This is a genomic window from Pseudoalteromonas sp. MQS005 (assembly GCF_001661605.1).
Classification (GTDB): domain Bacteria; phylum Pseudomonadota; class Gammaproteobacteria; order Enterobacterales; family Alteromonadaceae; genus Pseudoalteromonas; species Pseudoalteromonas tetraodonis.
In genome coordinates, this window is sequence record NZ_LYRQ01000025.1 from 1 (window position 1) to 57,671 (window position 57,671).

A 57,671-nucleotide genomic window follows, 5' to 3' on the forward strand; every position below is an offset into this window, starting at 1 on the left:
ATGATAATTTAAACGAGTCAGGTAAAGTGGCCTGACTTAAACAAACTGGTCTCCGATGAACTCGGGGCGATTCATTGGCTATATTTCAATTGGTTAAGGAAAAAAGACGCAGAACAACAGTTTGCTTATGAGTTGATAAAGCCGTACCTTAGGAGAATAAAAGAACCAACAGACGGTGACTTTGAAAATACATTTTCGTTTTAGTAATCATTTAAGCCTTTAACTCAATCCGTATTTATATAATTTTTTTAAAGGCTATAATTTCGCCACACAACATTAAGGAAAATGATGGACTTAGACAGTTTTAAATACTTTTTAATTATTGATGTTGAAGCAACTTGCAATAACGATGACTCTTTTCCAGTCAACGAAATGGAAATGATCGAAATTGGGGCTGTTTTAATTTGTGCCGACTCACTTACAAAACTAGATGAGTTCAACACGTTTATTCAACCGCAACGACACCCTAAACTAACCGACTTTTGTACGAACTTAACAAGCATCACTCAACACAATGTCGATCATGCACCATATTACCCTGAAGCAATTAACACTTTCCAAAATTGGCTAGGCAATTACCATAACTACCTGTTTTGCAGTTGGGGTGAGTATGACAAACAGCAATTTGAACAAGACTGTGCTTTTCATAATGTACCATACCCTATTCCTGCTCCTCACTTAAACATTAAAAAGCAATTTTCTAAAACTCAAAAAGTACGCAAAAGACAAGGTATGGCGGGAGCGTTAAAGCTTGCTCAAATCTCACTCACCGGTTCACATCATCGTGGAATCGATGATGCTAATAACATGATCAAGTTAATGCCGTATGTCATCGGAAGAAAATCAATCTAGCACAATTTTCAATAACCCATGACATCTACACAATAAAAAATATATGATCGTAATCCAGAATGAAGGCGAATTTTGATATTCGCCTCTTTAAATTTAGTTAGCGGTTTCTTGCATAGCTAGAGCTAAGAATTTCCTCAAACTCTTGATCTAGGTAAACATCCATCAACTCGTGATTTATTTTTCCTTGCATTGCCCATGCGTTAAGTTCTTTCAATGCCAGATGAGCGAATCGTGTCCAAGCAAATAAATTCACTCTAAGCAATGTAGTTATAACTTGGCCACCGCCACGAATTGCTGCGTCAGCACCATCGACAAGGCATAATGCGCCTTGACCAACACATAACATTCTGCGTAATTCAGGATTAGACTCTGTCGGTATACAATCCTTCCATTCCTTATTATCAGAAAACCTAGCTCGAATCATCCAACAGAGCCTAATGATCAATTCATTAATAACAACAGGGATAGCCATAGTTATACCATGTCGAGCATCATATCCTTCTTCAAAGACCTTAGTAGCAATAGTAGCAATAGATTGTTTGTTTTTATCGAACTCACCAGCATTCAAGCCCAAAAGTAAATTATAAAATGGTATTGGCACACCCGTTCCACGACCTCCTTGGCCTACCGTGCCTGATGATCCAGTCCAATCAGACATAATGTGCCCAAACCAGTTTGCGATACCACAAAAAACCTTTGCAATAATATTACCGCCTTGCAACTCATTGGTTTCTGTATCAACCGTAATAACCTTCCCGTTACTAATAAACGTAGAAGTATTAGTAAATTGATTAAGAACAGAGAAAAACAAGCCAATCAGATCTGGAGAATGTCCCAAACTTTTTAAATGATGGTTTTTTAAAGATAAATTAGGAACAGCTCCATCGACAGAAGCTGTCGTTGCTTGATCATAATTTACTTTAAACTTTCTCTCCAAAAAACCAATAGCACTAGCCGTTGTGTTTGATCCTTTAGCTTCAGCTTTTTCAGAGTCCCAGCCTAAAATACCAGCAAACTTTTCTGTTGCTTTATTGGCAAACTGATCAACAGAATCTCCTAGTGGCGATTCTCCCGGTGCACCAACAAAAACAATGTCAATTATTCCGCATAATAAACCTGAAGTGCTGGCAATTGCATAATCAATTTTATCGCAGTTTGGAGCTTTATAAGTGAATTCTTTCTGAATTCTGTTTTTAAGCTCAGCTTCTTGACTATTAGTAAGCAAGCGTTCAAAAGCATTAACCGTATTAATACGGTTCCTCTGAGCATAGTCATTAACTGATAAGATATAATCTTCCCAACTCATATCATCATTTAAAATATGATTTAAGTTAAGTGTTTCAACTCTTTTTAACTTAGGTTGCTCCAAAATCACTTGCGACTCAAGTTGCAATTCTAACATTAACCTATCAGCTTCATCTAAATCAGATAACTCATCACACTCATCATAACTAACACCCAAATCCTCTTGCGACTCAAGTTGCAACTCTAACAATAACCTATCAGCTTCATCTAAATCAGAAAACTCATCATAACTAACACCCAAACCCTCAAGATCAGTTTTTAGCTTTTGAATCATATAATCAGTTTCTGATTGATACTCTTTTAAATTATCAATACCTCTGTCAAGTTCACTTAGCTTGCTACCTCCAACACACAGTTGTTCTTGTTGAACTTTTAGAGATAAAGCCTTTTCATTTAATTCTTCCATCTAACTAAATATTCCCTTGGCCTTAGATTGAAGTTTTGATTTCAATGCATTATTTATTTCATAATAGCCAAGACTTTCAAAGAGAGAAGACATCTTATCAAGCATTTCAGTTGGAATACTGTCTTTTAATACATAGTCCCCATTTTCATTTTCTTCATATCGGCTTATGATAAAATCAAAAATCTTTAACTTAGTGGCTCCCTCACAAAGGTTTTGTAAACGCAAGTGATCAAGCTCTTTGGGGCACCTAGTTCGATTAGCTGCATTCTCGAACTTATCAGCTTTGTTACTTTCCTGCTTAAGTGCACCAGCATACTTTGCGATCTGTTTTTCCATCTTCATAACTTCTGATCGACTTACTTCACCAGCATCCATAGCACTAGAAAGTTGCCCTACTAAATAATTAATATCTTCTATTGTATTTTTTATAGTTAGATGAGTCTGTTTTAATGCTTCATTTAACATTGCTAACTTAACTTTAAAGCGATCTAACTCATTTACTCCAGAATACTTTCTTACACCAGTATATGTTAAGAAACCAACTGCCCCTAATATTGCTAACCCGCCTGTCATTCCCATACCGAGACCCAAAGTAGCAAGTCCTGAAGTAATGCCAGATGCTGATAGACCTACTACTGAACCAGATATATATACGGCTGCAATTGGCGCACCAACTGCCGCTGCTGTTGAGGCAAGTTTTGAAGCATTCTCACGAATAACATTATCATCAACATCGTCCTTTAAAATCTGAAATGCTTCTGAAACAGCATCTTTAGCAAACTGTAAATCATCATCACTAAGATCCATTGCTACTTGATGTTTTAGTAAAAAAGGTACATCTCCATTGGTTGCAGACTTTGAGGAATAATAAGTATTAACCATATCCTTAGCTAACGAGATCATTATCGACTGGTGCTGGGACTGATCACTCAAACCGCGAATTGAAGCCAATATATTTTCAACTGGTTCAATATTACTCTCTATATCTTGAATGTACTTTCTGACATCACTTCTAGCCTTTACGGTTAGATGTAACCTTGTCGATAAAAGTAGAATTTCTGCTAGCTCTGTCTCATCAACATCTCCATCATCTTCGAATGTCATATTAACAATAAGCTTTAGGTAATTAACTTTAAACTCATCACTCATCTCTACTAGATCAACAGCTTGTTTCTCATTATTAAAATCACTAAAATCAGATACGATTTTATTAAGGAATTCAGATAGTTTTTTGTCTTTCACGCCATGCATATACTTGAAAGTATAAACTTTTCCACTCTTGGTAATTTCAACAGACTCCTTAACACTTTCTTTACCTTTAGCATTAACCGTTTTATCTTCTTTATACTCAACTTTTTCGATATCAGAATATAAAAAAACACCATGTTTATCATGAATAAAACGATCGCCTGTAAAAATAAAACCTTCGTCAGATTTACCGAACAAAGTTGCATCCTGAATAGCTATAATCGAATGAAGAAGATCCTCACATTTCATTGCAGACACAGCATTATTTAGTTTTTTCTCAGGAATATCAGGTGATAAGTATACATATTCACCAATATTTTTTACGTTTTCTCTAACAAATGCATTAACGTTTGACATAAACTATTTTCCCTATTTACCTTGTTTAATTAACCCAAGTTGGATTTTGGCTGTTGACCTGCAAAAGGTCTTAAAATTAAGTGTTAAAAATCGGCCTAAGTGCAGAATTCGAATAGCAAATTAAATTACTATTCTACGATAAATAAATTCAGGTAGCATTTGGGGCAAAAACTAAATTTAACGATGCCGTAGATGTATATATTGCAAGAACATCGCACAGGCTACCCAGCTCTGAAAGTACACGCATCTGATAATCAGAATCATCTTATATGTATCCGGCCTCAGCTATTTCGATTTTTTTATGCTCTGTCAATCAATCAATTCTTATTTTTCAATTTATTTCTAGCCTAAAGCAAGTTTTATACTTCATTTTTCTTTTTAAAATTTACATTACTGCACCCCAAGCGCCTTATAAACGGCATCAATAGGGTCGCTGTAAAAGCTTACTTGGAACTTGGTGAATGTTTCAGCAGGTACAGAAGGTATATCACTAGCTGATGCCATAGGCAGTAACACTTTAGTTGCACCTGCCTCCAGCGCTATCTGCATACTTGATGCTAAATCTTGAACTGGGTTTACTACGCCACCAAGTGTGATACTTCCTAATACAACCATTTGCTCTTGAACAGGCTTATTAAGTAATACTGAACAGCATGCTACTAATGCACCTAAACTCGCTTGGTGACTATTTCCTGATGTTTGTAAATCTACAAAATGTATGTGAAATTCATGCTCAGAGAAACGAGAATTAGCGGCTATTCTGTTTAAGTTACCTTTAAAGTATTCAAATCCAACGCGTACTTGTTCTTTAGCACTCGTATCTGAACCAAATCCCGATGTTGAATGTTTACCTGTGCCCGGTGTCATTTGTGTTTCAATACGATAAACACCTAATTTTCCAGAAGCGCCATGATCAACAAAGTGCACTACTCCGGGCTTTGTGACCCCTGCTGGGATTAGATTTGAGCCACCTTGCTCTGGCACATTGACAAAAAACTCTTCAAGCGTTTCGTTATCGATATAACTAAAATTAACGTCAAAGAATTCCATACCGCCAATTTTCTTAAGTTGCTCTTTTACCCGACGACGCACTTCAAGAGCATAAGTTAAACATGTGCGTACATCTTCTTTTGTATATTCACCATTTGGATATAGAAGCTTAAGCAAACCTGATGTTGTTCTTCTTACACCAATAACGTCACGTTGATTAAGGTTGTTACCTAACTTAAAGAACTTATCGATTGCATCTGAAAACGTGGTTTTACGCATTTCACGCATATATTCTGCTAAGTAGTCTGTTATCAGTCCAAATCGGTCTGTAAAGAACTCTGGGCGCATTTTAGGAATTTCCCAGCCCGGAATATAAGCATGGAAGCGATCAAAATAAGCTGAGTCGATCATTTCATCTGGAAATGGCGCTAATAAGTGACTGGTTTTTACCAATGTCTCAACGCTGTGATCGATATTCCCAACAAACACCATAGAGGCTTTTGCTTCAATAGAATCACGGCCACGAGAAAAAGAACCAGACGCCATGTAATCTTTCATGATCTGAATGCCATCTTTATCTTTAAAACGAATACCTGCGACTTCATCAAAGGCAACAACATCCCACATACCAACTAAACCAATTTGGCGTGAAGACATGTTATAAAACAGGTTAGCTACCGTAGTTTGACCGCCTGACACCAATAATGAATTCGGAGAACATTCTTTATAAACATGAGACTTACCCGTGCCACGAGGACCGAGTTCACATACGTTATAGTTATTCTCAACAAATGGGATCATGCGAGCTATTAAGTGCCACTTGCATCTATGTTCAAGGTTAGCTGGCTCCATACCTATTGAACGAAGTAACAAATCTATCCATTGATCAACTGAGAACTTACGACGAGCTTGATACACCTCATCCATATTCATTGAAGGCATTTGGATTGGTTTTAAACTAAATACAGAGAACGGCGATGTTTTCTGACCTTCTTCATAGAAATAACTCACCGTAATAATGCACCAGATACCACCGGTTAATAACTTTTCGTTTTCTTTAACAATTTTATTAGGAACAACGGCATCTTTAATTCCAATATTGGATAAACTTGCTTCATAGATATCTTTTTTCTGATTGAGTTTTACCGTTACTTTATCAATGACTTTATGAGTGCCCTTTTCACGGATCAACGACTTGGCTTTTTCAGCTTCATCTGGACGCACATAGTTTTCCGTCAAGATCTTCTTAACGTTCTTCAACCCTTCTTGGATTAACTCATCCTCTGCTGAAGAGCAGTACATGCCCAATAAATATTCAAGTACATAAACCGGAACGTTCGCACCTTCTTTTAACTGTTTTGTTAAATCTTTACGAACAACACGACCTTTAAATTCAGTCGTCATTAAATCGTCAAGGTCAGCGCTTCGAATTTGAGAGGATTCATTACTTGTGATGTTACTATTATCTAAATGTTCATTTTCCATTTGCGCTATCCTCTAAAAAAAATCATCTTCGAAGGCTAAATCAATAATAACGGAGTGTGTTGTTTTGGTTTTACTCTCAGTATCTTCCATTATCAATTTATAACTTACCGTGCGATCAAAGCCGCTGCCCTCTAATTTAATTTGAATGTTACGTTTACGTTCATCGAGCTTTTCTGAAACTGAGTCAAATATATGCTCTTCTTTAGAACTCACCTGTTTACCAAAAGGGTCTTCAATCCAAAGTTCCAACTTACGAGCTTTAAACTTATCGCCGACAGGGTCTGTTTGTAAAAATGAAATCCTATCGATATTTGAAACGATTTTAATTGGGTTCTGTAAAGGCACAGCGCCAACTTTTTGTTTAGCGAGTTTTGTCTGAGCTTTAATATCAAGCTCACGAACTTGAAGCACAGGAACACAAATTTCCTGCGGCATAATGCCACCATGGATAAACTTAGCACCGCCTACAAAATTGAATCGATTACTACCTCTAGGCACAATAAATTCTGCATCATCGCCTAAAGTAGGGTCAATTCCAGCTGTATTGGCTATTTTCCCAGTCCAATAAAAATCATCTGAAGGCAAATTTGAACCAATCACATAACGTTTTTTATCTTCAATTGCGCCTTTAGGTTTTGACTTATGAGCGGTTTTATCTGAATCCGTTAAATCGGTCATTTTAAATAAGAAGCCATGATCAGCTGTTAATAACACTCGACTACCATTTAAACGGTTAAAGATCCGCTTTATCAACTCGATCAATTCAACAACGGTATCTTGTGCAGCTTCAAAAGTCTGATTTTCAGTACTTTGCTTATCGCCTATGGCATCAATCATATCGTGATAAATATACACTACTTCAGCTTCACCAATTTGCTCTTTGGCTACTTGTCTTGTCCACTTGAAAACCTCATCGGCTTTAAAAGCAACGCCGTTATGCTTTGCCAACACCTTTTGACGGTTGTCATGACCATGTACAGAAATACCGTCAGCTTTGTATTCTACTTTTGAACCTAAATGCGCAGTTAACTTTTGGTGTGGAAGTAGGCTTCCCATTCCTAGTTGGGTATAAGATGGAACAACACCTAGCTGAGATTTTAATTCAGGCTTTAAACGCCCTTCATCACTGATACGCTGATAAATATCGTGAGCAACCTCATAGCGTAAAGCGTCTGAAATAATCACAAAAATACGTTTGGCTTGAGTATTTCTTAATAGGCCACGCACTTCTTGTTGATAAAAGTGTTGTTGATTATGAACGCCTACAATCTTCCAATTATCAAGAAGACTCTCGCTATCAACCAATTTACCCCATGCTATGGCTAAGTCATTCAAGTACCAATTCACATAAAGATTTTCAATATCATCAACTAAACCTAAACTTTGTAATAAGTCACCGCCATTGTTCTTACGTAAATTAATGAAGTTTTCAAAAAAAATCCGATAGGCATGATCAAACTTATAAAGCTCTGATTCGTATGTTTTATAGAGAGCCTTCGCACTGTCGAAATAAAAACCATCAAAGTACTTATCTCTTAAGTCGTAGAACTCTTTTGCAGCGCGAAGAGAAGCGAACAGGTATTGATAATTTTTATCGACACTGCACCAATGGCCATATAATTTAGTCGACACCCAATCACTGATTTCATTAGCAGAATAAGCCTGTAAGTCTGTCGCAATTAATTTGATCAACTGCTGTTCAACTTCAATGAAGGTCTCAACATTTATAAAGTTACTCGGATTTTTAAACTCAGCTAACTTGTGTTTTATTTCTAATTCACCTGCAACTTCTTGAGCTATGTCGTTGTACGATGCAGACAAAGTACGGCTTTCGCGCCAAGAAGAAACAAAACTAACCACAGCTGCTCGCTTCGCAGCTGCATTGCCTATTAGTTCTCTAATAGACTTAGGAAGCTTGTCAAAGCTTTCGGAATCAATAGAAAGTGGTAATACATGTGCAGATAAACTTGAAGCAAAGTCTGTTTTACTAATTGAAACTCCAGACGCCTGTAAACCATGGTAACAATCGGTTACTAGTAGTTTAGTAATTAAGTCTTTAACATTGGCAACTGGCTGTTCAGTATCTTCATTGCTAACCCAATTACCTAAAGCAATATAACCAAATTCTTCAACCGCGTGACGCCAAAATATATTAGTTAAATCATATTTATCTAATTCAGCAATGGCTTCATCGCACTTATTTGGAGACTCAACAAATAGTGAAATTAATTGATGTAGTATGGTTGTAAAACTAACGGATTCTACCTTAGCAACTACCGCAACCATTGCTAATTCTAGTGCTTGCTTATCTGCGCCTTCAGGTAATAACTTCTTAAGTTTGCTGTAACGTTGCTGATTACCAAAAAACTTTTTATAGCGGCTAATGTCTTGGCGAAACTCCATACGCATACCAAGTTCATTTAATATCATTGAGCTTGAATCAGCATAAAAATGCTCAGCATAAAGGCGAATATCGTAAAGCCAATCACGCGTTGGTTCGTTTAGAGATTTATTACTATACAGTAAGAATTGAGTGTTAGGCTCTTTTAGCTCAACACGTTGCTTGACTTCAAAGTGCGAATATTCATCCAACTTGATAAGCTCGACACCTGATGATTCAAATTCAGTTTCAATTACCGGTAATTGCTCTTGAAACTCAATCTCTTCATCTTGCCAGAATACTAATCGGCATCTATCAAATTTTGCTAAGATGCCTTGTTTTATTTGTTCTAAATTCATTTCTTATGCCTTTAAACATTTCGGCTTTACTTTTGGTTTGAGGAATAACATAGAACACAGCAAGAAAATATGGGTGAAGTGTAGCGAATAGAGCAAGCGTGTGTTGAAAATGTTAAATCAGACTCCTCATAATGACGAGAAGCCTTTAAGCAAAAAATAAAAGAAAATTTTAAGCTTTTAGCAAATGGAAATGTCTCAATTAATTTAATTAAATTATTCTGTATTACCATTTTGAGGCTTCACTTGCATTGTCGGTAATGCAACTTTTGGAAGATTTAAACGGTTACACATATTCATTAAGTGTTCCCTCCAGAAAGGCCAAACATGGTAGCTAACATTTTGAAGCGCAAAAACTTTTAATGAATCTTCATCTATTTCTTTGTCAAGCATCTGGTATTCTGCACAAAAGCTCGCTTCAATTTGAGCTACAGGTTCTGAGTCCTTATTCTCTTTATCTTCTTCTTTAATAAAGCGACAACCCACATCCACAAAAACTTTAAAAAAATGTTCTTCACTTCCGTCTTCATCTTGGACACCAAAAACTTCAGAACCTCTAACTACATGCATGAATTGATATACTAAATTATCAAAATCAGTTCTCTTTGGATCAAAATCATTATGCGTGAAACAATGAGTATTTTTTATATAAATATCATGAGATTGAAGTGAGTCTTTTGCTTTTTGAAAATTACTACTAACTCCCATAGTACCGATTCTCCATAACATTCTCATTTAATACAATGGGCTTAATTGGAACAACTTTATTGGTTCTTCTTGGTTGCGACTCCAAGTGCATATAATCAGTTTGATTCAAGGAACCAATAGACGACTTGATACTGTGAATCGTTCGAGATACACCAAATTGCTCACCCAAGTTAAAAGCTAAACAATTAACAAGTAGTTGGTTTAAGCTAATATCTTCACTTTCCGACCATGATGATAACGCAGCGTGCATACTTTTAGGCATTCTCAAGGTAACTCGCCCACTAAAGTCGTCATTTTCTAAAATAGGAGCTGGCATGACTTTACCTTGTTCAGCTAAAGCCTCAGCAGTTGTTTCAATCGTATCAATCGCAAGTAAATATGCTTCTTCGTAAGTTTCTGCGTATTCGGCTACATCGGGTAATTCTTTTACTTTAGCTTCAAAGAACACTTCGCCGTCAAAATTTCCTTTTCGTACAGTGATATTGTATAGACTTGCATCAAACATTTTTTCACTATCCATCTCGTTTCTCCAAGTATTTTACGAGTTCGTTCTCGTACTTCTCTAATACCTTTATTATTTTTTTTATGTAAGGCTTTTTAATTTCTGGATTTCTACCGTGATCACAATTAAGTGAACCTGAGGTAAAACCTTCTAAATGAGGATGAGTAAAAACCTTATGCCCCCCTTTGCGGCCATCTTTGACATTAAAGCCTAACTCTCCCAACAAGGATTTCGCTTGTTGGCACCTCATACTTGCACCAGCATTCTGAAATGTGGTTATTACTTCATCATATAATTCTTTAGGCATCTGACACCATATATAGTGTCACTATTTAGAGTTTGCAAATTTTTGCATTAAAAAACACAATATGCAACAACTAAATCGTGACCTCCTCCTTGTCATTCAAAAAGGCTAGATGTAACAAATTGGTTTTAAAATCATTATCTCCAACTACAATATCCCACCTTTCTTCCATAAATTTTAGTAACTCTAATCCGCGTTCTAAAATTGATTCGGGCAACCACTCTTCTTTTTGAGCTAGTTCATTTTCTGAAGCAGACCCGTTGTAGAACCCTACACCATTACCGTTATTTTTCTTTAAATCGAAACTATCGTTTTGCAAACTAGAGTTTTTAGCTCTACTCAGTGGAACTAAGTTACCTAAAGAGTGTGCAACAAATTGTGTTTCTTCTTTACTAAAAGTGCCAAAGCGCGAGAGCCAATAAGGATCTTTTGGAGTTTGAGGAAAAATATGTTCTATCGTTACGCTATCCTTTTTAGTAGCAGAGAGTTTTTCCCACGACAACTTATTTGACGATTGCTTCCCTCGTGAACGTAACCATTGTTCATGCTCATAAAGAAAATATCTAATTCCATCCCACTTAAAAAATCCATGATTACCTAATTCATATTTTTCCGAGATATATGCAAGAAAACGATTGGGGTCATAATATTTATCGACCCACTCTGTAATGGAGGCAACAATTGATTCAATGGTTATTTTTTTGGTCATTAAATCACGAGACATTGAGAAAAACTCAGTATCACCAGTATTGGAACGTCTTTGGCTCAAAGTGAATAACGTGAAGTTATATCTTTCAGCCGCTGATAGTAATAAATTAACCTTCTCTACGCTCTGTTGGGAAACATATGCAGCCAACAACAATGGTTTAAATGCCCTGAAACTCAAACGGTGAAGTCTATCAAGCAGTAATTTATTTTGCTCATCGGTATACTCTGGGAGAGGAAAATAAGGGTTATGCATATAGAACCAAGGCCTAATAGATTGCTGAAGGCTCGTTACATACTTATCGATTTCCTCAACAGAGATCCTGTCTTCCTCTTTCTTAGGATGGGTAACATTTCTTGCTGTAAATTTTTCATCCAACAAAAATTTAATGTAGTCATCACCCTTACGGCGAGTATATTTAAAATACATAGTCCAATGGTTACGTAAGAATAAATGTTCACTCAGAGGTGCTTCTGGGTTTTTCCCTAAATACTCATAGATAGTCTTCCAAGCATTATTTATTTTTGCTCTAAGCACCGCATGACCTTCGTGCTCTTTAAATAATGTCGAAAGGTAAATAAGGCGATTTTTTAATAATTCTAAACTTGTTAATGGCTTTCCCCGGTTATTCATTGTTTCAAAAGTAACGTACACATCGATTTCATCGTCAATTTCATACAAGTTAAATTTAAACTTCTGTGTCAGCTTTTTATAAATAACCGCTATTTCATCTGTAGTTAATTCACTCAGCTTTTCCTTAAAAAACGCTTTAGCTTTGGAAAGGTTTTGTGTGTATAGCGTTTCTTGATATTGGTTGCTATGTGAATGGACGCCAAAAACTTTTGTTTTTAAATACTCGTCGCTTGGATTATCTTTCTCATATCCAAAAATAAAACTTGCTCTCTGGCCGTCTTCAGCCCTATTAATAATGTACTGCTTTCTGATGGTTTCAAGAGACTGATAATTTAGAAGCTCGCTAGCATCAACTGATTCAAGGATTGCCTGCATAAGCAACATAGAGGTTGTTAACCTTTGCTGCCCGTCGACCACATAAAAAGGTTTAAAGCCGACTCCCTCAATGATCCATTCATCATTTTCCCATTTACGCCATATATCCCTAGGCACAGGTTCTAACGTAATAACCCCAGTATAATGAACCCTATCAATATTTAGATGCAGGATATCTTCCCAAAAGTCATTGTACTGATGTTCTAACCATGCGTAACCACGTTGATAATCAGGTATGCGCAATAGTCGCTTTTCAAAAATATCGCTTAAACTTTGTAACTTCATGCTACTTCACCGCCTTTCCGTGGATGTTTTTTACGTCGGCTAGTAGGTTGCCGAATTTGCCGTAGTTTTCTTTTACGCCGTCGTCTAAATCGAGGGTGATGCGTTTTTCGGCATAATGTTTTAGTTGCTCGTCGAAGGTGCGGAGTTCGGCTTGTTTTTTCTCTAACGCTTTGATGTCTTTTTCAATGCGGCGGGCTTCTGAGCCGGTAGCGTTAACCATGTCGTCTGACAGCCTCGCTAGTTGCGCATCGTATTTACCCATGAGAGGCGTAACATATTCGGTACGCATACGAGATAATGTGCCTTCGTTATAACGATGCAGATAGACTAAGCACTCAAAGGCTTTTTCTTTACCTGAACTAAATAGCCAATAGATAGGACGTTTTTTATAAGTTTTACAGTGTTCTTTAAAGAATTGCGTGGAGAAGTAACGGCGGATGGTATCCATAGCACTTTCACCTTTTTTAGGTTTAAGTGCGTATAAACATAAGCTTTCTGCAACAAACTCTAGGTTTTCAGATAAGTGAGCGCCGCAGCCATCTGGTGAAGAGCCACCCCAAACGGCTTTAACAAACTCTTTAAAACGACTGGTTGCATCATCGTCAAATAACCACTCTTCAGACGCTAATGGAATAATGCCGTCATCATCTGCTGGAAATGTTTTATATGCCCCCTCAGCTTCTAAATCTTTAAAACCTTCGTTGCCTGAATGAGCATAAACTAATCCTTCTCGATCTAAGGAATAACGCCCCATCATAAGACCAATTGAATAACTAATACACTCTTGAACTAATACTGACTTATACTGATTTTCAGCTTCGCTATCCATTCCATGCATAAACTTTATGTTTGCAAATAAGGTTATGTGCTCTTTTGGAATTGTTAGCTCTCTTACTTTGTATATTTTAGACAGTATGTTTAGGTTTTCTAATTCAAGTTCGTAAGCAAGCGTCACTTTTTTATCATTATTTTCCAATACTAGAGTCATTGAATCTGCTAGTTTTTCTGAATGCCTGTTAACAAGCTCTGGAGCTTTATAATCCCATGAACGTTCCGATGAATCCCAGTCCCATTTACTTAGTTCTATTAATCTAAGAGTATTTTCCTTGAGTTTTTCCCTAATAAAAGTGTTCTCAAATAGTTCAGAATGAAGAGGTAACGCCAATATATTCTCGACTTGATAATTTAAAGTCGGATTGCTGACATCAAGAATATATTTCCCTACTGGCGAGGCCATGAGGCTTAAAATGACATAGGTATCTTCAGCGTTTTTCGGAAAAGCACTTGAACCCGCAACATCCCAAACAGAGCCAACAGGACAAAATCTAGATGCAAAAAACGAAGAACTAATAAACGTCCAAGTTACGCACTGTTTTAAATAATACGCTGAATTTTGAGTTCTAGACCGAGTTAAATCTTTTCCTTGATTTCTCCAATTCAATACATACTCATTATTCCCGTACCATTTTCTAACTTCTCCTCCTTTATTGTAAGGAATCCACGGAGCATTTATGTGATCAACTTTAGAAATGTCATCTTTGTTTAAGGAGAGACAGTCTGCATTTACTTCATGCCACAACCTTAAAAACTTATTATTATCTCCGGTTATCATGCCTTGTAAAGAGTGAGCTTTAGCTGACAGTAAACTTGATTCTGAATATACATTTCTAAAATCATCATCAACCCAATAAGCTATTGGGCTTCCGGGAATTTTTTTGAAGTCATCAGGCTTCGCATCAAAAAACCAACCACAAGCTCTATTTTGAATAGCTTCTAGCGTTTTAGGACCTTGATTTGCGGCGCCTTTAAAATCAGATAGTCGAATGTAACTGCCAACATAATCGTCCACATGACCTTTGGTTAAGGTAAACGTACAAATTGGTACGGTAGCACCATCAAAGCCAGAGTATTCGAGCTGAATTAATGTTGATATAACCTCATCCTCAATGAGCTTAGCTCGAAGTTCTTCATAGCTTGATATGAACATCCATACAAACGGAGTCATAAACCCTAGTTCACCGCGGTGTTTTGCAAGTTGTAAATTTCTAACTATGAATGCAGAGAAAAGATCCTTCTCATAACCTTTAAAATTATCTTTTAAATATTGTTTAACTATCGGCGTTTGGTATTTAGATCCCATGTACGGCGGATTCGCACATACCGCATCATACTTTTGAGCTAGCACAATCGCTTGATTCACAATTGGTAATATTTTTTCTACTTCGGGTTTTGATTGAGTATCGGAGTTCGCTAACTTTTCTAATAAACGCTGTTTAAGTGAAAGAAGGTTATCTAAATACTTAGAATCAATCTGTATCAACGAGCCAAGGGTTTTAGCTTGTAGAAATGCTGTTTTAAGTGTTTTCAGTAATTCAAAGTATTCTTTGTAGATTCCTGCATTCGCTGGAGTGACATCGGTAGATTCGTCAAAAAGCCCACCTGTTGAGCCAATTTGCTGATTCCCTTCTAAATCTAATCCTTTCCATATGGTGGTAATATCAAACCCTTCGGTTGATTGTAATGAGAATACATTAAGCGATACTTCACCGTCTTCAACCCGCTGGAAAATACGCCTATCATCTTCACGTGCTTTCATCATTAAGGCAAAGCCTGCAAGCTGCGCCGCACGATCATCTATGTCTAAACCATAAATGTTTTTAGTAAGGATTAACTCTGGAATTTCACGAAGACGGTAACCACGCTCAAGATAGATTTCTCGCAAAACTTCATACACTTCAACCAAGATATGGCCTGAACCACATGCAGGATCGAGCACTTTAATTTCTTCTGGGTCAATACTGGTTGGTGTAATAGCTTTTAGTTGCTCGATGACTTCTTCAGACTGTTCCGCAGGCTCAATGTAATACACATCACCTTCTATATGATTAGTATTCGTCTCACCTTTAAATTCAAGCGCCTTAACTTTTTTCTTTCTATCAGTCTCTTTTAATGCTTCAACCAACTTTGAGTCTGGATAGGTTGCTAACCATTGTCTGCCAAGCGAGTTTTGTACTAGGTATTTAACAATCCAATTGGGGGTAAATAACTGAGTGGCCGCTGGAATATCTTCTGATTTAACCACTTTGCCAATTACGGCATCTTTATGCTCTGAAATATAGAACTGATAAAGCCAACCGATGACTTCTATCTCTTGCCAATCTTCTTCTGGAATGTCGTTGATCAACCCTTTAAGAATAGAGTCTGTTTTAGTTAGGTTATTTGGCAGTAGTAATTCAGTTGCATCTTCCAATGCCTCAAACCCTAAGCCTTTAAAGATCTGGGGCATTATTTTAGCTAGTTGATGACATTGACCCAGCAGTAACTCCCGGTATAGCGCTTCTTCTTTATCACCGGCTAACTGTAGCTCTATGATATGGCTTTTATCTAACGCTAAACTGTCAGCTACATCTGACGCATGACTTAGAATTTCAGGTAAGCCGTCAGGGTTACTCGTATTGCTCTTTGCAGGGGAAAGCACTCGAAAACCATGGTCAAAATAATCATGCAGTTCCATATAACGAATAGCTGCAAGTCGGTTAAACCATGTGTAAGCCATTTCACGGATGAACATGTCGTACTTTTCTTGATAAGTCGCAGATGTTCGTTCAGCTATTTTGCTTTCTAATCTCTTGCGCTGCTCACCTTCTTTACGAGTAAATGCACGACCGTCAATAATGGCAGCGCCACCTTCTATGCGCACTTCCTCAATACGATCTTCATAAATGCCAAATTGGGCAGCACGCTTTTTAACGGCTGCGATAAACTCTCTTCGCGCTTTAGGTGCGTATGCTTTTAAATTTTTCGTGTTCATGTAATTTGCCTCTAACTCTTCCTTGATTAACGAATGCGCACTTTGTTGTTGCTGTTAACTAACGCGGTGAGTTTTTCTTTTAATGCTGCAAGGTAATCATCTATGTCTTGCTCGGTTTCAATGACGCCTGTGGCATTCACATCGCGAATAATGCTCGCGGTATCGATAGACACGATTTTTTTCGGAATTGGCGTGTTTACCGCTGGCTCTGCTACTTGTTGAGGCTCAGTCGTTGACGGTTCGTAGCCGCCATTGCCTGCGTTAAAAGTAGACTCAGAGCTTGGGTTAGCGCTTGAATCCGAAGTTGAATTAGATGCAGCTGCTGCTTCTTCTTTAGCTTGTTTTGCTGCTAACGCTTGCTGATCTTCTATGTGCTTATTGATCAAGTCATAAGCGTCTTCTTCTAAATTAATCGAATCTGCTTGTTCTTGTAAGATCTCAGCAATTCCACTTAAGCCATCGAGCCTTTGTAAAGCCAATTGCAGTGGTCGTAATGCTCTATTGCTTAACTCGCTTGGTACGTGTGCCGCTGTAATTTGCTTTTGCACTTGCTCAATACGGTGCTCAATGCGTGATTTTGCATGCGCTCGTTTTTCTTGTAGCAGTTGATCATTAACTTTGCATACTGACTCGATTAACGGCTCTATATCTTTAATTTCTCGATATGGGCGAGGTTTGTTGTAGATATTTTCGAGCTTTTGCAATGCAGCTAAAGCATCGTTGTCTTTTTCTAGTGCAGTACGGTTTCTATCAAAATCAATAGTTAGCGCTCTTTGAAGCTTTTGCCAAGTTGCAAATTGGGTTTCATAAAAGTCTTCGATATCTTGATAGTCTTCTTCAAAATCGAGCAAGTCATTTTCGCATGCAAGAAATTGCTCAATAAATTGGAAGCTGGATTGTGTTTCAATTAACCCGGCCAATAACACTCGGCCACTTTCAATTTCGCTAACTCCCGGATAATGACCAGTAGAGGCTTTGTTGGCGAACGCATCTAGCTTGCCTTTTATAGTCGCAAAGTTAGATTTCGCATCGTTAAACAACTCTTTTTCACTATCAGCCGCATTCTTTTGGAATACGTCTTTAAACAATTTCGCGGCACGCTTTAGGTTTGCTTCTGACTGCTGCTTTATACGACGAACTCGAAGCTCTGCACGTTTACGCACTTGCATTAAGTTATCGTAAGCGTTCTTTAACGAGACGTCTTGCTGACGGCTTTGGAAGCAGATTTTGTTTGCTAATGCTAGACGAGAAATGAGCAGTACAATTTCTTCATCGTTCCAGCCAAAAGGTCGTTTTGAGAAACGTTTTACAATGTCTTCAGCTGTGATTGGCCTTCCTGCATCATCACCAAGTGAAATAAATTTCTCGACTTCTAAAATGGCATGAGGGTTAACTTCTTGGCCTTGCAGATCTAAACCAATTTGACCAATATCATCAGCCACTAAAGTGTTTTGAATTTCTCTGCGAATATCCCCCGGAAACGGTTTAACCAGTTTTAATTTACTGAAGGTGTTTTCGATAACATACTTGTATAGCTCTTGTAGGATGGTGCTGATTGCTCCACCTTTAGGATTTTGTTGTGAACCTAATGCATAGAATTCCGCATCTTTTAACAGGTCTTCAATGGCTAATTTAACCCGGCGATTACGATCTTGGTTTTCAGAACCTTTCTGATGCAACAACTGCTGTTGCTCTGGCCTATTCCCCGTGTTTCTGCGCAAGAACTTATCGGTTTTTATGAATGTACGAATTTCATCGAAAACTTTGTTGTTATCAGCAAGCTTAATGATAATCGCGCCTGCTCCACCTGAAGAAAGGCCATCCTGTGATTGATTGGCACAAACCGTTGAATCATATTCGCTGTAATTCGGATCGATAGGTGAAATGATTTTAACTACTAAGTCATTTTCCTGTGAGCCATCACGCGGCATGCCATTACAGAATCGACTAATCGGAAAATCTTGTTTGTTTTCAGGATAACGATAGATATTATCTCTGCGCAGTACATCATCAAAAATTAAATCGCTGAGTTTTTTAGTTTCATCCGATAATTCAATTTCGGTTTCGCGGATCTCGTTCTCAATTTCTTTTTCTTCGTTAGTTAAGAAAATGTATTCATCACCTTGACGGGCAATAAGCAAGTTCGCTTCAAGTGCATTGAGAGCTTGTTCAATATCGCGTCTTAACGTTAATCGGTCTTCGTCAACCTTACTAACACACAAGGTTACTAAGTTATCCATAGTCGATTTGATTACGTCAACGTAACGGATCAAGAATAGTGTTTTGAGAATATTTAGCGCAAAGTCTGAAATTGACTCTTTTTCTGCTGCTTGATCGATGTCTTTTTTAACGGACGTATCTAAGAAGCTTTCAATTGCTGGATAAAAGTAATACAAAGGGATTAAGACGCCCACTTCTTCGTAACGAACTTGTTTAGCCGCACTTTGGAAGGCATCTAACAATGACCGTTCACCACGACTCAGGTGAAGACCAGTTGCCCCCGCCTTACGAATTGCTTCAAATATCTTTTGCACTAGATTGTAGTGGTACGGCACAAATGGGTAGCTATGAATAAAACTTGTGGCGTCTTTGTAATTGGCTAGCTCTGCGGTAGTTGTGCTATCAAATGCTAGTTGATTACGAAGAATATCGCCTTTTTGGTCATACAAGGTTTGTAAAACGGGACGAGCTTGTTCTAGTTTAGATAGCAGACGCTTTTCGATAACTTCACTGGTATTTGAACTTGATAACGATAGACGTTCAAAACGACCTTGGATCTTTGAAAAGTCATGGCCTTTGGAGCCTGCCATGTGGCCAATAACAGAGTCAATGTCTTCTTGCGAGGTCACGACCACCCACGCTCGACCTTCACAAATAGTGCCGAGGTTTTCTGTAATGGTTTGCAGCTTCAACATCATTTGCGTGTTGTTGCCGATAAACTGCCCTACTTCATCGACAAAAAATAAAACCCGGCGATTTAAGTCAGTGTCTAAATACTCTTTAACCCACTTACAGAAATTGGCGATATCGAGGGTAAAGTTATTTTCAAGTTGGTCCATCCATTTACGTGTTGATTCTAGTGATTGATTAGTGACCTTACTCAATACCTCCGTAATATCATCTAGGTATAAACCGTATGAATCACGATTTTCCACCCAACTCAAATCAGTTAACTCATAAAATGTATTCTTGAAACTTTCAAATAACCCTTTACTAAATAACTCTCGTTCTAGATGAGCTATATGAGGGTAATCACCACTAAACCCCATTTGCTCGTTAAAGACTTTAAGAAATACTTTTAATATGGCATCAACACCATCATCAGTATTAGCACGACTATCTATGTTAAATAAGATGACTGTATTGTCTTTGGTTACGGCAGTGTCGATTTCACCAAGTAAGAACCCATCAAGTTTTTTGTCTTTAAAGAACTCAATGGCTGATCTGTCAATCTCGCCATTCGTTGCTTTGATGTTTTGCAATAAGTAAGAAAGAATTTTAATAAAATGCGATTTACCTGAGCCAAAGAAACCACTTACCCAAACGCCGATTTTACCCGATTCGGCTTTTTTCTTAGGGTCGCGTACGGATGGCATATAAGCATCAAAAAACTCTTCAAAATGAGTCGCGAGTTCTTTGGTGATGACGTACTCATCTAGTTCGGTAAAGACGGTGTTACTTTCTAATTGATCTGCTTTAACTACGCCATTGATTGGGCGGTTTATGTCTTTTATAAATAAATCTTTAATTTGCATTTTCTTTTTATCCTTCTTAACTCAAACGTCCATTTATGGAACGAGTTTAAATGCTCGGTAATAGTTATTTGATTCGATACGGCCAAAGGGTTTTAGTGCAGTTCCGTCGTATTCGCCGGGGTAAAACAATACAGTTGGTACATTGCCTACTTTTGCATGTAAGGCATTTAACAGACCGTGGCCTCTTATAATTGGCCATGCACTGCCTAAACCGTGTAATAATATAAATTCTGTTTGAGCTTGATTATCTGCACTAAGATCGATTTTAGAGGCAATGAATTTGGCAACACGATTTTGTTCAAGTGGGCCTTTTAGTGCATTAAACAGTGCATCGTCACCGCGCTCTTTTTGTACTTTGAATGCCCGCTCGGTAAGATTCCGCGAGTCCAATAATTCCAGAATCGCTTCAAATAAATTGATACTGGCGAAATTGCGTCCGCGCTTTGTTAACTTGTCTGTGATAAACGCCAAGTGCTCTCTTACCGTTAACTCAGACTCAGCTGGATAATCAAAAACATAAAAACCAATTTCATTTCCTAAACCTTGGTTCTTAAGGAAATCTTGACTCTCGATCTTAGGTAGAATTTGATCGAGTCTATCGTTCAAGTTCTTATGTTGTTTCGTTGTACTAAAGGTCGTCATAGTTACGTATCCTTCCTTAGATTAATTCCATAGCTGCAATAATGTCCTCTCTGTCTATCGACAGAAGCAATTGCCTAACTTCAGGCAGCAGATACACATTTTGCAATTTCTTACTGCGAGTTGTTTCTATGTATCCACCATCAGCAATTGCTTTAAAGGCAACTTGTGAAATTTTATAAGTGGACGCGTCAGACATATTAGCTAGATCAGGAAACAGACGGCAACGGTCTTCCCAATACGATTCCCAGTCACCAACGTCTAGGCTTTCTCTAAACATACGTTTTGCGTCGAGCACGACATTTCGCATAAAGTCAGCTAACAAAGTGCTATTTATTAACGTTGCTGCGAACATCAGCTGAGTCGAAAGCTCCGTGCTACCAAATGCTACCTGCTCAAGATATTCATCTGGCAAGTCTTCGATACGTTTTTTTATAGTCGCAGCGTTACGTTTAGCTGACGCATCGGAACGTTTTTGTAATATATTTCGGTTAACGATTGCATCTAACCATTCTTCTTGAGATGGTTTTTTAAGTAATAATTCAGCAACGATTTGGCTTTCTTTGATCATTAAACTGCCACCAATTAAATCACCAAGGTAGTCCTTGTGTGTTTTGATGGCGTGTTTGTTTAACGGGTTATTAGTTGAAGTCATTTATAATTCTTCCAATTCTGGTACGTAGCCGGGGGCAATTGTAAGATTTTCTGCACCAAACAAGGCTTTTCGATTCTTTAACCATAATTGATACTCTGCACCTACCAACTCAGCGTCAGCTGTACAATCGACGTTCCAACGCCTTAATAAATATCCTGCCATAGCCGCTCGAATAGTTATGTCTAATTGTCCTTCGGTCATACCATAATCAAGTGCTATGGCAGTTGGGTGCTTCACATTATTTGGATGAGGCACTAATTGTAGTGGCATCATGCGCATCCACTGGTGATCTTCGAGTTTGTTTTCTTCTGCGCTTGGCGTATCTGCTTTAATAGTTACTTTAGTTACACGAGTCAGAACAAAATCACGAAATGACTTTGAATTTCTGTCAAACCCTCGAACATGCCAACGAAGGCCATTATCAACTATGGTATGAGGTACTATTTCCCTTGCCTTGGAGCCTGAACTTAATGATGTATAAATGATCGAGATCGGCTTTTGCTTTAAAGTGGCTTGTACGATTTTCGCGACAATAAAGATATCTGGGACATTGAGCTGATACGGTGCATCAACAGGAAATGGTATTTCTAACACACCGTCGAAACCATCGCTGATTTTGTTAGACAGCTTCGCCATGGTTTGACGAGCATCATAACTAAAAAGTGGTTTAAAGGTTTTCGCTTGAAAATATGTGCGCTCTTTTTGATCAAAATCGATGTTATTTGGTGCTAGCTCTTTATAAACCGCAAGATCGCGAGTCGCATTGGCCATCCCCATTTCGAACTTGGCGGTCAATTCTTTACGATTCACGCTTCCTTTGAACATAAGTGAGAAGTCTATAAAAGACAGCCTTTGCTTTTGAGCAAAGCTCAGGTTGTCTATGTTTTCGGTCTCTTTGGTTTCTCTTATGAAGCTCATATACGCACTTATATTTGTATGACACTGGTATAATCAATTTGATTACCACAATGTACTACAAATTAAGAATGCGTCAACTTTTAAGTTTGATCTACATAAATTTTTTCACCGTTTACAATTCTTAGTATTCGTAGCTGTAAGATGTCAGTAAACTCATCAGCATCTTTACTGGTGATTCCACAGTCAAAGTCGAAATCTACGAAGTCAACTTTCTGTCCATATTTTGATATGCCACATCAGTTAATCCTTGAATTAAATTTCAAATCAAAATACTTTTTGATTAGTTCACTATTTCTGCTGCATAAAGAATAGTATTCAGTTTGCCTTGAGCCTTTACCGCTTCTGTGCTCAAGCTGTTTCAAACCAAATAAAACTTTTAAAATTCCCTGAGATAACTTTCCCCTACTTTTATATTCACTCGTGATAATAGTGGAGCAACCAAGTGCTATAAGTTCATCTCTAACTTTATAATTAGCAATTTTTTCTGACTTTATATACTGGGCTAGTTTATCGATATCATCAATTTTATAGCTTGCTGTTAAGCTAACTAAATCAATATTGAGGATTTGAAAAATGTCTTTGAATATTTTCTGAGTAACTACCAATTTAGGATTTTTTATTGAGCAAAAACCACCTTCTAAAACTAGTAAATGTTCTAGATGCTTACGGCTTTTAGCGCCCTTATCAAACTCGATTAATTGCTCAGCCGAGTTAACATTATCAAAAGAGTTTGTGTTGTAGAATCTCTGCAATTCATAAACATGAAGTTTGAACTGTTCTTCGTTCGTTAATATTCCAAATGAATTTTTTAAGAAGTAATGCTCTGACTTGTCATAGACAGTATCGATAGCAATTTCTATTAACTTGTTTTTATTTTGTTTGAACAGTTTTTTTATGAGTGTGCCAATAGCTTCGCTACCATCTCTATTGTTTTCTAGGGTTATGTCGTATCCCATTTCTTTAAATAGTTGTAATGTTGTAAAAACATAGTTTTGTTTCATTCGTCGGTTATGAGCGATACGGTCTAATACCAACTGACAATTTTTGTCGTTAAACAAAGATGAAAGCTCGCTTAGGCACTGTTCTTCATAGGCTTTATACGCCAATTCATTGAAAATTTGTTTTTTGCCTGTAGTCGTAAATCGTGACCAGTTATCAAAAGAAATATCGATATCCTGCGATTTTCTAAAACGTCCTGAACTTTGAACCAGTTGAGTAGGAAGTAAAGTATGACAAGCAAAAATGTTGACGGAATTCACCTTATCCGTAACGACGCTAACGCCACTCGTAACAACTGGTGAGAAGATATGGCACTGTTCCTCTTCTACACGAGATGTTAAATTATAAAAATACTCGGGGTTGTCTTTTTGAATAAAAACGCTGTCCACTACTATTGGCGTAACATCTGTTTGTTCCTCAATAACCTTGGCTATAGTTTTGAATTTCCCATTAAACTTGTGACTTCCATCACAGAAAACAATCGCTCTGTCACCAGCATTTAAGCTGTCCACCAATTTACTTAATTGTTTCTGATAAGAGTAAACCGTTAATTTCTTGGCTTGATAATTAACTTGATCAGTGTTCTTTACGAGTGTGATTGATCGACCTGTTTTTACGATTTGCTGAGCACTAAAATTTGAAAACATGGCATCGGCTACAACCACAGTCTCCGTTTGTAAAAGATTCTGCCATTGTTCCATAGCTTCAGAGCAACGATGTAAAGTTTTCGGGTACATTAACTCTGTAGAACAAATAGCCGACTCACACTCCTCAAACTCTTCAATCAAGCACACTTTTGAGTCTTTGCCGTATTTCTGATATTTCCAGTTGGCAGTCGCTGAAATTACGCAAGCGGCTACAGCCTTTAGATCTGAAACGTCTAATTCTTTTTGATGCTGATAATTTCGTTTGTCATTGATGAGTTGGGTGCTTAACGCAATAGTCGGAGTAATGACAATAGGTTTTAGATCAGTTGAAGAAAACTCATTAAAGAGTGGAATGATCACATCTTGACTTTTACCTGCTCCCATTCGCTCGTTTAAAACATAGAAACCGGGGTTATGTTTGATATATTCGACTAGCTCATTTTTGTAGCTAAGACATATTTCTTTTACTTGATCTGACAAACGCGGTGAAACTAAGTCTTTGACTTCTCGTTTCTTCTGTTCGAAGAAATCCATAACCATTCTTTTTGCTACATCAGTCGCCTTCTCACCACCTATGTTTAGTGCCTGCGGGGTAGCAGCTAAAATAAGTTTTTCAACCTGTTCTTCAGACAGCTGTAATGGAACTTTTTTAATTAATTTATTCAGCAGTTCGTTTAATGATTGAGTAAATAACTTGGGTTCTTTAGATACGGACAGTAATTCTCTTAATACTTGCTCTTTAGTCGAGTCAGTAATCTCATGATCGCGAAAATCATATTCATACCCATAAACTGAAAGTGTTAAACCATATTGAATTGCTAACTCTGCGCCAAATACAACATCAGTTTCACCCACTACCAACACATAATCTATCTCAATTAATGTCTGGCGCTTTAATTGCTCAGCCAAAAACATAGATAAGTTTTCACGATAAAAATGTTCTGCTTCGACACCATTTGGTAATACAACACCTGATTTTGCTATACATAAATATTTAACTTGCTTCAAAATACATCTCCAAAAATTTGTTATTAATGAAGCTGGAAGTAACTCGTCCCGCGTCAGAGTTTTTTGTTCTGTATTAATAACTAAATTAAAACTCTGACGTGATTTAAATGAATTTCCCAACTTCAAGTTGCTGTATTTTGAACTATCGCAACAGGGCACCCATCGTTGGAAAATGAGATCAGTTTTTGGAATTAGGATTTACCTAAAATAGATAGGCCTATAAAGTGCGCTAGCACTGGGATTTGAATAAAATAATTTTATCCCCGCACGATGTGCGAATTTGCTAATTTTCTTTATTCGTTGCTTTCTTGTTGGTTTATTGTTGGTTTTGCGTACTTGGTAGCTTTGTGTTGAAAGGTTATTCGAGCGTCAGAGTTTTAATTAGTATATTAATACAGACTTTAAAACTCCGACGTGAATGGATTGGCTTATTTAGGCAATTGGTTCCGTAATTTTTAGCATGTTTTCATGCAATTGCTTGGCGTCGTCTTGTGCTCTGTGTCGTTTATTTTCAAAATTCTGTAACTCAGAAAATGATTTTATTAAATGGCATCCATTACGTTTTTTAAAATCAATTAATTCAAGATGGCCTATCAATTTAAAACTAGGGATAACATTAGCCTTAGCAAACAGCTGTGTTAACCATGTTCCATCGAATTCAACGACATCACATACAACAACACTGTTACCTAGAGTTTCATTTAACCTGATAGCCGCAGAGACGACATCAATCCCCTTTCGCAACAACATCTTTTTTGAAATACCATGAACGTGAGTTTCAGCGTATTTACACCAAAACCCATTCTCTAACCAATCTGGCTCGGGCTTAATGAGAAATGAACCTGTGGAATCATTACTGTACCAACCAACTTCAATTGGGTATCCGTTTTTACTAATGCCAGATGATTCAATATCAATAGTGATGAGTTTTCCATTAACATCAAAATTCGACGAGTTTAAGTTGCCATAAAATCTAGGATCAAAAATTTTCATAACAGCCACCTTTAATGAATAAAGCCAATAGGATTTGACTGGTTATTCATAATTGATACAAAGTCATGAATGCTCAAGCAAATAGTTCTAGGATTGTTTACATCATAGCGCTGAATGGCTTTTCTAATCGCAGATTCAATAATTTGCTTCGCTTGCCTTGGTACAACGCCTAGATAATGGTGCAGGCATTTTTCAGGAATTTCACTGGATAGAATATCTTGAAGGCCACGTTCTTGAATATGTTTTTGGTATATATTCTGGCCAATGATTTTCATTTGCTCTGGTGAAGGTTTCTCTACTGTAAAAGAAACGATTCTGGATTTTAAAGCAGGTGTTAAGTTCTCGATATTGTTTGTTGTTGTAAAGATAATAAAGCCTGAAAAATCAACTTCGACATCTAAATAGTTCTCTAGTAAGCTCTTTCGTTGTTCCGTTTCAAAAAAACCGAGCAAAGTTGGCACTAGATTGCGCTCGCCGGAATTTTTAACTTGGCAGAGTTCATCAATCAAAAAACATTGATTATAAGTTTCACCGTCAAGCAACATTGCCTTAGCGAAAGCTCCAATAGAAGCGTTATTCCAAGTACGATGCGCACCAATTAACTCAAATTTATCCCCCATTGATGTGACCGGCAGAGAGGTAGATTCAAGTTCAAATAATTTAGCAAACTCCAAGACAAATTGTGATTTTCCACACCCCGGCTCGCCATCAAGATTGATTACGGGCAAATTGATCGGTTTTGATGTTAGAAACGCTTCTGTCATGACCCCTCTTAAATATTCAACAATATGAGCGCAATTTGGAAAACTAGTCGCTAGGTCGTTTAATCGAACTATAAAGTCAGACGGAACTTTAACTATGCGTTTTTTATTGCCTTTAGCTTGGATCTGATTAAAAATTTTTTCGTCATGCTCTTTTAATCCCAACATAATATTTGTCATTAGATCATCGTGATTATAGACTTCGATTGTCTCTGGCTCAGAGCATTCTTCATCGGGGTATAGTACTGGTTCTTGTGTTACGGGAACTCGCTCCAAAGATTCATCTGAAATGCCATGAAATTTCATGATTTCATTTTCTAATGCCGAAAAGTTTACGTCATCAATAAACGCTTTTATACGCTCACACTCACCAATAATCTTATCTTGGAAATCCAGTGCTTCAATCTCAGTGACTTCAATCGTGTTATCGAATTTCTGGTAATTTATCTGACGATCTTTTGCTTTTAAGAAGTCGTTAAAATTGTTCATCGATACATCATTGCGACAAAAACAAGTCGCGCAATAAAGTAATTTTTCTGATACATCGTCAATTAATTCTTCCCAAACTTGCGGGCTGTAGCCATTCAACCTTTGGAAGTTAAATGGTGTTTTCGATTCCTCAAAGCCTGTCAGTTCTGGTTTTTGTTTAAGTTTGTATGCTTTAGTTCCGACACAAATCGCCTTAACTATTTTATTTAAATATTTGAAACCCACTTCATGAAAACTTGGCTTAGTTTTATATAAATAAAACACTCTAATGGCGGTTTCGTTTTCAAAAATGGACAAGAATCTAAATTGCTCGATTGGCTCTAACACTTTTAACGCCGAAACAATCCATTCATCTCTTACTTTTGAAATTCCCAACGCCCTTATTTCTTCGGGCACCATTTCTAAAAACCCAAGGACTTTTTCTTGATAAGTTTTCAACGGAAACGTGTAAGGATCTGAACCATATAAATCCGGCTTTAACAAATATTGTTTTAACTCAAATGCTATCAATGTTAAGGCTGAATGCTCGTCTTTGTTTACCGCTATTTGCTTTTGAGATAAATGCTTAATCGTTTTAATTCTGTTAACTGGCAAACATTCTAACAACAAATCAGTGTTATCTTGAAAGTCGATAAGGTCTGCTAATGCCGAATCAGGAATTGATGGTAAGACATTTTTTAAGTTTTCTAGCCCATATTCCGCTAAATCTCTTACGCCGGAGAATGATCTACAATTTAAGCCAACCGCTAGCTTTTGTCCTCGTGATAATAAAATGTGTTTGGATTTACGAAGTGCCTTTTTTAGTTTGCTGATTTCTAACTTGCAGCTTGAAGGTGTCGCAGTTGTTAAATTTCGTTTGAATTTATCTTTTAATGAATAGGCATCGTTAACGCCACATAACAGTAAATATCGGATAACAGACTTATTGCTTACGTAAGCCAGACATGTGTCTAGATCTATATTTGTGAAATTTAAGAGTGCGTGCCTAATTACAACAGGATGATAGTTTCTAATAAAGTCTAATGACGTTATTTCTTTATCTAATATAATCGTGATCTTGGTTGATGGAGTGCTTTGCATAAATAATCCTCTGTATTAATAGGATTATTTAACCACTGCAACATCAGGCACCCACCGTTGGAAACTGTATAATACATCTGATTATCATATTTTGACACTAAGCAACTAGATCGATAGTTTTGGCATGCTCAATAGCATCTAACAATCGATGGGAATGCTTATCAATATATACGCCGTCATTATAGATACATAATCTGGCGGGTGAACCATCATGCAACTGAACAATAACATCAGTAAAAAGGTAATCCATTCCAACAGAATTGAATTTGCAAATTACTTTTTGAATTCGCGGATCATCAACAGAGTAAACTTCTGGTATGCTTTGTAAATAAGGTTTAGTTAACAGGCGGCCATTGATAAAAAGCTGTGGTTTTAACACAACTTCATTATTAACATGACTTGCCGAGGCGTCTAGTAAGACGTAACTAGCTGCACTTAATTGTTCAACCGTTTCGATGGTTTCAAGTGGTTTATTATTACTTTGCTCTGCTAATTTTATTAAAGCATGATCTAAATAGTTACTGTTAGACTTTACACCTTTGCTCTTTTTACAACTTTGTTGTTGAACTTGATAACTAAGCTCTTGGTTTAAAGCTGAAGTCAGCAGCCCTTTGAGCAGAGTTTCTATCAAACTTTTAACTCTTTGTTCCGAAGCAAATCCTTTGTAAACATTTGCGTGAAGCGCATTTAGGAATTGATTTGCCTTACTACCAATTCCACTAATCATAAAGTATTCTTTTTCAGCTTCTTCAGACTTACCGTTATCTAAGTTGTACTTTTGCCACTCAGCATCAGAAAAGTGCCAGCCTTGTTCAAGTAAATAATGGCTAGCTAGTATCAATTTAAACAAAGTACCGTGGTTAGCGTTATGCTGCTCAGCTTTCTGAGTAATAATGCTTTCTATTTCATCTGCTGTGCTTTCGTTTTGCTGCTGTTCATTACTCCCAAATAGAAATGGGTCTATGATTTCATCAGCCTCCGCAACTCCCGTAAAATCAATCTCTAAGATAAATAGTAACAGTAAAGTTAAAGCATATATATCAGAGGACTTTTGGAGCGGTTTTCCAATCAATACATCCGGGTTTAACCATTCCAGTGAGCCTGAGCTTGCTTTAGACAAATGTTCATAACTCGCTGAACCAAAATCGATCAACTTAGCGACGCCTTCATTGGTGACGATAATGTTTTCTGGCTTTAAATCCCCGTGGATAAGATTGTTTGCATGAGCCGCTGCTACACCGTTACAAATTTGTTGAAATAACGTAATTTTTTGATCGTTGCTCAGAATGTTGTTGGCCAAATACTTGTCCAGAGTCATTGCACCAAAGTGGTATTCAGTGACTAAACCATAAACATCAGCATTTATATGTCTTGAAAAAATGGACTTTTCAACACTAATAAAATCATAGACCTGAATAATATTTTCATGTTTAAGAGTAGCAAGTATTCTGGCTTCTCGTTTAAACACTTCTGGGTGAGTGAACTCTGAAGTGGCATTGAGCTTAATAGCAACCTCTCGGTATAGATTATTATCCGCGGCTTTAACTACATAACCATTACCACCTGAGCCGAGTTTATTAATAACTTTGTAACGGCCATTTAAACGTTTATCCATATTAATTAACGCAAGTGAATTATTTCGACTGGTCACGACTTTATGCTTTTCTAAAGGGTCAATGCTATTGCAAAAAACAGTATTAAATCGTTTATACACTTTGGGACTAGCGCCACCAACTTGTGACACTATTCGATTCCAGCGAGTGCGTTGCATTTTAAAACCGTCCTCACTTTTATCCGTTTTAGCAAAAGTTTGAAATGCATCAATAATTGTCTCTGTCACAAAGATATTTTTATCTTGTCCTTGAAAAACTGAATTCCACCAATATTCGAAATAACTATCATCATGCGTAACGGCTTGTTCTAAAGATAATTTGTCAACGTTACTTAAATTTAACTGGCTAGGTAGTTGCTGAGTAATAGCCTCTATGTTTCGATTGTCGAAAATATCATCACCACCATGGCTCTCAACCCAATTAACAAAATCTTCATTTATTTTGCCAGACAAGCTGTCTTGAATTCTTTTCGAGCGAATATTGTCTTCTGATAAGTTCTTGAATTGCGCCTTATTACTTTTTAGTTCACTGAGCTTAAATATGAGCTGGTTCTTTTGCACAAAATATCTAAACCGAGCTTCTAACCAATCCTCTAGTGCAAAGCCATTGTAAGTATATTCATTACGCTCCAACAAATATAAAATCCAGACTTTAGCCACTTTAAATGTTCCCGCTTTAAATGAGTTAAAGTTATGCTCAATTTTGTTAAAAATGTAGTCAAAACCGGATTTTACTTGAGTATATTCCAATAGATTTATCAGTGATGATAAATACAATGCACGACGTGCAATCAGATCAACATTTACAATAGTATTTGGGTTGAGTGTGAGTACACTGTATAGCTGAACGTTGATTAGCTGAGTAAACTCAGCTTCGAATTGTGTTTTATTAGCAGTGAAGCTCTGGCTATTCACTATTTGAGCTGGCAAACAAGTGAGGCACGCATTAAGGGTTTCAGTATATGGCTTATTTTGAGAATTTCCATCGTTAAGTAATTGGTTAATTTTATCTTTTAGGTTAATAACGCTAGTTAAATTCAGTAAGTCTGCGTAAGACACCTGTTTCAAAATTTGGCACTCGCTACTACTTAGCCAACCTTCAATTTTCTTTCTTTGCTGTGACGTTAAATTTCTGTGATGATAAAACAATAGTGCTTTAGGTAATAATACTACTTTGGAAAAGTTTAAAGTATCAAGAAAGCTGAATATTAATTGCCGTATTTGAGTCTCAAATACCAGTTCATCTGTTGTTAAGTCTCGTACTTGATTACTGGTTTTAGCACTTGAGTAGGATGCAATACTTGATAGCTTCATACACTCATGAACGAAGGTTAAATCTGTTGTGTTGGTTACATTGACAGCCGTAAGTTTATAATCTCCATTGGCATTATTAACAATAATAGAAATAATTAGCTCAGCAATGGTTTTGTCTTGCTTTAGATTTTTATTAAGTTCGTTGATAAATTTATTGAATTGAAATCGCTTATCAAGCTTTTCACGCATAAGGTGATCGATAAACTCAATAACCTGCTCAGCTAACTCTTTTGAACTTGATGTTTGATTTGCTTCAAGAGATCGAAGTAACAGCGCAGTAAATAACTCAACACCTTTTGATCGATCCCTTTTGTTGTCTCTGCTATCTGGTTTGTGACTTAATTCAGCCTGAGTAATGGATATCCAAACGTCTTTTAAAATTTGCGCTTGAACAATGGAAATTGATTCGCCGCTTTCATGTAAATACCCCTTCTGCCAGTTCTCATATTCATAAGCGATTCTAGCTAATTCATTCATAAAAGCGACTCCATAATTTAAGTTGTTAACTTATCATATTTTTACGTTTTTGTCTTTATAAACAATGAGTAAATATAACTTTCATTTTCCAACGACGGGTGTGTCAGCTACCTAAGGTAAGCTACCAATTAGACACTTCAAGAGGAAATTTTTAAATGACTAAACAACAAGTAACAGTTCTAATTGGCCCTGCATGTACTGGTAAATCTACTTATGTTCTACAACGTAAATTTGATTACGTCGTATCTTCTGATGACATCGTAGAAAAAATAATTAACGGCCATAATTTGACTTACAAAGAATTCTTTGAACTCGAATTCAACCACCCTATCCGTCGCGAACAAAGAGCTTTGTTTTTTAAGTCGGTTCAAGAGTCAAAAAAATACAAAAACATTGTTTGGGATCTTACCAACCTTACTAAAGCAAATCGGCAAAAGGTTTTTAAACATTACCCTAATGCCAACTTCCACGCTATTGAGTTTGTATTTAAAGGCAAAGAGTATTTCATTTCTAAAACTTGTCGCTGGCGTTATCAAGAAACAGGTAAATTTATTCCTGAAGATACTCTTAAAACCATGTTCGATAAATATGAACCAGTATCAAAGCTAGAAGGTTTTGACACAATTTCACGCGAAGAAGCATTACCAGCAGCCGTTTTGATTTTAGACGATGAAGATTTTGATATTCATGCCCCACACCTCAATGCAGCAGAACATGTGAAGTCGTTAAAGGAATTTCTTGATTCTTATTTTCCCTACATCAGTGACTTGGATGGTTATGACGACGTGTTTAAAGAAAATGAGTCTTCAATTCTTTGTGCCGTTCACGATTTATCCTCATTAACAATGAAACACTACAACTACTATGTTGTATTAATGTAATAAGGTTTGACTAGGAGTCAGGATGAAATACAACAGAGAAATTAATCAGCTAGAAAACGCAGGAGCTGCCGCTGGAAACATAATCGGTGCAGTGGCAATTAATGGCTTCATGGGTCTATCAAACGTTGGAAAGTTATTTGTTGCTGCTATCATGTTATTAACAGTTTTAGGTGCTGATCCAGTTCTTATAGTTGGATCAGGCCTTGCGCTTTTCTTTGCTCTAGCCCTAGTACCTAATTTATTAGGTTTAGGGATTATGATCTCCGGTGTTTATTGGGGATCTTATCATTGGGAATGGCCTAGCTGGCTATCCCTAGCGCTATACTTTTTACTCATATTGACTGCCTCATCTATGCATTTGTTAGAATTAGATGATAGTGGTGATTTGCAAAAATCACCGGATATTCTAGCCACTACTCAATTATTGAGTAGCATTTCACTATTAGTATTGGGAGCTGCAAATTACTGGGAGTTTAATATCTTAAACCTAGAGGTGCATGGGTACCATTTTGCTCTTTGGTTTATAACAGCTGTGTTTGCGCAAATAACCGCTGAGGCAACATTATCTGATAGAAAACTTGGAAATGTATTCAATTACTTATTTTCAATACTTGCAACCTATTGGTTTACTGCAATATTTACGCTAGATCCTCTTCTTATCAATAGCACAACAGAACTAATTAAAGGGATTAGACTATGAAGTTGGCATTATTTTCAGACATTCATAATGAATTTGAGGTCTGGACCCCACCAAAAATTGACGCAGACGTGGTCATTTTAGCGGGTGATATACACTCAAAACACCATGGCATACAGTGGGCTAAAGAATTCTTTGAGTTGCCGGTAGTCTACATTCCGGGAAATCATGAATATTATGGTTCAAATATCCAATCGATTAATAGAAAACTAAAAGAACAGTCTAAAAACTCAAATGTTCATGTATTAATCAACGATAGTGTCGAAATAAATGGCGTAAAGTTTATCGGCTCTACCTTATGGAGCGATTTCAAACTCTTTGGTGAATCGCAAAGACAAGAATGCATATTTAATGCGAGTGCAAAAATGAACGACTTTCAGCGCATATGCATAAATGATAACGGTAAATACAGAAAACTTAAGGTATCCGATACCATCGCGTTTTTTGATAATTCATTAAATTTCATTGAAAACGAATTAAAAAATAGCAATACAGATAGAAATATTGTGGTGACGCATCATGCACCTTCACCTCAATCAACGCCAAAACAATACCAAAGCGATCTACTTTCGGCTGCATTCTCTTCCAACCTAGAAGAGTTTATTAAAAAGTACACAAATAAAATTGATGTATGGGCACATGGGCACACTCATCACAGTGTAAACTATCAAATTGCAGATACAAGAATAATTTCAAATCAACGCGGTTACTCCAGTATCGAAAAATTTAATCTCGATTGTGGCTACATTGTTGAGATTTGATTTGGTAACTAATTGGATAAAAATTAGATAGATTGTGAATACAGAAATTCAGTACGTATCTTCTTCATTAAATAACCGGCTGAAAGTGCAATAAACGTACTCACTTTTTTAGACATGTCGTTAACCTCGATTTTTAAATCCAATACAGATCAACTGAAAACTGGGACTAATTTTGTCCCAGTTTGAATTTATTCATTTTATAAACGGCGTTATTGTATGAGGGAATGAAATTAATCTTCCAATATTTAAGCTGCCTTTTTGGCCCTATAGGTTACTTTTCCTAAGCCGGAAGGGGGAGTGTCAATTATTTCAAGAGTAACTCCAGATTGGGAGAAGAACGTTGGCTTTTTTAGGGCGCTACATATTGCAGTTAAGTCTCCACCTAGTTCCTTTCTAATGTCACTGGAAGTAAACTCAATAGATGGTCCCTTTTTTAATCCTTCCTTAATGAATTGCAACGCAAATGTTCTAACTAAATCTGCTGTTACTTTTGAATCTTTAGATCTTGAGCGAGTACTATAGTTCTCTACTTTGTCTTTACTATCATCTTTGGGTTTTAATTCAGGAAAATCATAGCCGATCATAAACAGAGCTGCTTCAACTTCTCTAATATTGTTGAATTTATTACGGCTTGCGCCTTTAGATTTATTAAAGGCTTCTGTGATAATCCAATTCGCCCAAACGTTAGATATTGCATGAGCTTTATGGTTACTTCCCCATTCTTTAAATTTTAATTCAGTGCCAGCTATTTCAGGTAGTCGATTAGAGTTGCCCTGCCCTTTGGCTAGTTTTATTTGTAGATATTCTGGAATTTCAAAGCGTTGTGTCTTTTGACAAAAAAGTATTATCAAATAAGCTAGGGCTGCTGCCACTCTAGAGTCATAAATAATGAAAGTATCAGGTTTAATAAAAGCGTAAATTTTTGTAAAGCCAGCATTAGAACGATATTTATTACCAAAATTATTTACGTCGATATTACTATTAGTAAGTAGCTCTAAAGCTTCAGTAATATTTTTCTGTACGTCATTTACATTGTCTAACCATTCCTTATTAGATGTGTATAACTTTAATTTATCTGTGTTGCCTGCTCCCCAATAAAGAGTTTCAGTACATGCTTGATAGAATGATTCTTTGGTGTTCGACGTTTTAAATTTTTTAACTAACAAGTCAACATCTGATTTATTAGTTTGATAATCAGAGCCGTTCCAATGGTACTTATCAAAGCCACAATATAAGGATTCAAATTCTATTTCTTTTCTGAGTTTTCGGTCGAAATATTTGTGATTTAGCGACATATCACCACTGATCATACTTGCTAAAAAATTAATAAATTCTGCTACTTCAGGATTGCTTAAATAGTCATTTTTATTCATTATTACTTCCTGCCAACTAATGTAGGATAACTAATCCACTTATTTGTATAGTATACATTTAATAGGACAACTGACGTCCTATTAAATCAAACTATTAATTAATCATTTCTCGCCATGCCTCTTGGATCATCACCATTGCCAATGTGTCTAGCTCACAATACATCAATAGTCCGCGTTCAAGTTCTTTTCTTTCATAATCAGACATCTCAGTGAACTGGAGCCGAGCGTATGCAGTTAATGCTAGGCCACCATTATTTAGTTCATCGGATTCTGATAGCAGCTTTATGTCATGCTCAGATGCTTCTGTGAACATTTTTGGCAATGACTTATACGGATCTTTTACTTTTCCATTGTCATCAAATTCAATCCAAGTTTTGTTCTTAAAATTTAGGCTTGGTAATTCCTTGGTCCCATAAATAGGTTGTTCGTATTTTTCTTGTAAAAATTGAGAACTATTTAAAATGGCTGGCAGTACAGCCTTAATAGAGTTTGAGCCACCTGTGGCAGGATCATAATAATACTTTTTCACCAGCTCCCATTGGTCAACCATATTTCTATCACCGAGCCAGTTGTCTTTACTGTTGTTGGAAGACTTAGTGATTGACTTAATGAAATCGCAAAGCTCGTCTTTATCCACTTCAGCCGATAGTTTTAATTGCTGATAAACCATATTGAGGTAGGCATTCTCATGGTTGGAATATCTGAAAATAGTGCCGTTGTCTTTTTCTAATTGAGCTTTTAACTCCCTTACGAAATTGAAGTTCGGGAACTCTCCAATCTGTGAGCTAAGAAATTGACCCGCATGATCCACTCGTCCATCTTCGTGCAAGATATGATGAGAAAACTGGAAAGCTATGCCTTCGTATGGCGACATCCCTTTATAAAATGGTATCGCCACGGCACAGGTTTCAAAGTCGATAAAATGAAGAGGGTAAGTCCAAGATGCCATTTCATTTCGCATGCTATCAACGTCGAAATATACACTAGAATCCTTGTCTTGCACTTTTTCTATTTGAAGCCACTGCCTTTCTTTTAATGTAAGCGCTGGGTTTGATGATTCTTCATAATTGATATCCTCTGGCGAAAGGTCTTTTAGCTTTACTTTGCCATTTTCTATACAGCGATTTGAACCTCTATAGTTAGAGATGCTTAATACTGTTGGTTCATTAAAATCTTCGTCACTCCAATGAAGTTGTTCTTTCCAACATTCCTTAAATCCATTTTTAAAGCCATTCGCCTCATCTTCTTCCGAGCATTTGAACTCACAACTTTTACACTTTGAGCCGATAACTGGCATCACCTTTTCATCATTAGCGTACTGTTCAGCTAGCACTTCGATATTAGGGATGAAACCTTCTGCTGGCATACCCGTTTGTAATTCGGTTTCATAAGCAATTTGAACCGCTTTGTCGGTATTTACCTTTTTGAGAATTTTTACTGATAAGTCTGATGCAGATAACGAATTAGAAACAGACACACCGCGTCTATTCCTGTCATCACGAGTTAATTTAAACTTCTGATTTAAACCATCTACCGGGCAAGGTGTATCTTTATCAACTACCATCAAATAGCTGCTGACAATCGCACTGGGTATCGTCTGTTTTAAAACGTATTTTTGAAACGCCACGTCTAAAATGTATGGCTTCCACTTTGAATCTAACTTTCCAGATTTGTTTAAAAAGTCTTTATCTTTTTTAGCCGAATATGACTTGGCTTTAACTTCAATGAGCTGATATTCATTGCCTTGTTTAACTAAAATATCAACACGAACAAATAAGTTGCCAAAGCGAATAGCAGGCTCAAAAATGATGACGTTGTCCTGCTTTAACAGCTCATTAGTTTGTTGAACCGATTCTTCATAATCTAAAGAAGTAATGTCATGACCTTCAGGGTAATAGCACTTAGCTAATTCACCCACCTGAAAACCGCCATCAGCTAATGAGGCAAGAAAAGGGTCATCAAGCTTGTTATCCAAGTATTCTTTTTTGCCCGTATAAAACAGTTTAGTTGGACACTCAGTAGCTAACTTAAATCGTGATTTGGTCAAATACCTTGGTTGGCTCATTTTTATACTTCCTTAAATCAAGTCTTTCCATAAGTGTACTTTTAGCTTAGGACACGCAACGTCCCAATTAACCATAAAAATTTGAATATTTACAGTGAAACTACAACTTCTTCATAAAGTTATATGTGACATTCAGCACCATGCATTTGAATACACTTCATGAATCCGTCGTGGTAAGTCATTTTTGATCTCGAATGCTTCACAGGCAGAAGTCCAAAAGAGAAAACTGTATTCGTTATCTTTTTGTTTATCTAATAGTGAAAGTTTGATTTGTTCTATATGAAAATCGTATTCAACTTTACTGTGAATTACGTGATCTCCAGCCCAAATTAAACATAACTCTAAATTAGTCATAGCGACCTCCCAAAACAAAAGATTAGCTGGCTATTGGGACAAAAAGCGTCCTAACTTTTCCGTAGGCTTATTTAAACAGTTAAATTATAAATGAGTGAATCAATGAATCGCGAAACAGTTAATGAAGAACACTTTTTAATTAGCATTGAGCCAAGCACGGTTGCTTCAGCTTATCTGTTAATAGCCCAAACAGGAGTCTTATTCTCTGAAGATTTAAGTTACAGGTTAGCTATTTCAGATATTCAAATTGATAAGGCTAAAAGTCAAAAATCTTATCTATTCTTTAGAGCACAAGCAGAAATACATGACATTTCAGGAAACGACTCAAACTTCGTTGAATCAATAGCCGCTGTTGGTAGCTTGTCTCAAATTTATCACTATTTAGTTACTCAGTTTGAACTGTTTTTGATTCAGAAAGGGTTAAACATAGTAGTATTTCAGGAGGAAAAGGATGCATAAATGCCTCTATATAATACTTGCTCTAAACATTTCTGGCTGTGCAATTACCAACTCTAACTGTGGCTTACCTGCCGATGTATATAGCAAGGTTAAACAATACAACAGAGGCCCAATAAATGGCGCCATTGATGACAATCTCGACGGCAAAATAGACCAATATGAAGCTTTTGGGCATTAGGATTTCGAACAGCTCTCAAGAGTTTTCCAATCAGGCGAACCAGATCAAGAATATATTTGGACGAACATAGATACATGCTACGTATTTAACGTGAATGTAGAAGATTACTTTGAAGATTCTAAACGAGGTATTTTATACCAAACATGCAGAAAATTTACTTATTCAGTGACTAACCCAACAGGCCAAAAACTAGGTTCGGGAGCAGGCCAAGCCTGCCGGAATTTTGCTACCCAAAAGTGGGAAATCTTATGATTTTAATTTAGGTGAACCTGTATGTTCAAGCTTCACAAAGACTTCACCTATAGACTTACCTGCAACTTCAGCCTCATAACCGTAATGTGCAGGTCCAATATCAATTTCTAGCTTAACACCAGATGGCTCCATATCCATTTCAACTTCGGCTTCAGATTTTCGACTTACTAGTCTTAAGTAATTTTCAGTCGCCTCTTCACTAAACTCTATAATTAATAGATTCGCCATAATTCACCCTATCGTTATTTGAGTATTTTCTCAGCAAAAGAGAAAATGCTACTACCCTTAAGCTCCCCAAGCATCAAGCAGCCACCAACAAAAGCCTAATAAAGCAATGTGAGGAGTAAAGAAAAGCAAATAACTCCACCATACTTTCGAAGCTCTATTCGTTATAGCTGTGATGGCTTGTTGTTTTTTGTATTTAGGCGCAGTTTCGTCACTTAATCTTTCGATATAGTTAATATCGATACACTTGATTCGAAGCTCTCGATCCTGCCATTTATCATACCAGCGCTTTGCTCTCAGCAGTGTAATGGTTCCGATAAAAGCACTAACCCAAAATAGAGTATCTCCTCTCATCACTACAATAGAAAACATAACGCCAAGTTTACCCGCACCAATTAGGAAAAAGCCGTTTTGAACACACTCATAAACAGGGTTAAAGCCCCCAATATAGACTTCTTTTGGTTGATACTGCATAAAAGCACTCCTAAATATTTAAATGTTGATCATTGTCAATCTGGGTGTGTCCACATCGTTTAATGTGAAATAATCTAATAAGGTCTTGATTGGAAGTTTTCATTAGTGCATCACCCTTTCTTCAGAAAGTAATGTTGATTGAAATTGCTTGAGTTCATCGACCAGTTTCGTCAGGTCAGACATGACTGCTGAGTCAGCTGCTTTTTGTATACTTGATTCTAAAGCTTCTTGAACTGAGAGGATCAGGCATGAAATAACGTACTTTTCTCTATTAGTATTTAGTTGCCCTAATGAAAGTTGATTAATCACATTTGTAATTTCTGTACTCGTTGAAAAGTCTTGATAAAGCGAGGGTTCACAAAACATTTTCATGACATTTAATAGTTGTTCAGACAGCATAAAAGTTACTCCTCGATTGACATTAGTGGCATTTTAAAAGAATATCGAGACAACACTTGTCCTATAGGGTTTACTCACTTGTATGAAGTCATCGAATTCAGAATTTAGAAACGCGATCGTGCGAAGCATTGGTGTCGGTGAAGATAAGGCAATTAAAATAAAAGATTTAATTGAAAACCGACTGTCTAGCTTTAGAAAAGAAAGCCAAGACTCTTTTGATTCTTTCAAGAAAAACGCATCTCGAATTATCACTTCTATACTAGATGATGAAGGAGAAGGACTCTGTAGAGTAAAAAAGGGAAATGCTTATTTATATTACTGGACCTCACAAAAAGACAAAGATGATGCTGTTGAACAGTTTGAAATGTCAGAAGAAAGAGCGTTTGCATTTGCGTTTATTAAAGAATATCTGCCGGAGCTAATTCCTCCTCATATTTTTTCAGCGTTACAAACTGAATTCAAAAGAGCTGAAGAAGTATTAGACCATTCAGAGCTTACAAAATATTTGTCTAAAATAGATTTCAATCCGATGGGTTATGACATGCATAGCGTATTAGATCACGAGTCAGCCACAATTGAAGAAAGAAAATCTTGGCAGTTTGTATTTGATTGTACATTTGAAGAACAGTGCTTTTCTGCTAATTACCAATCAATTCACAAGAGTTTTGATGCAAAAGAATTAATCTTATCGCCTCAAAGAATTGTACTGTTAAACCAACACTTAAAAGTACTGGCTCATGAGCATAATACTAATACGACGAGATATTTTGAAATAGGCAAATTGCATGATTTAACTGCGTCAAAAGAGCAGTTTATTGAAGTCAAAAAAACAGAATATGAAACAAGAGAAAAGATCTCAGCTATTTGCCATACATGGGTTAAAAGTAATTTTGAAGCCACCTCTATAGCTGATAAAGCGACTTTTACTAAATTAAAGACTGATGACTGTTGGCTAATTGAAATGGAGTTAAGTTTTCCAATTCACTTCAATAGAAAAGAGCCAGATCCTTTCTTTATTGCAAATTATTTAAGTGGATTTTCAGATTCCATCGTTGTTTTGGAGCCTGAATTCTTGCGACGAGAAATGCTGCGAAGAGCCGCTAGCTTAGTGCAAGCCTACACTGTCCAAACCAACTCTGAATTAATAGTATCTGCTAGCCCGAAAGCCATGACTAGAAATTAGTCTTAACTTGAATTTTTTGAACAATTATTACTTGATTCGAATCTACACTTTCGTGAATTTAAGAACTATCAACTTTTAATTGCGAAGGTACATCTGTCAGCCAGAAATAACTAGCCTAAAGATTTACTGACTTAAGGATTCAAACCGTCGAGAAAACATAAGCCCACTCCCCTTATAATTAGCTGAGTTTTGTTATTAAGAATAATGATAACAGTTATTACACTTATGTATTAACTAACTGCTTCTTATGCGTTATATTCCTAGTCAAACTCAATAAATGTGACGATTTCAGCAATGCGACGTTGAATTGTTATTCAAACATTATTAGATAAATAATATATTAAGTGTAGCCTATGTGTATCCATTTTAAATCAAAATCAAAAACCGAAAAAGAAATACCCCTTAAATATCAAAATATTAAACTAATGGTGACACTATGTTATCAAAACGCATAATTCCTTGTTTAGACGTAAAAGACGGCCAAGTCGTTAAAGGCGTTAAATTTAAGGGCCATGAGGTAGTCGGCGATGTTTTAACACTTGCTAAAGCCTACAGTGAAGCCGGTGCCGACGAACTGGTATTTTACGAGATCAGTGCAAGCGTTGAAAAACGATTACTCGATGTAAATTGGGTAGAAAATATTGCCCGCCATATCGATATTCCATTTTGTGTAGCGGGTGGCATTAAATCGGTAGCCGATGCAGCGCGCGTACTTGAACGCGGCGCTGACAAAATCAGCATTAATAGCCCTGCCATTGCTCGTCCTGAGCTTATAAAAGAGTTACACGATGAGTTTGGCAAGCAGTGTGTGGTTGTCGGTATTGATAGCTTTTACGATGAAACAACCGGTGAATACTTAGTGTATCAGCTTACAGGCGATCCTAATGCCTCAAGCCGTACTCGTTATAAAACCCAAGAGTGGGTTCAGCGGGTACAAGACTTAGGCGCTGGCGAAATTGTTTTAAACTGTATGAACCAAGATGGCGTTCGTAATGGTTACGACAACGAGCAACTAAGCAAAATACGCGAGCTATGCGACATTCCTTTAATCGCCTCAGGGGGCGCAGGCACAATGCAAGATTTTGTTGATGTATTTAAACAAAGCAAAGTAGATGGTGCACTCGCAGCCAGCGTTTTTCATAAAAACGTGATTAACATTGGCGAACTAAAACAATTTTTAATAGATAACCAAGTGGCAGCCAGATTATGCTAGTAACGCAAGAAAACCTAACTCAAGTTGATTTCGCAAAAAGCGAGATGATCCCTGCCATTGTTCAAGATGCACGCTCTGGCGTTATTTTAATGCAAGGGTTTATGAATAGCGAAGCACTTGCTGTCACGCTTGAAAGTAATAAGGTGACTTTTTATTCGCGTTCTAAATCGCGTTTATGGACCAAAGGCGAGTCATCAGAAAACTACTTAAACGTGGTCTCTGTGCATACAGATTGCGACTACGATTCAATTTTAGTATTGGCAAATCCAGAAGGGCCAACGTGCCATTTAGGCACGCAAAGCTGTTTTGGCGATGCTGCAAAACCAAGCTTAAGCTTTTTAGCGCAACTTGAAGATGTGATTGTTGCACGTAAAAACGACGATCCAGCTAAAAGCTACACCGCATCTTTATTTGCTGAAGACTTAAGCCGCAGCTGCCAAAAAGTAGGTGAAGAAGGCGTTGAAGTGGCGCTTGCGGCAATGAAACACGACAACAATGAGCTTACTAACGAATCGGCTGACTTGTTGTATCACTTAATTGTGTTACTACAGCGTCAAGGCTTAGAGCTCACCGATGCAGTTGCTTGCCTACAAGGGCGTCATAAGTAAAACCGCCTGTTACTGTGTGCGCCATTTTGTGGCGCACTCAGTATGTTAAAACCATAAATTCATTTTAAATTACACCTTGCGAATAGCATTTACTCCCTCCCTTAGGTATTCTTTAGTTAACGTCCAAGGAATAGCTATTACAAAAGGATAGCGCATTATGAAAACCTATATATCGCTGGTATTAACTGGCCTAATTTTATCTGGCTGTAGCAGTTTAACCACTGAACAAAAAGCTAAACTAGATAACCTAACTCCCTGCGAAAAAATGGATGGGCTGATTGCCGCCTATGACAATCGCTTTGCAGCGTTAAAAGACACCAAAGTAAAAACACCTTATTTAGATGTGTGGAGCGCAAAGTACAACGTATTTGGCAATAACTGCCAAGTAACCAGCTTTAACAATCAAACCGTGACCTATCGCTGTCAAGAAAACTACAAAGACCAACAACAAGCCGTTGCCATGCATCAACAAGCCGTTGAGCTCACTCGCCAATGTCTAACAAAAAATAGCAACTGGTTAGAAACACAAAAAGAGTCGGAAACCTCTCTGCGCACCACCTTTGTACTTGATGATAAATCGCCGGTTATTTCTGTTTATACCAGCAAAACCTTATCAAAAATTAAAACCTGGTCTACCTCGTTAGAAGTAGGAAAGCCCGTCGCCACTAAATAATTACGAGAGAATGTATGCGCCTAACACCCAGTAAACAATCCACTCATTTAAAAACAGACTGTATCGGTGAATGTTATAGAATGAATGGCTACTGTACTGGGTGCGGGCGCACAAGTGACGAAATATTCGACTGGATTATTTTAACCGATGAGCAAAAGCAAGCTATATTGGCCTCCCCTCGTGAAGATGCCAAAAAAGACTAGCTTAAATTTATAACCATTAAGGCGCATTACGTTGTGAAGGGTCACGTTTAAAGTCTTTACTTAATCGCTTAGGGTCTAACGCTTCACGTTGTTTGCTAGCACCTTCTGCCCACCAAATTAATTGATTAAAGGTGCGCGAAAAATAGCTATCCCACGATATTTGCTCTGCCGCATTATTTGCGTCACCACTTTCAATAAACACGTCTTGCGCTTTTGGTACATGGATCATTGCTGATACCGGCAAACAGCCCAGTTCACTTAAAAAGCTGCGCATACCAACAGCAGCGCGCACGCCGCCCCACTGCCCTGCAGAATAGGTAACAATTGCGCTGGGTTTATAGCCAAATAAAGAACTACCAAAGTGGTTTAGCAAATTAGCGAGTGCCGGACTCATCGAATGATTATATTCAGGGCTCACCATAACAAAGCCATCGCTGGCTTTAATTTTTGCTGCTAAATCATCAAGTTGTTTAGGTACCTCAGCCTGCGTATAGGCAAAGTGCGGTTTAAACACAGGGTCTAAATCATAATCGAGCGGATCAATAAGCTCTATTTCATGCTTAGAGTAGTGCTCAAGCAAACAACGCTCACATGCTTTTGCTACTCTCTCCCCTAAACGCGCAGGCTTAGGTGGGCTACTTTTTCTAACCGAACCGAGAAAAATTAAAAATTTCATGTATCTGCACTCCTTTTTGATTACAAAAATAAATACCTCAAAAAAGTTTGAGGTATTTACTGTACAATTTAGGCCTTATCAAGCGCTTGGCTTACATCGGCAATAATATCGTCAATGTTTTCAATACCCACCGATAAACGAATTAAATCGCGGCTAACGCCCGCATTGGCCAGTTCTTCATCATTTAATTGGCGGTGCGTAGTAGATGCTGGATGACACGCCAGCGATTTAGCATCGCCAATATTAACCAAACGTAAAATCATATTGAGGGCATCAATAAAGCGCGTACCGGCTTCAAGGCCACCGGCAATGCCAAAACTTAAAATACCTGACGCTTTACCATTGGTAATTTTTTGGCTCATTTCGTTATATGGGCTTGATTTTAATCCCGCGTAATTAACCCACAGCACCTTAGGGTGGCTCTCTAGGTATTCAGCAATTTTTTGCGCGTTTTCGCAGTGGCGATCCATTCTTAGCCCTAACGTTTCAAGGCCAATTAAAATATCAGAGGCGTTTTTAGGCGCAAGCGCCGCACCGGTATTTCTAAGTGGTACAACGCGACAACGACCTATAAACGCCGCCTCAGCAAACGCATCGGTATACACTACATTATGGTACGACGGATCAGGCTCATTCATCATCGCAAAACGGGTGGCATTGGCTTTCCAGTCAAACTTGCCCGAATCAACAATCATGCCGCCAATAGCGGTTCCATGGCCGTTAATGTATTTAGTGAGTGAGTGCACCACAATGTCGGCACCTAACTCAAATGGACGACACAGATACGGCGTAGCCACGGTGTTATCTACAATTAAAGGCACCCCTTTACTGTGGGCAATTTTCGCAAGGCGAGCAATATCAACAATATTCCCAGCAGGGTTACCAATTGACTCGCAAAAAACCGCACGGGTGTTTTCATCAATCGCGTTTTCAAAGCCGTCAAAATCATCGGCTTTAATCATCCGTGCTTCAATACCTTGGCGCGGCAAGCTGTGAGCAAATAAGTTATAAGTACCGCCATACACTTGGCTGGTGCTCACAATATTAGTGCCCACCTCACATAAACATTGAATTGCATAAGTAATGGCCGCCATACCCGAGGCCACCGCCAGCGCACCAATGCCGCCTTCCATCGCCGCAATACGCTGCTCAAGTACGGCATTGGTTGGGTTCATAATGCGGGTATAAATATTACCAGGGACTTTTAAATCAAATAAATCAGCGCCATGCTGCGTATTATCAAAAGTGTACGAAGAGGTGTTATAAATCGGCACCGCCGCCGACTTAGTGGTGGCTTCAGATTCATAACCATGGTGCAACGCTAAAGACTCAAGTTTCATAATTTATTCCTTCAATATAGTTACATCTAACGTAGCATTTAATGGTTACAAAGTGCACATGAAATATACTAAAGAATGTTAAAGGAATTTGATTGAATGCTGTATCTAGCTAAGTGTTCAAACTACCGTTTGCTCATATATTCAAGAAAATGAGCCAAGCGCGCATGTTATTCCTCTAAGCGTTGCTTAAATACAATAAAAAACTAGTGATAGTAATATGTTAGGTAATTTGTTAAAACTATATAAAATAGAAAAGTGAGCGCAGCGCTGGTATAAATATGCGCGGTGAGCGCACTATTAAATTGTTATGCATAAAAAGGACTCGGCTTGGTAAATATTGAAAGTACAGCAACGATTATCTCAACGCTTTTTGTTTTAATTTTGTTTATGTTTTTTGGTATCAATTTGGGTATGGTTGTTTTAGAAAGAAAAATATCTACTGCCAGCGGGCAAACGTTTGTATCAGGTTTGGCCAAAATGTTAAACAAAACAGAGAACCCTCACAGCTACAAGCAATCCAGGGTTTACTTGGTCGGTAGTGTTGTTTCTCTGTTAGCATTTATGGCTCTTTTAGAGTTTGGCTATGCATAACAATCAAATGTTGGGGACACAAACACGCGGGCTGCTTCGCAGTATAGCCCACGTGTTTGTGCCGCCAAATTAGGGCGTTAGCTTTCTAGGAAGTTCAGATGACATTAAATGACTTAACGGTAAATTTCTCGCACCTTGAACGAGACTCTCTGTTATCTGAATGGGAGTGGTTATTGGATGGAGAATATTTACCTATATTGCTTTCAGCTTCCGGTGATGCATTTGTTCAAAATATAAATAATGGCCAAGTTTGGTGGCTAGACTCAGGAGGCAGTGAGTTCTCACAAGTAGCGGAGACACCTGAAGGCTTCAATGAGTTGTTAGCCGATAAAGAGTTCGTTATAGAATACTTTGCAGTTCAAATGGTAGGTGATTTAATAAAATCAGGTAAATCATTATCACACAACCAAATTTATAGCTTAACAAAACCTTGGCTGTTGGGTGGTGAGTATAAAATTGAAAATATTGAACCAACTGATATTGAGGTTCATTTTTCCCTAACAAGTCAAGTGGCACAACAAGTTGGTGTAAGCGAAAGCTAACAAGGCCGTTAAAAGTACAAGGAAATTTATGAGTCTGTGCCCTCGCTGTGAACATAAATTAGATGTTTTCAGCCTTTCTTTATCTGCATTCCCGTTTTACTTTAAATGTGCCAATTGTCAGACGAGATTGAAACTTATCAGCTCAAAATTATTTTGGGCTATATTTTTATTGTATTCGGCAGTCGTGTTTACATTGATAATGTATATTCCAATTTTTAGCAAATATGGTTTAGGCGTAATATTAGCCATATTAGGCTGGTTCTTTGTTTACTATAAATCGTCACCTTACATACTCAGCAAAGATAACGTTGCACTATATGGTAGTGACTAGCTAAAAACAGCTTTGTTTTATATCTTCCTCTAAAAGCGCAGCGTCTCCTCGCCCTCTTTGTGCATAAATCACTTAAAGACCTTATTACACAAAGAGAAGTGGATGGGAGGCTTCGGGCTACGAGGCGCGAGTAAAATGCTAATGCCCATAAATACGCGATATGAAATCGCTGCTACAAAAGACATTTACTGATAAAAACAATTTTTGCACCACAGAGAATTCCGAGGCGCTTTGCGCTACACAGAGGTGGATTGATATCTTTTAAGCATTTCTCTGTGAACTCTGTGTCCTCGGTGGTAAATGCTTATTTAGGCTTAACTCTGACGCGATATAAAGTCGCTGCTACGAAAGACATTTACTGCTAAAAAGAGTTTTTTCACCACAGAGAATCCCGAGGCGCTTTGCGCTGCACTGAGATGGATTGATATCTTTTAAGCATTTCTCTGTGAACTCTGTGTCCTCGGTGGTAAATGCTTATTTAGGCTTAACTCTGACGCGATATAAAGTCGCTGCTACGAAAGACATTTACTGCTAAAAAGAGTTTTTTCACCACAGAGAATCCCGAGGCGCTTTGCGCTGCACAGAGATGGATTCATATCTTTTAAGTATTTCTCTGTTAACTCTGTGTTCTCGGTGGTAAATACTTATTTAGGCTTAACTCTGACGCGATATAAAATCGCTGCTACTAAAGATACTTACTGCTAAAACAAATTAGCTCCCCCCGCAACCCGAACCTCGTAGCTCTTAGCCCGTAGCTCTTAGCCCGAAGCCCGTAGCCCGTAGCCCGTAGCCCGTACCCTAAGTTAAATTAATCAAAAATGTTTAAACAAAAAAAGGCGTTTCCGGTTAAGGTAAGCGCCTTTTTGTTATTTTAACTGCTTCTTATTTTACGATTTTCATTTCGTCTAATAAGTTTTGTGCGTTATCTACTTTATCCATAACCCACAGCATGTAACGTGAATCCACATGGATTGAGCGATTTAGCTCTGGGTTGTAATCCCAATCACCAATAATGCTTTCGTACACACCGTCAAACAGTAAACCCACCAGCTCAGCTTTACCATTTAGTGTTGGTGAACCTGAGTTACCGCCAGTTGTGTCTACGTTTGATAAAAAGTTAACCGGTACGGTATTCATGCCACCTGTGTAATCACCATAAAGCTTCGCTTTAATTTGCTCTTGCAGCTTTTTAGGCGCATTAAATGGGTCAACATCGGTGTTTTTAGCAAGCAACCCTTCAAGTGAGGTAAACGGCGTGGCCACTAAACCATCTTGCGGAGAATACCCGCCTACCGTGCCGTAAGTTACACGTAATGTGCTGTTTGCATCGGCGTAAACCGGTTTGTTTTGCGCTTTATTAAAGGCAATAATCGCACTCATTAACTCTGGGCGAGCGGCTTGTAACTTACCTGCAAGGGCTTTTGACTTATCTTCCTCAGCTTTCATTACCGTGAATATGGCTTTTGCATACTGCATGAATGGGTCTTGGCTTTGGTTTAATTGGCTAAGCGTTTGCTCAAATAATGAATTACGTACAATTTCGTTATCAAGCGTTGATTTAGCGTACATTTCATCAAGTAATGCACTTTGTTTTGCTTTATCAAACCCATTTTCTAAAGCAAAGGCTTTATCAATTTCACTAAAACGCTCTGCTTTAGGTAATGCTGCATATTGCTCTAAAAAGTGCAGTAATATAGCTTTATCTACGTTTGCGTCAAAGCGACGAGACATACGCTCTAAACCCGATTTAATACGCGGTAAATCACGTTCTTGATAACCCGATTCACGCTCGCTATTTGGCTTTTGTTTTTCATAAGCTAAACGGTATAAACGACGTGCCGTGCTGATCATTTGTGAACGGTGAACATAGCCTACCATACGGTCGCGCTCACTGTGCTCTTGCGATTGTGCAACAAGTGCTGATAACTCATTAAGTACGTTACCGTAGCGCTGTTTACGTTCGCTATCGCTGTTTATCCAGCTTGTAAGTTCTTGTTCAAACTGCTTTTTACGCTCGAACATGGTGCCTTTTTTAAAGCTTTCGATCATCGAGCCATAGTTTTTAATGTAGTTGTTATAACCAGCTATGGTACTTTCGTAAGCAATACGCGCTTTACTGCCATCTTCTGAGTTTTCTTCAATTAATGACACGTATTTAGTATTGTGCATGCGCGCTTTAGGGTAGCTGTCGTTAAATACATAATCGACTTCTGCCGCAATACGGTAACGATTGGTTCGTCCTGGATAGCCAGTAACCATGACAAAATCACCCTCTTGTACGCCTTTAGCACTTACACTTAAGTAAGACTCAGGCACGTACGGTACGTTGTCTTCGCTGTATTCTGCTGGTTTGCCGTCTTTACCTACATAGGCGCGGTAAAAACCAAAATCGCCTGTGTGACGCGGCCACATCCAGTTATCGATATCGCCACCGTATTTACCTACGCCCATAGCAGGTGCATACGCTAAACGTACATCTTTAATTTCCAGCGATTTAATAAGGTAAAACTCTAAACCACCATGAAACGAATATACATTACAACGGTAGCTAGCATCAGCTTCACACTCTGCAACGAGGGCTTTTTGATTTTTTTCTAACGCATCGTAGCGTGCTTTTGCACTTAGCTCGTTAGTGCCGCTAATTACTTTATCAGTCACGTTGGTCACTGTTTCTGTAACGTACACACGTGAACCTGGCGCAGCAGGTAAATCTTCAGCCGGTGTTTTTGCTAAAAAGCCGTTTTCAAGTATGTTGTTTTCAGGCGTTGAATTATATTGCACTGAGCCATAAATACAGTGATGGTTAGTAACAACTAAGCCCTTTGGCGAAACAAACGAGGCTGTACATCCGCCTAAGCTAATAACCGCATTCATTGGAAATTCGGTTAATTTTGAAATTGAATCAACACTGATTTCAAGGCCTTTGGCTTTTAAAATTGATTCCAGCTCTGGTAGCTGATGAGGTTGCCACATACCTTCATCGGCATTGGCCGCAGAAGAAAGTGCCAGTGAACAGGTTGCTACCAAAGTGGCAACAAGAGGTTTTAAACGCATTATAGAATCCCTTTTATTATTGAACCTGCAGATTACTCATTAAGTATGAGTAAGGTCAACTGCGCTGAGATAAATTGTTACAATATAGCGCCCAATAAACAAAAAAGGAGCTCAGGGTTTGTACCCTAAGCTCCTTTTTAAACAATATGATATACGATGTTAGTCGTCTTTTTTCACATCATTTGGATGCGCTACACCCATCCATGCTTTAAATAATGCTTTTTGCTCATCAGTTGCATTTTTATTCGCAACCACTTTTTTAGGTTTTTCGAAGTCTTCAGACAACACAAGCTCAGTCGACATTAATGCATCACGACGAATAAAATCAACAGTAACTTTGTCGCCTGCTTTAAAGGTTTCTAGGCTGGCTGTTAAGTCTTTACCTACATGCTTTTTATTAATAGCGACGAGTTTATCGTCGGTGGTTAAGCCGCCTTGCCATGCTGCACCATCGCGGCGTACATGGGTAAGCGTAAGTAACTCGCCAGTATTTTTAGTAAATGCATCTAAGCTTGGTGTGGCCTTGGCTTTTTCTGGTAACTCTAAGCTTAAACCTACTTTTGCTAGCAGTGCATCAAAATCAAGGTTGGCTGGTGAGCTAACATTTGCCTGCCACCACGCGCTGTAATCACGCCCTGATAGTTGTTTTAAAATAGCCAGTACGTCTTGCTCAGTAAACCCTGCCGGTAATTTATGCTGTTTATAAAGCGCTTTATGTACATCTCTGTAGCTAATTTTACCTTGGCTATTTTCAAGTAGGTCGATATCTAACGCCATCGACAATAATGAACCTTCAAGGTAAATATTAGTGCTGTAGTTACGTGCGTGATCGCCGCCTTGGTTTATCCATTTATCAAAACTGGTTTCGCTGGCACTTTGTACTTCACGCCCAGGGGTAGTGAGGTGGCGGTTAATGGTTTTGCTTAATACTTTAAAAAACTCATCGTTAGTTTGAATACCCGAACGCACTAATAAATGATCTTCAAAATAGCTGGTAGAGCCCTCTGCTATCCATAGCAATTTTGAATAATTAATATTAGTGTAGTCATATGGCGCAAGCCCTTTAGGACGGTACGCTTTTACATTCCAAGTATGAATAAACTCATGAGCTGCAGTACTTATAAAACCTAAATAGTCTTCACGTTTAGCAAAGCGGTCGCGTGGGCGCTGAATAATCGTTGAGTTTAAGTGCTCAGTTGCCCCGCTTGCGCCTGATGTAGCATGTACCATAAATACATAACGTTCATAAGGGTAGCTGTCCCAAATCACATTGCCGGTAGCCACTAGCTTTTTCAAATCGGTTAGCATCAGTTCAATATCGTAATTGCCCTCACCCCATACCACCAGTTCGTACTCACGACCATCAACTTCAAAAGTGCGTAGCTCGTTAATACCGGTTTCGATTGGCGAATCAACTAATACATCGTAGTCACTGGCTTTAAAGCTGTGCTTATTTTTATAATTTTCCATGCCTGACACAGAGCGCCATGCTTTAGGGACGTTTAATTCAACCGTTACTGGCTCTTGGCGAAATGATTCGCTAAACATAAAAAAGCCTGACGCATCAATAAAGGCATGGCTGTCGTCAATATGGCGGGCGCGCTTACCTAGCTCATTGGCATACACTTGGTAATCTATATTTACTTCAGTGGGTTCATTTAAATGAACGCGCCATGTGCTGTGGTCAATCTTTTCCCACTTTAATGCATTACCTTCATCATCACTGACTTTAAAGTAGCGAACGCCATTGGCAAGATTTAAAATTTCATAACGACCAGTGCGCCATGCTGGAAGTTTCACATCTAAGAAAGACTGCGCCGTTTTAGGAAATTCTACGTTCACATCACCTAAATGATGCTCTGGCTGAGAAATGTTTAAAGCGTAATTAACGTCGGCAAATACCGGTGCTGAACAGGCAGCTAAAATTGATAAGGCAAGTAGCTTTTTCATAAAGGCTCTTTTTTATATAACGTATTGTTGTGCCAAGGTTAACAAGACCCATTTTAAAAGTGAATTAAAAGCGATAAATACACTTATATTTAAGATCGTTCGTATTTTGTTGCTAAAAACATTAAGTTTTTGATCTCATACCTACTATTAATATGTTTTTGTTGTAAACTAAACCAATAAAGGTATTAAAATAATGGTGTGTAGGTGTCTAGGAGCTCCAATACGGTGGAACAAAAACTAAAACAAGCAATTGACAGTAGAAAAGTAATAGAAAGCGCTCGTAAACATCAAGTTGACACCCTTTCTAACTTTGCGGCTAAGTTATCTTTAAGCTGTAAAGGACTTGATATTGAGCTTGATAACCGCCTAGCAAAGTTCCGTAGCGCATTAAACAAAGGAATGGATTTTGAAGACTTCTCTCCTTTGGTAGATGATATTTTGGCCTTGCTAAAAAATCAGGAAGCGATTCAACTAGCGCATCAACGTGATCTTCTCACCAGCGTACAAAATGCAGGAAAACAGTTACAACAAACGAAAGGCCTGCCTGACGAAACCCGCAGAACGCTGCGTCATTTATTAGATAACCAACTTGACGATATACAATCGGTGCATGGGTTTATCCCAATATTAAACCAATTGATCACCTTTTATCATCAAGCTTTAATTGCTAAAAGCAATAATACCTTTGAACCACCCAATCTAAGTGTGCTCACTGAAAAGCTGTTTAAATTAGTTAGTGAGCTCGTACTAGAAGAAGAAGCCAACGAATCACTGTATTTAATAAAAAAACGCATTGCTAAAAATAAAGCCGTTGACCAGCTACTTGATGCCGCAATAGATGTGATTACTTTAATTGTTAAAAGTATTCACGTTGAACGTGAATCAGCGCAAAGCTTTTTAGCTTCATTAAACCAAACACTTGAAGAGCTGCATCGGTCATTGGTATCAACCAGTGAACACTCTGAATCAATGAATGTTGAATTTGACTCAATAAATCAACGCATTGGTGAAAAGCTAGAAAGTTTAAATACACAAACAAAAAATGCGACCTCAATCACAGCGTTAAAGCAGCTAGTTGAAAACGAGTTACGCTCACTCAGTGCAGATATTTTAGAAAAAGAGCAACTCGAACAAAAAGATCGCAGAATTTTAGTTGCCAGCTTTACGCAAATAAATGAAAGAATTAATAGCTTAGAAAACAAAGTCAGTAACTATAAAAAACGTTTAAATGAGCAACGATTTAAAAGCTTACTCGACAGCCTGACAAAACTGCCTAATCGCGCGGCATTTGATGAGCGTTACAACCACGAAATTAATTTATTTAACGAACAACCGTCAGACATAACGCTAGTTGTTATAGACGTCGACCATTTTAAATCAATCAACGATCGATTTGGCCATACTGCGGGCGATATTACTTTACAAGTTATTGCCAAAGCGCTGCAAAAGTCGATTAGGCAATCAGATTTTATTGCACGCTATGGCGGCGAAGAGTTTGTGCTATTAATGCCACGCACTTCACTTGAAAACGCGACAGCGCACCTCAATAAATTAAGACAGTCTATTAAAAAGATACCGTTTAAATTTAAAGACAAACAAATTGAAATTACTGTTTCGCTAGGCGCAACCCAATTTAAAGAGGGTGATACCCCTCTAAAAGCATTTGATAGAGCCGATCAAGCTTTATACGATGCTAAAAATTCAGGCCGGGATCGTCTGTGCATTAGTAAATAGTGTTATGCATTTCTACCTTTGAGTACAAGGCATAATTACGCAGTAAATTTACCCAAGAAGTATCAAGGAGAATGCCGATGCTAATACAGTTAAACCCAACAGGGGTATTAGATTTATTATCGCAGCTAGAAGTAGACCTACTAGAACAGTCATCAACAAGCGAACGCTACAGGTTATTCAGAAATTGTGTTTTAGCTGTGCTTAATGTAGGCAGCCATACCGATGTAAGTAACGATATATACGAAAAACATAAAGACTTTGATATTCGTTTAGTAAGCCGTGAACGCGGTATTAAAATTGAATTAGAGAACCCGCCGCAAACGGCCTTCGTTGACGGCCACATAGTCACCGGCATACATGAGCACATATTTTCGGTTATTCGCGATATCTTATTTATTTGCCAAAAGTATGAAAAAAATCTCCAAGAAACTAAAGCCATTACCCACATGGTTTTTGACATGCTTAGAAATGCCGACGCTCTTAAAGTAAATAGTGAACCTAACATGATTGTATGTTGGGGCGGCCACTCTATTAACGAAATAGAATATAAATACACTAAACAAGTAGGTTACGAATTAGGCTTACGCGGGTTAAATATTTGTACTGGCTGTGGGCCTGGTGCAATGAAAGGCCCGATGAAAGGCGCCACTATTGGTCATGCCAAACAACGTATAACTAACAACCGTTATTTAGGTTTAACTGAGCCCAGCATTATTGCAGCTGAGCCACCTAACCCGATTGTGAATGAACTGGTTATTTTACCCGATATTGAAAAGCGACTTGAGGCCTTTGTTCGCACCGCTCATGCCATTATTATTTTTCCTGGTGGTGCAGGCACAGCTGAAGAACTATTGTATCTATTAGGCATTTTGTTGCACCCTGAAAACGAAAAGCAATGTTTACCTGTTATTCTTACCGGTCCAAAACAAAGTGAAGCTTACTTTGAGGAGCTGTGTCAATTCATTCAAATGACTTTAGGCGATGCAGCCCTAGATAAATTTGAAGTGATTATTGATGATCCTCAATTAGTAAGCCAAAAGTTAAAGTCGGCAATGAATGGTGTACGCGAATACCGTAAAAGCCAAGGGGATGCATATTACTTTAACTGGACCTTGAAAATAGACAGTGATTTTCAGCAACCTTTTTACCCCTCTCATGAGGCCATGGCTTCGCTTGATTTACACCTTGATCAACCCAAACAACAGTTAGCGGCTAATTTACGCCGTGCGTTTTCGGGAATAGTGGCGGGAAATGTAAAAGAAGAAGGTTTAAATGCGATTAAAAAAGACGGCCCATATGTCCTCAGTGGCGAGCCTGATTTAATGAAAGCAATGGACACACTTTTACAAGCGTTTGTAGAACAAGGTAGAATGAAGCTCCCTGGCAGTAAGTATATTCCTTGTTATACAATAAAAGCGTGAGTTTATAATTGAATCCCCATTTACTTCTTATTGATGCGCTTAATTTAATTAGGCGCATCTATGCTGTTGATGCTAACCAAACGCATCACAGCGACGAACATATGTTAAAAGCATGCTGCGCTCGAGTAGCACATGCCTGCAAAAAACTCATAACAACCACTAATGCAACCCATGCAATTGCTGTATTTGATGGCGATAAAAGTTGGCGCTATCACTTTTACAAAGATTACAAACATTCGCGCGCCCCGATGCCACAAACGTTAAAAGAAGCCTTGCCACATTTTAAAGCGGCCATTGAAGAAACCGGCATTGTGGTATTTGAGCCGACTAACGATGAAGCCGATGATATTATTGCAACATTAGCCCATAAAGCCGCCAACAATCAGATAAATAACACTATTGTCTCTACCGATAAAGGGTTTTTACCGCATTTAAATGAGCAAATTGAAGTTTATGATTACTTTAAAAAACAACAGCTCACACAGCAGCATATCCAAGAACGTTTTGGCGTGGCACAACACAAACTCATAGACTTTTGGGCCCTGGCAGGAGACAAAACCAATGACATTCCAGGTGTTAAAGGCATTGGTGTTAAATCGGCACAACAATTGGTGAATCAGTACAACACTCTCGAAGAGGCATTAAGCGATGAATCATTAAGTGCGCGCTTACAAAAAAAGCTTGCTGATGATATGGATATGTTTGTTATTTCTAAACAACTGGTGAGTTTGCGTACTGATATCCACTTAGGCTTTAGTTTAAAGCAGTTAAGGCTTAATTAGTCGCAAGTTAATGGCACTGAACGATCGCAATACGTATACTAGTAATAGTTATATTGGTCTGGGTAGGCAATGTTTAAAAAGTTTTTTAGGTATTTGATATTGGGATTAGGTTTATATGCACTGATAGCCACGTCGGTTATTATGTTTTATAAAGACGATCCACAAGCAATGATTTGGCAAGACCGCGAAGCATTCAATAAACGCTATATTGAAAAACTGCGCTTAGAAGATGCTTTTACGCTAAACGCTGTGCTTGAATATTTAGGCAGCCCAGATTTAACCTACGCCAAGCGCGATGGTGAACAGGTGTGGCAAGTTATATTTTATCGTACACAACATAAAACCTCGGATGGCATTACCACCATGGATGAATGTACCGGGTTATTATTTAAAAACGGCCAACTAATAATGTGGGGCCCAAGTGCTTATGAAAAATACCTTGAGCAAAATGATGGAACAATTTAATGGAAGCACCACTGTCGGGTAACCTAAAAAAGCTACTCGAAAGCACACAGTTGCTTTTAGGTTCACATAATAATAAAAACCAGTGGCATACTTTTTACCCGATTGTTTGTAAACTTGCAGAACAATACGCAGCGTTATATAAACAAAACCCAGCGGCGTTACAAGCTCAGCTCAATTTGTATAAAACACACTATAGCTTTGCAACCAATTTAGTGGTTAATCAATGTGTTTTAACTTGTGCATTAAGTGCTAGCCAAAATTACGATAAACACTTAACAGAGCTTTATATCAGTGCCTCATTGGTGGAACACCTTTGTGTTGCTAATCAGTTGAATAAACTAGCCCAGCAGCAAGCATTTACTAATACCGACACTAAAATGTGGCAGTTACGCCATAAACTCGCTGCCAAAGTGATATTGACATCACAACAACCAGCACATCAAATTGCCCATATTTTAGCTAAACTAGCCAAATACAAACACGCATTATTAAACACGCCTAAAGTCATGCTTTATGACGGAGCCAGTGTATTGGTTGCTTTGGCAAATATTTTGGCGCTTAACGTAACCTGCAACGCAAAACAGCAGCATATTAGTTTTTATAAAGCAGTAGCTGATTTGTACATAAGAACCCCCAACTCATTTGCACAGGGACTATTAAAAGACTTAGTGGCACACGTTGGACAATATGTACCAGGTAGCCAAGTGGTTTATGCTGACCAAACAATGATTTATTTG

At 37.9% G+C, this 57,671-nt stretch carries 45 protein-coding genes (1 of these 45 running past the window's edge); 18 read left to right on the forward strand and 27 right to left on the reverse strand.

Annotation, left to right across the window (positions count from 1 at the left end):
* Window positions 1-285: 285 nt before the first annotated feature.
* Window positions 286-852, forward strand: a complete 567-nt coding sequence (locus A9479_RS10235) for a 3'-5' exonuclease (protein WP_231893561.1) — start codon at window positions 286-288, stop codon at window positions 850-852.
* A gap of 97 nt (window positions 853-949) precedes the next feature.
* On the opposite strand, the gene A9479_RS10240 is transcribed toward A9479_RS10235, so the two are convergent.
* The 17 genes from A9479_RS10240 to A9479_RS10320 form a co-directional block, all read right to left on the reverse strand.
* Entirely contained in the window at window positions 950-2,563 is a 1,614-nt protein-coding gene (locus A9479_RS10240) for a hypothetical protein (RefSeq protein WP_197487252.1), read from the reverse strand.
* On the reverse strand, window positions 2,564-4,168 hold the full coding sequence (locus A9479_RS10245; protein WP_064663359.1) for a hypothetical protein: 1,605 nt from the start codon (window positions 4,166-4,168) through the stop codon (window positions 2,564-2,566).
* Between the two features lie 390 nt (window positions 4,169-4,558).
* Window positions 4,559-6,643 carry a protease Lon-related BREX system protein BrxL gene (gene brxL, locus A9479_RS19845; RefSeq protein WP_064663360.1) on the reverse strand — a complete coding sequence of 695 codons (2,085 nt, stop codon included), beginning with the start codon at window positions 6,641-6,643 and terminating at the stop codon, window positions 4,559-4,561.
* Between the two features lie 12 nt (window positions 6,644-6,655).
* Window positions 6,656-9,382 carry a BREX-1 system phosphatase PglZ type A gene (pglZ, locus tag A9479_RS19850; RefSeq protein WP_064663361.1) on the reverse strand — a complete coding sequence of 909 codons (2,727 nt, stop codon included), beginning with the start codon at window positions 9,380-9,382 and terminating at the stop codon, window positions 6,656-6,658.
* A 213-nt stretch (window positions 9,383-9,595) separates the two neighbouring features.
* Complete coding sequence (locus A9479_RS10260; protein WP_064663362.1) at window positions 9,596-10,087, reverse strand: hypothetical protein; 492 nt, start codon at window positions 10,085-10,087, stop codon at window positions 9,596-9,598.
* Window positions 10,077-10,607, reverse strand: a complete 531-nt coding sequence (locus A9479_RS10265; RefSeq protein ID WP_064663363.1) for a toxin-antitoxin system HicB family antitoxin — start codon at window positions 10,605-10,607, stop codon at window positions 10,077-10,079. The genes A9479_RS10260 and A9479_RS10265 overlap by 11 nt, the downstream gene beginning before the upstream one ends.
* On the reverse strand, window positions 10,600-10,896 hold the full coding sequence (locus A9479_RS10270; protein WP_064663364.1) for a type II toxin-antitoxin system HicA family toxin: 297 nt from the start codon (window positions 10,894-10,896) through the stop codon (window positions 10,600-10,602). The genes A9479_RS10265 and A9479_RS10270 overlap by 8 nt, the downstream gene beginning before the upstream one ends.
* A gap of 70 nt (window positions 10,897-10,966) precedes the next feature.
* A complete protein-coding gene (locus tag A9479_RS10275; protein ID WP_064663365.1) occupies window positions 10,967-12,892 on the reverse strand; it encodes a DUF262 domain-containing protein in 1,926 nt (641 codons plus the stop codon).
* A gap of 1 nt (window position 12,893) precedes the next feature.
* A complete protein-coding gene (pglX, locus tag A9479_RS10280; RefSeq protein WP_064663366.1) occupies window positions 12,894-16,703 on the reverse strand; it encodes a BREX-1 system adenine-specific DNA-methyltransferase PglX in 3,810 nt (1,269 codons plus the stop codon).
* Window positions 16,704-16,729: 26 nt separating this feature from the next.
* Window positions 16,730-20,458, reverse strand: coding sequence for a BREX system P-loop protein BrxC (gene brxC / locus A9479_RS10285; protein ID WP_064663367.1), 3,729 nt, complete (start codon window positions 20,456-20,458; stop codon window positions 16,730-16,732).
* A 33-nt stretch (window positions 20,459-20,491) separates the two neighbouring features.
* The gene (locus tag A9479_RS10290; RefSeq protein WP_064663368.1) at window positions 20,492-21,100 is read right to left on the reverse strand and encodes a DUF1788 domain-containing protein; all 609 of its coding nucleotides are present in this window, start codon (window positions 21,098-21,100) and stop codon (window positions 20,492-20,494) included.
* Between the two features lie 16 nt (window positions 21,101-21,116).
* Window positions 21,117-21,752: a DUF1819 family protein gene (locus A9479_RS10295; protein WP_064663369.1), complete on the reverse strand. Its 636-nt coding sequence runs from the start codon at window positions 21,750-21,752 to the stop codon at window positions 21,117-21,119.
* Window positions 21,753-22,670 (reverse strand): WYL domain-containing protein, encoded by a 918-nt coding sequence (locus A9479_RS10300; protein WP_064663370.1) that lies wholly within the window; start codon window positions 22,668-22,670, stop codon window positions 21,753-21,755.
* 236 nt (window positions 22,671-22,906) lie between these two features.
* Complete coding sequence (locus A9479_RS10305) at window positions 22,907-25,324, reverse strand: hypothetical protein (protein ID WP_156520093.1); 2,418 nt, start codon at window positions 25,322-25,324, stop codon at window positions 22,907-22,909.
* A gap of 432 nt (window positions 25,325-25,756) precedes the next feature.
* Window positions 25,757-26,317: a hypothetical protein gene (locus A9479_RS10310; protein WP_082918325.1), complete on the reverse strand. Its 561-nt coding sequence runs from the start codon at window positions 26,315-26,317 to the stop codon at window positions 25,757-25,759.
* A gap of 11 nt (window positions 26,318-26,328) precedes the next feature.
* Window positions 26,329-28,647 (reverse strand): AAA family ATPase, encoded by a 2,319-nt coding sequence (locus A9479_RS10315; protein WP_064663372.1) that lies wholly within the window; start codon window positions 28,645-28,647, stop codon window positions 26,329-26,331.
* 97 nt (window positions 28,648-28,744) lie between these two features.
* Complete coding sequence (locus tag A9479_RS10320) at window positions 28,745-32,050, reverse strand: serine/threonine-protein kinase (RefSeq protein WP_064663373.1); 3,306 nt, start codon at window positions 32,048-32,050, stop codon at window positions 28,745-28,747.
* Between the two features lie 155 nt (window positions 32,051-32,205).
* Here A9479_RS10320 and A9479_RS10325 point away from each other — a divergent pair, with 155 nt between their 5' ends.
* The 3 genes from A9479_RS10325 to A9479_RS10335 are packed head-to-tail and all read left to right on the forward strand — an operon-like array spanning window position 32,206 to window position 34,389.
* On the forward strand, window positions 32,206-32,931 hold the full coding sequence (locus A9479_RS10325) for an AAA family ATPase (RefSeq protein WP_064663374.1): 726 nt from the start codon (window positions 32,206-32,208) through the stop codon (window positions 32,929-32,931).
* Between the two features lie 22 nt (window positions 32,932-32,953).
* Entirely contained in the window at window positions 32,954-33,631 is a 678-nt protein-coding gene (locus A9479_RS10330; protein WP_064663375.1) for a hypothetical protein, read from the forward strand.
* Window positions 33,628-34,389 (forward strand): metallophosphoesterase, encoded by a 762-nt coding sequence (locus A9479_RS10335; RefSeq protein ID WP_064663376.1) that lies wholly within the window; start codon window positions 33,628-33,630, stop codon window positions 34,387-34,389. The genes A9479_RS10330 and A9479_RS10335 overlap by 4 nt, the downstream gene beginning before the upstream one ends.
* A gap of 245 nt (window positions 34,390-34,634) precedes the next feature.
* Here A9479_RS10335 and A9479_RS10340 read toward each other — a convergent pair whose 3' ends face one another.
* The 3 genes from A9479_RS10340 to A9479_RS10350 all read right to left on the reverse strand — a co-directional run bounded on the left by A9479_RS10340 (window position 34,635) and on the right by A9479_RS10350 (window position 38,181).
* The gene (locus tag A9479_RS10340) at window positions 34,635-35,762 is read right to left on the reverse strand and encodes a hypothetical protein (protein WP_064663377.1); all 1,128 of its coding nucleotides are present in this window, start codon (window positions 35,760-35,762) and stop codon (window positions 34,635-34,637) included.
* Window positions 35,763-35,856: 94 nt separating this feature from the next.
* Window positions 35,857-37,827, reverse strand: a complete 1,971-nt coding sequence (locus A9479_RS10345) for a DUF2779 domain-containing protein (protein ID WP_064663378.1) — start codon at window positions 37,825-37,827, stop codon at window positions 35,857-35,859.
* A gap of 132 nt (window positions 37,828-37,959) precedes the next feature.
* Complete coding sequence (locus A9479_RS10350; protein WP_005492642.1) at window positions 37,960-38,181, reverse strand: hypothetical protein; 222 nt, start codon at window positions 38,179-38,181, stop codon at window positions 37,960-37,962.
* 102 nt (window positions 38,182-38,283) lie between these two features.
* Between A9479_RS10350 and A9479_RS10355 the strand changes: the two genes are divergently transcribed.
* Together A9479_RS10355 and A9479_RS10360 are read left to right on the forward strand one after the other, a co-directional pair.
* Entirely contained in the window at window positions 38,284-38,640 is a 357-nt protein-coding gene (locus A9479_RS10355; RefSeq protein WP_005492643.1) for a hypothetical protein, read from the forward strand.
* Window positions 38,633-38,818, forward strand: a complete 186-nt coding sequence (locus A9479_RS10360; protein ID WP_040649468.1) for a hypothetical protein — start codon at window positions 38,633-38,635, stop codon at window positions 38,816-38,818. The genes A9479_RS10355 and A9479_RS10360 overlap by 8 nt, the downstream gene beginning before the upstream one ends.
* 246 nt (window positions 38,819-39,064) lie before the next feature.
* On the opposite strand, the gene A9479_RS10365 is transcribed toward A9479_RS10360, so the two are convergent.
* From A9479_RS10365 to A9479_RS10375, 3 genes are all read right to left on the reverse strand, one after another.
* On the reverse strand, window positions 39,065-39,298 hold the full coding sequence (locus tag A9479_RS10365) for a hypothetical protein (RefSeq protein WP_005492646.1): 234 nt from the start codon (window positions 39,296-39,298) through the stop codon (window positions 39,065-39,067).
* A gap of 57 nt (window positions 39,299-39,355) precedes the next feature.
* Complete coding sequence (locus A9479_RS10370; protein ID WP_005492647.1) at window positions 39,356-39,769, reverse strand: hypothetical protein; 414 nt, start codon at window positions 39,767-39,769, stop codon at window positions 39,356-39,358.
* Window positions 39,770-39,871: 102 nt separating this feature from the next.
* Complete coding sequence (locus tag A9479_RS10375) at window positions 39,872-40,168, reverse strand: hypothetical protein (protein WP_005492648.1); 297 nt, start codon at window positions 40,166-40,168, stop codon at window positions 39,872-39,874.
* Window positions 40,169-40,250: 82 nt separating this feature from the next.
* Here A9479_RS10375 and A9479_RS10380 point away from each other — a divergent pair, with 82 nt between their 5' ends.
* The 5 genes from A9479_RS10380 (at window position 40,251) to A9479_RS19700 (ending at window position 44,048) form a co-directional block, all read left to right on the forward strand.
* Window positions 40,251-41,351: a WYL domain-containing protein gene (locus A9479_RS10380; RefSeq protein ID WP_005492649.1), complete on the forward strand. Its 1,101-nt coding sequence runs from the start codon at window positions 40,251-40,253 to the stop codon at window positions 41,349-41,351.
* 436 nt (window positions 41,352-41,787) lie between these two features.
* Complete coding sequence (hisF, locus tag A9479_RS10385; protein WP_033103129.1) at window positions 41,788-42,564, forward strand: imidazole glycerol phosphate synthase subunit HisF; 777 nt, start codon at window positions 41,788-41,790, stop codon at window positions 42,562-42,564.
* Window positions 42,558-43,172, forward strand: coding sequence for a bifunctional phosphoribosyl-AMP cyclohydrolase/phosphoribosyl-ATP diphosphatase HisIE (hisIE, locus tag A9479_RS10390; protein ID WP_013463284.1), 615 nt, complete (start codon window positions 42,558-42,560; stop codon window positions 43,170-43,172). The genes hisF and hisIE overlap by 7 nt, the downstream gene beginning before the upstream one ends.
* A 157-nt stretch (window positions 43,173-43,329) precedes the next feature.
* Window positions 43,330-43,845, forward strand: coding sequence for a hypothetical protein (locus tag A9479_RS10395; protein WP_028834563.1), 516 nt, complete (start codon window positions 43,330-43,332; stop codon window positions 43,843-43,845).
* Between the two features lie 14 nt (window positions 43,846-43,859).
* The gene (locus tag A9479_RS19700) at window positions 43,860-44,048 is read left to right on the forward strand and encodes a DUF1289 domain-containing protein (protein WP_016900157.1); all 189 of its coding nucleotides are present in this window, start codon (window positions 43,860-43,862) and stop codon (window positions 44,046-44,048) included.
* A gap of 16 nt (window positions 44,049-44,064) precedes the next feature.
* Here the strand turns inward: A9479_RS19700 and A9479_RS10400 are convergent, their stop codons facing one another.
* Together A9479_RS10400 and A9479_RS10405 are read right to left on the reverse strand one after the other, a co-directional pair.
* Window positions 44,065-44,724 carry an NADPH-dependent FMN reductase gene (locus A9479_RS10400; protein WP_064663380.1) on the reverse strand — a complete coding sequence of 220 codons (660 nt, stop codon included), beginning with the start codon at window positions 44,722-44,724 and terminating at the stop codon, window positions 44,065-44,067.
* A gap of 68 nt (window positions 44,725-44,792) precedes the next feature.
* Entirely contained in the window at window positions 44,793-46,064 is a 1,272-nt protein-coding gene (locus A9479_RS10405) for an O-acetylhomoserine aminocarboxypropyltransferase/cysteine synthase family protein (RefSeq protein ID WP_008112587.1), read from the reverse strand.
* Window positions 46,065-46,391: 327 nt separating this feature from the next.
* On the opposite strand from A9479_RS10405, the gene A9479_RS10410 reads away from it, so the two are divergent.
* The gene (locus A9479_RS10410; protein WP_064663381.1) at window positions 46,392-46,655 is read left to right on the forward strand and encodes a hypothetical protein; all 264 of its coding nucleotides are present in this window, start codon (window positions 46,392-46,394) and stop codon (window positions 46,653-46,655) included.
* Between the two features lie 98 nt (window positions 46,656-46,753).
* The gene (locus tag A9479_RS10415; protein ID WP_064663382.1) at window positions 46,754-47,197 is read left to right on the forward strand and encodes a T6SS immunity protein Tdi1 domain-containing protein; all 444 of its coding nucleotides are present in this window, start codon (window positions 46,754-46,756) and stop codon (window positions 47,195-47,197) included.
* A gap of 1,213 nt (window positions 47,198-48,410) precedes the next feature.
* Here A9479_RS10415 and A9479_RS10420 read toward each other — a convergent pair.
* Window positions 48,411-50,582, reverse strand: coding sequence for a S46 family peptidase (locus A9479_RS10420; protein WP_016899731.1), 2,172 nt, complete (start codon window positions 50,580-50,582; stop codon window positions 48,411-48,413).
* A gap of 159 nt (window positions 50,583-50,741) precedes the next feature.
* A complete protein-coding gene (locus tag A9479_RS10425) occupies window positions 50,742-52,532 on the reverse strand; it encodes a M61 family metallopeptidase (RefSeq protein ID WP_064663383.1) in 1,791 nt (596 codons plus the stop codon).
* Between the two features lie 225 nt (window positions 52,533-52,757).
* Here A9479_RS10425 and A9479_RS10430 point away from each other — a divergent pair, with 225 nt between their 5' ends.
* The 5 genes from A9479_RS10430 to A9479_RS10450 form a co-directional block, all read left to right on the forward strand.
* Complete coding sequence (locus A9479_RS10430; protein ID WP_013463272.1) at window positions 52,758-54,266, forward strand: GGDEF domain-containing protein; 1,509 nt, start codon at window positions 52,758-52,760, stop codon at window positions 54,264-54,266.
* A 77-nt stretch (window positions 54,267-54,343) separates the two neighbouring features.
* Window positions 54,344-55,687: a nucleotide 5'-monophosphate nucleosidase PpnN gene (gene ppnN / locus A9479_RS10435; RefSeq protein ID WP_013463271.1), complete on the forward strand. Its 1,344-nt coding sequence runs from the start codon at window positions 54,344-54,346 to the stop codon at window positions 55,685-55,687.
* Window positions 55,688-55,695: 8 nt separating this feature from the next.
* Window positions 55,696-56,469, forward strand: a complete 774-nt coding sequence (gene xni / locus A9479_RS10440) for a flap endonuclease Xni (protein WP_013463270.1) — start codon at window positions 55,696-55,698, stop codon at window positions 56,467-56,469.
* A gap of 69 nt (window positions 56,470-56,538) precedes the next feature.
* Window positions 56,539-56,934 carry a DUF3192 domain-containing protein gene (locus A9479_RS10445; RefSeq protein ID WP_024600863.1) on the forward strand — a complete coding sequence of 132 codons (396 nt, stop codon included), beginning with the start codon at window positions 56,539-56,541 and terminating at the stop codon, window positions 56,932-56,934.
* Window positions 56,934-57,671, forward strand: the 5' end (the start) of a protein-coding gene (locus A9479_RS10450) for a hypothetical protein (protein ID WP_064663384.1). The gene runs 945 nt beyond the window's last position; the window shows 738 of its 1,683 coding nt (coding positions 1-738); the start codon lies at window positions 56,934-56,936; the stop codon falls past the right edge of the window. The genes A9479_RS10445 and A9479_RS10450 overlap by 1 nt, the downstream gene beginning before the upstream one ends.

What these genes read in the sequence shown, in the direction of transcription:
- A9479_RS10235 (WP_231893561.1), top strand. Translation starts at nt 286, where the DNA reads ATGATGGACTTAGACAGTTTTAAATACTTTTTAATTATTGATGTTGAA.
- A9479_RS10240 (WP_197487252.1), bottom strand. Translation starts at nt 2,563, where the DNA reads ATGGAAGAATTAAATGAAAAGGCTTTATCTCTAAAAGTTCAACAAGAA.
- A9479_RS10245 (WP_064663359.1), bottom strand. Translation starts at nt 4,168, where the DNA reads ATGTCAAACGTTAATGCATTTGTTAGAGAAAACGTAAAAAATATTGGT.
- brxL (WP_064663360.1), bottom strand. Translation starts at nt 6,643, where the DNA reads ATGGAAAATGAACATTTAGATAATAGTAACATCACAAGTAATGAATCC.
- pglZ (WP_064663361.1), bottom strand. Translation starts at nt 9,382, where the DNA reads ATGAATTTAGAACAAATAAAACAAGGCATCTTAGCAAAATTTGATAGA.
- A9479_RS10260 (WP_064663362.1), bottom strand. Translation starts at nt 10,087, where the DNA reads ATGGGAGTTAGTAGTAATTTTCAAAAAGCAAAAGACTCACTTCAATCT.
- A9479_RS10265 (WP_064663363.1), bottom strand. Translation starts at nt 10,607, where the DNA reads ATGGATAGTGAAAAAATGTTTGATGCAAGTCTATACAATATCACTGTA.
- A9479_RS10270 (WP_064663364.1), bottom strand. Translation starts at nt 10,896, where the DNA reads ATGCCTAAAGAATTATATGATGAAGTAATAACCACATTTCAGAATGCT.
- A9479_RS10275 (WP_064663365.1), bottom strand. Translation starts at nt 12,892, where the DNA reads ATGAAGTTACAAAGTTTAAGCGATATTTTTGAAAAGCGACTATTGCGC.
- pglX (WP_064663366.1), bottom strand. Translation starts at nt 16,703, where the DNA reads ATGAACACGAAAAATTTAAAAGCATACGCACCTAAAGCGCGAAGAGAG.
- brxC (WP_064663367.1), bottom strand. Translation starts at nt 20,458, where the DNA reads ATGCAAATTAAAGATTTATTTATAAAAGACATAAACCGCCCAATCAAT.
- A9479_RS10290 (WP_064663368.1), bottom strand. Translation starts at nt 21,100, where the DNA reads ATGACGACCTTTAGTACAACGAAACAACATAAGAACTTGAACGATAGA.
- A9479_RS10295 (WP_064663369.1), bottom strand. Translation starts at nt 21,752, where the DNA reads ATGACTTCAACTAATAACCCGTTAAACAAACACGCCATCAAAACACAC.
- A9479_RS10300 (WP_064663370.1), bottom strand. Translation starts at nt 22,670, where the DNA reads ATGAGCTTCATAAGAGAAACCAAAGAGACCGAAAACATAGACAACCTG.
- A9479_RS10310 (WP_082918325.1), bottom strand. Translation starts at nt 26,317, where the DNA reads ATGAAAATTTTTGATCCTAGATTTTATGGCAACTTAAACTCGTCGAAT.
- A9479_RS10315 (WP_064663372.1), bottom strand. Translation starts at nt 28,647, where the DNA reads ATGCAAAGCACTCCATCAACCAAGATCACGATTATATTAGATAAAGAA.
- A9479_RS10320 (WP_064663373.1), bottom strand. Translation starts at nt 32,050, where the DNA reads ATGAATGAATTAGCTAGAATCGCTTATGAATATGAGAACTGGCAGAAG.
- A9479_RS10325 (WP_064663374.1), top strand. Translation starts at nt 32,206, where the DNA reads ATGACTAAACAACAAGTAACAGTTCTAATTGGCCCTGCATGTACTGGT.
- A9479_RS10330 (WP_064663375.1), top strand. Translation starts at nt 32,954, where the DNA reads ATGAAATACAACAGAGAAATTAATCAGCTAGAAAACGCAGGAGCTGCC.
- A9479_RS10335 (WP_064663376.1), top strand. Translation starts at nt 33,628, where the DNA reads ATGAAGTTGGCATTATTTTCAGACATTCATAATGAATTTGAGGTCTGG.
- A9479_RS10340 (WP_064663377.1), bottom strand. Translation starts at nt 35,762, where the DNA reads ATGAATAAAAATGACTATTTAAGCAATCCTGAAGTAGCAGAATTTATT.
- A9479_RS10345 (WP_064663378.1), bottom strand. Translation starts at nt 37,827, where the DNA reads ATGAGCCAACCAAGGTATTTGACCAAATCACGATTTAAGTTAGCTACT.
- A9479_RS10350 (WP_005492642.1), bottom strand. Translation starts at nt 38,181, where the DNA reads ATGACTAATTTAGAGTTATGTTTAATTTGGGCTGGAGATCACGTAATT.
- A9479_RS10355 (WP_005492643.1), top strand. Translation starts at nt 38,284, where the DNA reads ATGAATCGCGAAACAGTTAATGAAGAACACTTTTTAATTAGCATTGAG.
- A9479_RS10360 (WP_040649468.1), top strand. Translation starts at nt 38,633, where the DNA reads ATGCATAAATGCCTCTATATAATACTTGCTCTAAACATTTCTGGCTGT.
- A9479_RS10365 (WP_005492646.1), bottom strand. Translation starts at nt 39,298, where the DNA reads ATGGCGAATCTATTAATTATAGAGTTTAGTGAAGAGGCGACTGAAAAT.
- A9479_RS10370 (WP_005492647.1), bottom strand. Translation starts at nt 39,769, where the DNA reads ATGCAGTATCAACCAAAAGAAGTCTATATTGGGGGCTTTAACCCTGTT.
- A9479_RS10375 (WP_005492648.1), bottom strand. Translation starts at nt 40,168, where the DNA reads ATGCTGTCTGAACAACTATTAAATGTCATGAAAATGTTTTGTGAACCC.
- A9479_RS10380 (WP_005492649.1), top strand. Translation starts at nt 40,251, where the DNA reads ATGAAGTCATCGAATTCAGAATTTAGAAACGCGATCGTGCGAAGCATT.
- hisF (WP_033103129.1), top strand. Translation starts at nt 41,788, where the DNA reads ATGTTATCAAAACGCATAATTCCTTGTTTAGACGTAAAAGACGGCCAA.
- hisIE (WP_013463284.1), top strand. Translation starts at nt 42,558, where the DNA reads ATGCTAGTAACGCAAGAAAACCTAACTCAAGTTGATTTCGCAAAAAGC.
- A9479_RS10395 (WP_028834563.1), top strand. Translation starts at nt 43,330, where the DNA reads ATGAAAACCTATATATCGCTGGTATTAACTGGCCTAATTTTATCTGGC.
- A9479_RS19700 (WP_016900157.1), top strand. Translation starts at nt 43,860, where the DNA reads ATGCGCCTAACACCCAGTAAACAATCCACTCATTTAAAAACAGACTGT.
- A9479_RS10400 (WP_064663380.1), bottom strand. Translation starts at nt 44,724, where the DNA reads ATGAAATTTTTAATTTTTCTCGGTTCGGTTAGAAAAAGTAGCCCACCT.
- A9479_RS10405 (WP_008112587.1), bottom strand. Translation starts at nt 46,064, where the DNA reads ATGAAACTTGAGTCTTTAGCGTTGCACCATGGTTATGAATCTGAAGCC.
- A9479_RS10415 (WP_064663382.1), top strand. Translation starts at nt 46,754, where the DNA reads ATGACATTAAATGACTTAACGGTAAATTTCTCGCACCTTGAACGAGAC.
- A9479_RS10420 (WP_016899731.1), bottom strand. Translation starts at nt 50,582, where the DNA reads ATGCGTTTAAAACCTCTTGTTGCCACTTTGGTAGCAACCTGTTCACTG.
- A9479_RS10425 (WP_064663383.1), bottom strand. Translation starts at nt 52,532, where the DNA reads ATGAAAAAGCTACTTGCCTTATCAATTTTAGCTGCCTGTTCAGCACCG.
- ppnN (WP_013463271.1), top strand. Translation starts at nt 54,344, where the DNA reads ATGCTAATACAGTTAAACCCAACAGGGGTATTAGATTTATTATCGCAG.
- A9479_RS10445 (WP_024600863.1), top strand. Translation starts at nt 56,539, where the DNA reads ATGTTTAAAAAGTTTTTTAGGTATTTGATATTGGGATTAGGTTTATAT.